Genomic DNA, 57,671 nt, shown 5'->3' with positions numbered 1-57,671 from the left:
GATGCTCCTTAAAATAGCGCTTACCAAAAGTCATTTGGCGAATTAAAGATTCACCGCATGGCATCATTACATCGGACTCAACCCACATACCACCGACAGGTATAAAACGTCCTTCCTTAATCCTATTTTTCATACGCTCAAACAAATCGGGATGCTCGTTTTCTAGCCACTCGTATTGTTGAGCAGAACTCATAGCATAAGTAAAATCAGGATCCTCATCCATAAGAGCTAAAACGTTAGATATTGTGCGTGCAACCTTTCTATGAGTCTCGCGCACAGGCCATTGCCAAGCAGAATCAATATGAGCATGCCCGACAGCCGTATGCTTTATAGAGCTTGCTGCAGCAGGGCAACTTAATACATTAAACAACTCTTTACGAGCATTTTGAACAGTAGAAAAATCATGCTCATCATATGCGTTTAAGGAGAGCTGTAAAGCTTTAGCTAATTTCCAATAACGCGGATTATCATCATTTAATTCGCGCATCAAAGAACTTACAGTCTCAAGATCTATATAATAATCAAAAATATTACGATTAAAAACGGTAACGTCAACATACTTCAACATATATTGGCATTCGGTTTTTCCAGTAGCACAATCTCCTAAATCAGTAGGAGAAAATGGAGCAGATCCTTCAACAAATGGATTGTCTGCAGCTTCTAAATATAAAGTAAAATTACCATTTTCATCAATACTAACAGAACGATTATTATGTTCATCAATCAATGGAACCCAATGATTACAAGGGTTTACAGCTTTGATAACTCTTCCATCGAGATTATATACTAATCCTTCAGCTTGAAAACCAGGAAAAAGATTGCTAATCCAACCTAAATCAACATTTAGCTCAACTTTGCGCCCTTTTACCTTTGAAAAATCAATCGACCCTGTAACTTCAAACCATGTTGTACCCCAAGTTGTTCCCCAAACACCTGGAACATTAAATGAGCTAAACACAATATCGTTTCTTTTTAGCTTAGAAAAGAATTCGTTAGAAGAAATAGGTTCTCCAGCAATCTCATATGCTCGAATTTTACAGTGCGATAAAACAATATTTATATACGGATATAGGCGTTGTTGCATAACTCTTGTACAGCGATTCAACTGCTGCTCAGGTAATAAAAACATTGTTTCTACACTTCTTTCTTACATAGCTACACATTTATATATAAATCGCGTATCTCGGTATATAAAGACAAAACAAGTAATTGATACATCTTATAGAATTTGCGATTGTAAGTTTTTGCGAGCAGCTTCCATTGAAGTAATTTTTCCTAGAAGCTCAAGCTTTTCCTGACCATCCTTGAGTTTCGCCATACGCGCTCTAGCAGCACCGATCCTACGCATATAGCCAATATCAAGAAGGCGAATAAGCAGCTCGTTTGCATACTTACTTTCTGCACTCGTAGCTTTCCGCAAAAAATCTGAAGGAGATCCGTTTGAAACTTGCTGATTCTGTCGATTGCCGGTATCTTCCAATGTATCTGCAGGAGAAGGAAGCGGCAACGGCATTACAGAAAGTTCTGTAATAACGGATTCAAGCAAAGGACCTGCAGCTTTTGTCATCATGTGCAGCCACAATCCTTGCGAAACATTGCCAACTGGCAATCCACCTGCAGCTACAAATGCCTGAAACAGCGTACGAAATACTGGTGTAATAAAATTATTCAAAGTCAATTGCGCAAATAATTTTTCATCAAAAGCAAGCGGAACTTGCAAAAGTAACGCCATAAATTGTTGTTCGCACATAAATACAGCATCATCCACACGATAATAATGCTGATTTTTAGCAGAACTTTTAATAATTCCCATGCGAGAAGCTTTAAAACCTGCATTACGATCGTCATGAATTTGCTGACCAAAAGGCGGAATAACGTTATGCTTTTGCGCATAAGCATCGTCGTCACGCACTTTCAAACGTCTACGCGCAGACTCAACTTCATTGCGCATAACAGCTAAATCAACGCCAATTGAGCGCACGGCTTTGCGCATATACAAGTCAAGCAGCGAACGGTCTCGAATTTGCGCAATAAGAGGAGCGACAGCCTTTATAGCGCCCATTTGACCAGTAGTGTACGAAGTCTCAAAACGATTAATTACTGTGTCAATAACGAAATCGTATAGCGGACTTGCATGTGCAACAAGCGAACGCACAGCGTCGTCACCGCGCTGAATACGCAAATCGCAAGGATCGAGATTATTGTCTGCTACAGCAACAAAAGTTTGCGTCAAAAACGCAGAATCCAAACCAAAAGCGTGTAGCGCAGCCTTTTGACCTGCAGCATCACCGTCGAAAGTAAAAACGATGCGCGAACTTACAGACTGTCCATCTACCTTCAGCGGACCAACAAGCTGAATTGCACCCAAAGAATCGTCTGCAATAAGGCGGCGCACAATTTTTGCATGCTCAACGCCAAACGCAGTTCCGCAAGTTGCAACTGCAGTATCAATACCAGCTAAATGGCATGCCATAACGTCCGTGTAGCCTTCGACAATTACAACTTGACGCTTTTTTACAATATTTGCTTTAGCTAAGTCAATTCCGTACAAAACTTGCGTTTTTCGATACAGTGCAGTATCGGGAGTGTTAATATATTTTGCGCTAATGGAGTCGTCGTCATAAAGCTTTCTTGCACCAAAGCCAAGAGTTCGACCAGTCGAGTCGCGAATAGGCCAAGTTAAGCGACCGCGGAAATAGTCATATATTCCGCGCTGACCGAGTCTAGCGAGACCAGCATCAAGAAGTTCTTGACGCGTAAAACCTTTATTTGCCAAATATCTAACTAAATTATCCCAGCCTTTAGGCGCGTAACCACAAGAAAAACGCGCACTTTGTTGCGGAGTAAAGTTTCGCCCTGCAAGTAATTCGCGCGCAGGAGCTGCCTCTTTAGTGCCGAGATTTGAAACGAAAAACTTTTGCGCTTCTTCATTTGCTTCTAAAAGCCTGGCTCGTTTAGAACCGCGCGCTTGAGAATCATTATTTTGCTCCTGCTTATAATGCATCTCAATGTGATAACGATCTGCTAAAAACTCGACCGCTTCACGAAAATCAATATTCTCTTTTTGCTCAACGTACTTAAATACATCGCCGCCAGCGCCGCAACCGAAACAGTGCCATACTCCCAAGCTTGGTCGCACACTAAAACTTGGCGTTTTTTCATCGTGGAATGGGCAAAGACCTACAAAAGTGCCAGTTCCGGAAGGCTTAAGCGTCACTGTTGCAGACACAATGTCATACAAATCTGCCGCAGCGCGCACGCGCTCAATGTCTTCTTTCACAATCATTCCAACCATGCTATCTAGCTTATCGCAAATCTGCGGCGAGTGGTAAATTTCTTCGCCAGTGCTGGAAACTCCTAGTGGATTCGTTAGCACAAAGCCGCGTGAAGAGTTGTAGCAGAACCGTCTGTAAGACTTGCTACTTGGTCGATTGCAACACGAAGACGCTCATCATCGTTAGTGCACTCGTTCCAATCTCCCACGAATACTTCCTCCATTGCATCGTGCGAGCGCGGCGACTTGCTCATAAATACTTCTACTAAATCTGTCAAAATTTTCTGTTCGCGCTTATAAACTTCACGCTCTCGAGGGGCGATTATAAAGTGCACAGCTAAGCTTTTCAGCATCACAATTTCGTAGGAAGTATTTTCCGGAATCACAAGGTTTGCTCGGTAGCGAACAAGCGGACCGTTGCCATAACGCTCACGCGTAGCGTGCTCAACAGAGCTTGCAAAACGACCAATAAGAGCACTAGTAATATTTTTCAGCTGCGCTAGCGCTCGACGAGAACCGTCGAAAGAATTAGGAAACATGTGAAGCGAGCGCAAACGTTTCAAAGCATCCAAAAGTTTATCTACATCCCAACGCTCACCATACCATGCGTGGGTTTCTTCAATAACTTCATCTACAACTTTTGAATCTGCAACTAAAGCCGGATTAAAAGCGCCGGTTACAATCGCATCCTCAATATCATGCACACTGTAAGCAATGTCGTCTGAAAGATCCATTATTTGACATTCCATTGGTTTTGCTTCGCATGGAGCACCAATTTTCAGCCATTCAAACACATCTCGATCATCCGGATATACGCAGAATTTCAAATCACGCTCGCCTTTATCGTGTGCTTTTGCTTCTTCTAATCCCCACGGATACTTCACTGCAGCATCTAATGCTGCGCGCGTAAGATTTACTCCTGCACTACTGCCGTTTTCACGAAAAACTTTCGGTTCCAAGCGCGTAAGTAAGCGAAGAGTTTGTGCGTTTCCTTCAAATCCACCAATATTTTTCGCTAATTCTGCGAGCGCGCGTTCCCCGTTATGGCCAAATGGTGGGTGCCCTAAGTCGTGCGATAAACAAGCGCAATCAACAACATCCGGATCGCATCCAAGCATTGCTGCAATTTGCCTACCAATTTGCGCAACTTCCAAAGTATGTGTCAAGCGAGTGCGAGCAAAATCATCCGAGCCTGCAACTAAAACCTGGCTTTTTGCACCCAATCGACGAAGAGCAGACGAGTGTATGATTCGCGCGCGATCTCGTTCAAAAGGCGTTCTCACACGAGTGTGATGAGGCTCACTCGCCCAGCGCTCAGTATCATGCAAATCGTATTCGCCAACGATCTCATTATCCGATGCAATTACTTCGTTGCACATACAGCACCTCTTTTATTTGCAATTAAGGCTATTATTAACCTTCTAAAACAAGCAGTAACAAGTTATATAAGACTTTTTGCGTCCAGTTTTGCAATATCGCTAGAAGATAGCACTTCGTAAGCGTTGCGGTAAAGCCTCGGCACGCGAGCGCCAATTCCAGTCATAATTTCGTAGCTGATTGTTCCTGCAGCTTCTGCCCAATCGTCTGCAGTAGGCTCGGCAAATTCCAAGCCTCTTCCAGGACCAAAAAGCGTTACAGTATTGCCTTCCAGAACACCTAACTCTGAAGCATCGCCTTTTAAATCAACTATGAACTGATCCATGCAAACTCGCCCAGAAACGTTCACAATTCGAGCACCATTCTTTGTTTCTACTCTAACCGGACCGCCTGGCTTATTAACATGACGCGCACCTTGCATATCGAATCCGGAAGCAGATCGCAAAATGCCGTCAGCGTAACCAAGAGGCACAATAGCAGTACTCGTATTATTTGGAGTTAAATACGTGCGTCCGTAGGAAATTCCATGCCCTTCTTCTACAGTTTTTACAGTTCCAAGTTGCGCTTGAAGCGTCATAGCAGGCTGCAATCCGTAGGTTTGGGAATTTCCCATTGCAGGATCCGGCTCGTAGCCGTACAAACCAATTCCTGGACGAACAAGTTCAAAACGAATTTCAGGACGGTTAAGCGTTGCAGCAGTATTCGCTAAATGGCGGATTTTAGGAGCAACCGATGCTTCTTTCATGCGTTTCGTAAACTCGTGGAATTGTTGGATTTGACGGTCGGTTGCATCTACAAATTCTGGAACGTCAGGAGAATCTGCTACAGCTAAGTGACTCCATTGGCCAATAACCTCGATTACGCCTTCACTAGAGTATTGTTGCAATTTTTCTAGAGCGGCACAAAAACCTTCTGGCGTAAAACCGTTTCGTCCAAAACCAGTATCGACTTTTACGTGCACGCGAGCAGGTTTACCTAACTTTCGTGCAGCAAAAGCCACAGCATCAAGCGAGTCAATAGAGCCTACAGAAATATCGATATCTGCTGTAATCAAATCTGCAAATCTCGTAGTTGGAGCGCTAGTAAGCCAAGTGAGAATATGACAACGGCTAGAATCAATACCAACTGCACGCAAACGTAACGCCTCGTACGGTTGAGCTGTGCCAAGCCAAGTAGCGCCTCCAGCTAAAGCCGCGAGCGCACTAGGAATAAGCCCGTGGCCGTATCCGCCTGCTTTTACGACTCCCATAACTTCCGGCGCATTCTGACCAGGCTGCAAATCTTGCGAAACGCGCGCAACCAAAGTGCGCATATTGTCTCGAAGTGTCTTCAAATCAACAATTACCTGCCCAGGGTATACGCTTAACGCGCGAGCATAGTTTGCTTCTAACATTGCCGCATTACTTGCACTATTACTTGCCGCATTACTTAAATCTGTACTCATAACTCACCTAACCGATTTAGTATGCTTTTAATGCTACATGCTCTTTTGCATACTCTCTATAAGCTTTTTAAGAACACATGCGCATTCATATGACATGATTAAGCGTTTGCAACCATTGGTATGCAATACGTACTGCACTGTGTGCACGATCTGGAATAACGACCAACCCACAACGACTAAAACCCGCACGCGTAATTACTTTTTGCATAATCACGTTATCTGGATGCGTGTCAATGCGCACATTATTATAGTTTTCTTGCACCCAATGCAAGCACGCTGTTGCCATTTTGGGTTTTATTCCTGAAGATGCTAAGCGGTGAATTGTTACATAAGGAGAAATATCATCAAGCCACGCACCGTCAATACTGTCATACACTTCATCAACACCTTCGCATAATGCGAATTGCGCTAGAATACGCTCGTTATGCGATTCTGGATCCTCGTCAACAATCAAATAGAAACGTTTTAAACGAATATCCTCAATAACACTTGAAACAAGTGGAAAACTATTCCCCCACTGATGAGGATTGCCTGTAACACGCATAAATTTGCGAGCATTTTCATAAATATGCTCAATATCTCGCAAGTCACCAAGAGTTGCTTTTCTTAATGTTATATCTTCCATGCCAACCTCTAAAAGAAACCAAATAAAACTACGCAAAAATTACGCAAAACTAGCTAATTATTACTTACACAAGTTTGCGCTCAAAAGGATTCGAGCTAATTCCCTTCGCTAGAATATCTTTACACCATTGACTAGCACCAAATAAACTGTGGTCTCTATAGTTGCCGCAAGATTCAATAGTTGTTGCAGGAACATCATCCCAGGTGGCATTAAACGCAATAAACTCAAGAGATTCCTTTAAAGCGCGCGCCACATCTTCTGTGCTATGTTCACCCCAAGTTAGCAGATGAAAACCAGTTCTGCAACCAAAAGGTGAGCAATCAATATAGCCATCAATACGCTCGCGAAGTAACACTGCAATCATATGCTCAATTGTGTGCAAAGCTGCAGTAGGAATCGCTTCCTCATTAGGCTGCGTTAAACGAATATCATAGTTGGAAATAACATCCCCATTAGGACCTTTTTGCGTATTGATATAGCGCACATAAGGTGCTTTTACTTTAGTATGATCTAGTTCAAAACTTTCTGGTCTAGGTCTAGACGCATCCTGCTTATTCATAAGTATTCCCTTCGCTTAACTACACAATAAACAACGTACTCTTTACGTACTAAGTACTTCTATAGTAGACGGTAGTTGCCTAATTAGTTGAAAGATTTATTAGTTGAAAGATTTATTTACATGCTTGCTGCGTTTACAAGAGCACGAGTATAGTCATTTTGTGGATTATTGAGCACATCATTTACACTGCCACATTCCACAACTTTTCCTTCATTAAGAACAATAACTCGCGTTGCTAAATGCCGAATCATACCCAAATCATGACTTACAAATATGCATGACATGTTTTTGCGCTCAGAGCGAATGGATGCAAAAGCGTCTAAAATGCGAGTTCTTTCAGCAACGTCAATTGCACTCATAGGCTCATCAGCAAGCAAAACTCGAGGATTATTGATTAGTGCGCGAGCAATACAAACACATTGCGCTTGACCGCCAGAAAGCTCGTGAGGGTGACGTTCCAAAAAATCTTCAGGCTTTAAGCCTACTAATTTCAGCATTTCACAAACACGCTGTTCAATAGTTACATCGTCTATTTTAAGCGATTTTCGCCATATTCTAAGAGGCTCAGCAACACTTTTTTGAACTGTCCAGTGTGGATCCAATGCAGCAAACGGATGCTGAAATACAAGCGACGATTCGCGTCTCATAAGCGTACAAGCATTTTTATTTACTTCTAATAAATTTGCATTATTTACGATTTCACCGCAATAAGTAACGTTACCTTCGCAAAGAGTTTCAAGCCCCAACATAGCGCGTATAAGAGTTGTTTTGCCGGAACCAGATCCGCCAATAATCGCCAAAGATTCGCCAATATTAAGATTTAAATCTACACCGCTTAACACTTCAGCACGAGTTTTTGCTCGACCTAAAGTAACGTGAATATTTTTTGCATTTATAAGCGAATTTTCTTCACTGTTGCCAATATGGGAATTAAATTTCTTAAAATCAGCGTTTTCAGAATCAACGTTTGCAGAACCAGTATTTGCAGAACCCACTTTTGCAAAATCTAAATTTTTAGAACCCAAATTTTGCGCTCTAAAAGTCAACTTTTTAGCAGCACTCACTAATTGTTTAGTAGAAGAAATACGCGGATTATCAAGCAAATTCTTAACATTTTCACTATCGACCACACGCCCAGAATCGAGCACATAGCAACGATTAGCAGCATGCGAAAGCACAGAAAAATCGTGCGTTACAAAAAGCATTGAAGCGCCCATATCATCTACAAGTGAAGCAAGCATTCGCACAACTTCACTTTGTGTAACCGAGTCAAGCGCAGTAGTAGGCTCATCAGCCAAAATCAAACGCGGAGAGGTAATCAAAGCTGTAGCAATACCAACTCGCTGCTGTTGACCTCCAGAAAGCTCAAACGTGCGTTGAGATGCGAGATTTTTCGACAACCCTACTTTTTCAAGCATCATGCATACTCGATTGTGAATATCGTCATCATCTAGATTGTAATGTATTCGCAAAGGCAAAGAAATTTGTTTTTCAACGCTTAACATTGGATTAAGTGCTCTATTAGCTTGCTGAAATACTACACCAACGTATTTTCCACGAATAGAAGCTAAATTTTCATCTTTTGCTTTCACTGTTTGAAGATTGCCAAGCATACAAGAGCCTGAAATTTCAGCATTTGACGGCAATAATCCAGTTATAGCTCGAATTAGCATAGATTTGCCAGAGCCAGAAGAACCAACTAAGCCAACACGCTCACCGTCAGAAATCTCAATTGATACGTTGTCAAGAATTAGTTTTCCGCCAAGTTTTAGCGTGAGATTTTGAATATTTAAGCTCATTTTTCCCCTACTTTATTCGTACTTTTTGATGAAGGATCTAAAACTTTGCGCAATACGTCACCAAAAAGATTAAGAGCAACAACAACTACAGTCACAATCAAACCTGGCCAGACAACCGATAAAGGATTTACGTGAATTAACGAAACAGAAGTAGCCAACACGCGCCCCCAGCTAGGAACTCCAGCAGGAACTCCAATACCCAAGTATGTTAAGCCACTTTCAGCCAAAATAACAGTTCCTGCAGAAAGAGAAAGCTCAACAAATGCAACAGGAATAATATTTGGTAAAACATGATGAATAAGAACATATTTACGCGATGAACCTTGCAAAACAGCTGAAGTCACATAATCAGATTGCAACGCAAGCTGCGCACTCGGCCGTACAATACGTGCTAAATTCAAGCCATAGCCAGTTCCACAAGCAATAACAATCACAACAACACTAGCTCCAAACGGAACTGCAAGCATAAGCGCAATTAAAACAGTTGGAATAGAAATCAATGCGTCAACAGACATAATACTTATTGTGCGAACAATTTGTGAACTAGAAATCATAAAGCTCAAAACAATAAACCCAACACAAGCAGCAACTAGAACAGTAGAAAAAACGAGAATCAGCTCAATTCTTGAACCTGCCATAAGCCAACTAAGCATATCCGAACCAGTGCCGTCCGTACCAAGCCAATGCGAAAAAGACGGCTTCTGCCATACTTTAAAACCGTTAGTTTCTAAAAGTGAGTACGGAGTCCATAAAAGCGAAAGCAAAGCAACAAAAAACCATATTGCAAACGTTAAACACACAAATTTACCGAAAGTAGCATTCCATACGCGCTTACATAAAGTAGATTTTACTTTGATACTTTTTTTAAACATATTGCACATAAAAACTCACCTTATTCGCATGTTAGATTCAACAATAGGAAATTAATTCAAACTATCTTTAGATAACCTAGGGTCAAGTAGTCGGTGCGTAATGTCAACTACAAAGCCGATTAGTAAGAACAATGCAGCAAGCATAAAAAGCTCACCTTGCACTGCAATTAGATCGCGCAAACCAACATCTCGAACCATTCCCGTACCAATACCAGGTAAGGAAAACAGGTTTTCAATAACCATCACACCCATAACCATATGAGCGAAAGTTAAACCAATAACAGATACGAGTTGAGGAAGAGCAAGCCGCAAACCAACACGCCACACAACTTGTTTGCGAGTCATTCCGCAAGCCATAGCTTGAGAAGCTACTTCACTTTTAACAATATTTTCAACAGTTGCAGCAGTGTAACGCATAAAACTAGAGCCAACAATAAGTCCGACTGTAAGAGCCGGAATAAGAAGAGACGCAAAAGCTTCAGGAAATTCGCTCCAGCCATCTGTAGGGAAACCTTGAGTTGGCAGCAAGCTGAACACGCCAATACCGCGTCCTAATAGCAAAATAAGTAGCATGCAACCCCATAATGCTGGAACAGAGCCTGCTGTAATAGCCAAAAAGCGCGTAATTGCCTGTGAAAGTTTGCCTTCATGAGTAATTTGCAAACATCCAAGTGAAATACCAACTACTAAAGCAATAAACAGACCCAAAAGAATCAGCGGAAAAGTAATAGAAGCACGCATCGCAATAATTGAACTTACAGAACGACCAGTCAACATAGACATGCCAAAGTCACCGCGGAAAACACCACAAATCCAGTCAACATACTGCGTAAAAAGTGGCTTATTAATACCAAGTTCTGCTCTAAGCTCCTCTACTTTTCCGCGAGGAGCGTTTAAGCCGGCCATAACTTGCGCAACATCGCCTGGAAGTACACGTAACGATATGAAAATAACTACAGAAATGCCAAGTAAAGCAAGAAGAAACAGCAATACTCTGTAGCAAATCATACGAAACATAAAATGCCTACTTTCTATGTTCTTCTAGTCGAAACACACCACAAATACACAAATTCGGACACTAGTGCAGTTTGCGCGCTGCGCGAGTGTCTTATTTTGCCCATTTTGGGACACTCACGCAGATTACATACTGCGCGAGTGTCTCTGATTAGTGGTTTTCGGACACGCGCGCAGTTTCATTTCTACATTAGAAACTAGATGGCGACTAGCAAATAAAAATCAACTAAGTCGCAGGTTGTATAGCGGCAAAATCTCTTGATTCATGTCAAAAGGCATTCCTTCAAGATTCTTCACTTTCGCAGTTACAACGCGATAGTTGAACAGCCAATCAGCAGGAGCATCCTCGCTAATAATTCGCGCAGCTTGAGCAAGCAATTTGTTTGACTCTTTAGGATCCGCACAAAGCATAGCTTTAGCATACAAATCCTGGACTTGCTTATTGTCGTATCCGTAGTAATACGTAGGATCCGCCCACTGCCCAAAATCGTGACTCTCATTGTGATCAACCATCGACAAATCATACTGCTTATTCTTATAAACATCCTGAAGCCAAGTAGTAAACTCAACAATATTAACTTTCAAATTGATTCCAATAGGCTTCAATTGCGAGCGCAGCTGATCGCCAATTTGCGTGCCGTAAATATTCGGATAAGTAAGCGTCAAATCCATAGGATGTGATTCGTCAAATCCGACTTCCTTCATTAACGCCTTAGCGCGATGCAAATCATGTGGATACAGCTTAGTTAAATCCTCATAACCAGGGTCAAGAGAAGGAATTGGACCGCCAAGAGCTAAATCCGTTCCGCCACGAGATGCAATAATTTGCTTGTGATCAATCGCGTAACGAATAGCTTTGCGCACGCGCTTATCTTTAGTACGTTCGCCTTTCATATTCATCGCTAGAACAAATTTATCTGTGCCATTACCTGCACTTACATCGTAACGCTTGGAATCATCTTTAAAAGGCTTAGCAAGTTGACCAGAAATAGGAGCCAACGCTTGCACAGAGCCGGAAGAAAGTGCGTCAACTGCTGCGTTATCGTCAACAAAGTAGCGAACTACTATCTTATTAGTTTGCGCACGATGAATACCTTTATAACGCGGATTTGCTTTTAAAACAACACGATCATTTGGCACAAATTTGTCAATTAGATACGGTCCAGAACCGACTGCTTGAGTTTTTGCATCATACTTTGCGTTTTTATCAAAAACTAAACCTGAACGACTGCAAAGTGCCCACAAAAGCTTAGCATTTGGCTCTTTAAGAGTGATTTCAAACGTGTAATCATCTTTTGCTTTAGCAGACTCAACTTTTCCAACCATGTTAGAGCCGCGATATTTTTTAGCAATAAGCTCGTTAAACGACCATTCCGCATCATGCGCAGTAAGTCTATCGCCATTAGAAAATACAGCGCCCTTACGCATGTGGAATGTGTAACGCAAACCATCTTTACTTATTTCCCAGCTTTGAGCTAACGAAGGAACTACCTGATTAATATCATTGCGAGCAACTAAGCCTTCATACACGTTACCAATAAGCAACTGGTCAAGCGATGAACCTGATTGGTTACGGATATCAAGATTCGTAGGAGCTAACTTTAGACCTATAGATACAGTTTTGTTCGAAATTTCCGATACTGAATTTGATTTATTTGGTTTATTAGATGTAGTAAGAGTTGCAAAAATTGCACTAAACACCACTACCAAAACAATAGCTAAGCTAAATAGCCATATCTTGCCCATTTTGCGTTTCGAGCCTGAATAAGCATATTTTTCAGCTTCATTCAGCGAAGAGTCAGTGCTCGCAGCGAAAGAAGTGCTTTTGTTAGCTTCATCGTTAGTTTTACCGGAGAATTTTTCAGTCGCGCCGTTTTCTTCGTGCACGCTTTCCTCAGGTTTGCTGTTAGACATACCATAAACCTTTCTTAATGGCATATAAACATTATTTATTTGTTATTATTTATTTTTTATTTATTCTTTATTTATTCTTTATTTATTCTTTATTTATTCTTTATTTATTCTTTATTTATTCTTTATTTATTCTTTATTTATTCTTTATTTATTCTTTATTTATTCTTTATTTATTTTTGTCTTATAGCTCGCCGCTTTATTGGAAATGCACATTTGCAAACATAACTATTTGCATACCACATAAACCCAAATACAAGTCGACTGCATTACTAATCGTAGTCGATTGACAAGCCAGTCTCACCTATGGCGCGTCCAAAAAATCAAATCATATTTTGTATATTTTTGTAATATTTTTATACCAATACATATGAGATATATCCTACGAATGTGGTTAAATTCCAACAGAACGTAAACTTGCAAACGTACGCAATAATCGACATAAGATTACAGCGTAGAAGCGCGCAAATTCACGAAATATTAAGATGCATACACGTAATATGTTAAAACTAAAGCGAGGAATGATGGCTGAGAACTTGAATACTACGGTAACTGTGAACGAATCCTCGGATCCGCAAAATAAAAGCGGCGAAGACCGTACAGCATTGAACCGCCAATTGGCGCAAATGCTTAAGGGTGGCGTAATTATGGACGTCACCACCCCAGAGCAGGCGCGAATTGCTGAAGATTCTGGCGCATGCGCAGTTATGGCTTTGGAGCGTATTCCTGCCGATATTCGTGCAGCAGGCGGCGTTTCTCGTATGAGCGACCCGGCTATGATCCACGGCATTCAAGAGGCTGTGTCTATTCCTGTTATGGCAAAATGCCGTATCGGTCACTTTGTTGAAGCACAAGTGCTTGAGGCTATCGAGATCGACTACATCGACGAAAGCGAAGTGCTTTCTCCAGCCGACGACGTGTATCACATCAATAAGCGCGATTTTGCTGTGCCTTTCGTTTGCGGCGCTAAGGATTTGGGTGAAGCTTTGCGCAGAATCAACGAAGGCGCTTCCATGATTCGCACTAAGGGCGAGCCAGGAACTGGAGACGTGATTCAAGCTGTGCGTCACATGCGCATGATGAATTCCGCAATTCGTAAGCTTACAAGCATGCGCGAGGATGAGCTTTTTGAAGAAGCCAAAAATTTGCGCGTGCCTTTCGAACTCGTAAAATACGTTGCACAAAACGGCAAGCTCCCTGTTGTTAACTTCGCAGCCGGCGGCGTTGCTACCCCAGCCGACGCTGCTTTAATGATGCAGCTTGGTGCCGAAGGCGTATTCGTTGGCTCCGGTATCTTTAAGTCTGGAGACCCAGCAAAGCGTGCTGCAGCAATCGTTAAAGCTGTAACTAATTACAAGGACGCCAAGATGATTGCTAAGCTTTCCGAAAACTTGGGCGAAGCTATGGTTGGTATTAACGAGCAGGAAATCAAGCTTTTAATGGCTGAGCGAGGCGAGTAATTTTGTCAAACTCACCTACCAATACTGATAACTCCGCTCATACTGTAGCAGTTTTAGCTGTTCAAGGTGCTTTTCTTGAACATCGCTTAATGCTTGAAAAATTAGGCGCACACGTTATTGAACTTCGTCAAGCGCGCGACTTGGAGCAGTCTTTTGACCGCTTAGTACTTCCGGGCGGCGAAAGCACTGTGCAAGCTAAGCTTCTTCGTGAGCAAAATATGCTCGAACCTTTGCGTGAGCGCATTGCAGGAGGAATGCCTGTTCTTGGCACTTGCGCAGGTTTGATTTTGCTTGCGAAAAACGTGGAAGGTGACGAAGTAAACGGTTTTGGCACTTTAGACGTAACAGTTAAGCGCAATGCTTACGGACGTCAGCTCGGAAGCTTCCATTGCGAGGCTGAGTTTGGTGAGCTAGGCAATGTGCCGATGACGTTTATTCGCGCACCTTACATTGCAGAAGTAGGCTCTAATGCCAAAGCTCTTGCAACTGTAGAAGGTCATGTTGTCGCCGCGCGCCAAGGAAAGCAAATCGGCACATCCTTCCACCCGGAGCTTGACAACGATACGCGAATCCATCAGCTTTTCCTGGATTTGTAAATTGGATTCGTAACTCCGGCAAATGTCCCATAAAACAGCCAACGCTCGCGCGAGCGTTGGCTGTTTTTCGTTACTCACGCAGAACGCAATCTGCAATAACAACACACTTTTTTAACGCGGACGTCAAAAACTTTGAATTTTATGTAATTTACATAGTAAACGTATACATGCGGTAAACGTAATGCAATCGTAATACAAAGTAAAACGTTTATATAATATTGTAAAACAGTGTAACACATTGTAGAATGTAATAAAAGTTGATAGCTGAATATCACAAAAAGCTAGAAAAACAAATCAAAATTAAACAAAATTAACGAGTCAAGAAAACTAACGCGCTTATAGAAGCAAAAATTATAAGTATAAAATCAAGGAAGCATATTATGGCAATCAGCGCAACAGCAACGAAATCAAACACTGCAGCGAAAACCGCGAGCATCAACGTACGCGTCACCAAGGATGTTAAAGCGCAGGCAGAAGAATTATTCGCCAGCTTCGGCATAACTCTTAGCGAAGCAATAAACATGTTCTTACACAAATCACTTATGGTAGAAGGACTCCCATTCGACTTAAAACAGCCAAAATACAATAAAGAAACAATCGCCGCGTTTAAGGAAGCAAATGATATTCTATCCGGAAAAGTTCCAGCAAAACGCTATAACTCAGTATCCGAGATGATGGACGACGTTTTTAAGGAAGATTAATTATGCTTACTTTGACATACACTTCACAGTTTAAAAAAGACATGAAGAGAATCAGAAAGCGCGGATACGATACACATCTTGTTAATATACTACTTGAGAAGTTGCGCAACGAAGAGATTCTTGACGAAACGTACCAAGATCATCCTCTTAAAGGAAAATATTTAGGCTTCCGTGAATGCCATGTAAAATCAGACTGGCTATTGATTTACATAATTAAGGAAAACGAGCTTGTTCTAACAGCATCTCGCACGGGAACACACTCAGACGTATTCAACGAGTAGCACTGCGAGTTGCTAAGCGTTGAAATCACAGTGTGCTTTCAACGCAAGCGAGGCCTGCCTTAGTCTCAATTGACGAAGGCAGGACAGATTTGTGTGGTAGTTCATTGGGAATTCGGTTGTGTTTTGCGTGCGCTGCGATTTAGCGCTGTTTAGTGTGCTTGCCGAAGGTGGAATCGTCACTTCGGAACCGAGCAAAGAAGCCGGTTGCCGCACTTACAGCAGATTTAATCATCGAGCCACTTACAACAGGATGCGCGAAGCAGTGCTTAAAGCCAGCTGCAATATCGAGCGCGCCGCCGCCAAAAGCCTTCGCAAACCCAGTCAAAGCAGTGCCAGAGAGCACAGACGCAACCCAACCATGACGACCGAACGCCCCAGCAACCGCAAATATTGAGAACAGTCCAATAGACAAGAACGTGAACATAATAGCCGACTGGCCGCCAGTATGCGGCAAAGGCACTGGCTGAACAAATGTCTCCAAATAGTACGTCGTAGTAAAGAACACTAAAGGCGAAATTGGATTACTAACAGGCACAGCACCATCACCATAGCCAAGTTCTGTCCAAGTGCAACCACCTTCGCTTGACTTCTTAAACATGATTTTATAAGTATTACCCTGTTTTTCGTCAGGCTCAGGTTCAGGATTTTCATCTTCATCATCGCCATCTCTTACAGATCGCAATTTCCTTGCGGATCGCAGTTTCTTTACACGCGATTTCAACGTTGCACTACGCGAGCCAGTATCAGTATCACCACCTGATTTATCGCCACCTTCACCTTCACCAGGTTCATCTCCGCCAGGTTCATCACCACCAGGTTCACCACCAGGTTCCTCACCACCAATAACTTCGCCCGATTGAGAATCTATAGCACTTCTAAACTTTGAAGCGAAACTATTTTTTACAATTCTGTACGCATAATCCTGCGATTTTTCATCCTGTTTCTTCTCTAAATTACTCGAATTATACAGTGCAGGAATATAGTAAGTATAAGTAGTGCCACCCGAATCTCTATTGCAATCACATGTCATATTGTCATTTTTTATATCGCCAGGCTCCATTAGCTTGGCTTTAACAGGAATGTAGTATGCAATATTTTTAAGATCATCATTGTTTGAAATTGTATCTAAAATCGTAACATTATTAGTTACGACTATATTATCGCTGTGACCATTCTCATCGAGGGAGAATATTTCGCCATCAGCAAAATGACTTTTGATAGGATCATCCTCAGGATTATTCTCAAAACCACTAGACTGCAAATTATTCGCAATCAACGTGCCTTTAAAACCACCAAACATACCATCAACAGAAACAGTAGTAGACTCAGAATTAGTAGGTTTTGTAAAGTTCTTATTGCTGAAATCTAATATAAGACTGTCGCCACTTTCTGCTCCTGCATTGGAAAACATCGAACTAAGATTCGTAACTTTTGAAATATCCCACTTGCTTAAATCCGCAGCGCCGGTAAGTTTTTTGCAATCAGAAAACATGCTAGACATATCCGTAACATTGCTAACATTCCACCCTTCTAGACCTTTAAGATTACCCAAGCGAGTACAACCACTGAACATGCTAAACATATTCGTTACACTGCCAACATTCCAGCCGCTCAATGCACTTATATCAGCCAACCCTGTTATTTCTACTACATCACCTTCATGGTTTATATGCTCAAAGTAGCAATTGGAGAACATGCTGCTCATGTCCGTAACACTGCCAACATTCCACTTTTCTAGACCGCTAAGATTACTCAAGTTAGTACAATTGTTAAACATGCTGCTCATGTCCGTAACACTGCCAACATTCCACTTTTCTAGACCGCTAAGATTACTCAAGTTAGTACAATAGCTAAACATGCTGCTCATGTCCGTAACACTGCCAACATTCCAGCTGCTCAAAGGTTGAAGACTAGTTAAACTACCACAATTACTGAACATGTCGCTCATCTTCTCAACACTGCTAACATCCCAATCTTTCAAAGGATCAAGACTAGTAAGACTGCCGCAAGTGTTAAACATGCTGCTCATGTTCTCAACACTGCTAACATCCCAATCTTTCAAAGGATCAAGTTTAGTAAGAAAACTGCAATTAGAGAACATTCTAAACGTGCTAGTTAATGCGCTTGTACTGCTCTTATCTTTTGTATTCCAATTAGCTAAATCTTCGATATTTTTAAGCTTAGAGCAATATACAAACATGTCATCCATTTTTTTAACGTTACTAACATTCCACTCTCCCAAGCCTTCAGTACTTCCAATGTTGCTGCACAGCGCAAACATTGCCCTCATATCTGTAACATTTCTAACATCCCAACCACTCAAAAATCCAAGCGAACTCATACTCTTGCAGTATTCGAACATACCGATCATTGCTGAAACGTTTTCAGTATTCCAGCTTTTCAAACCGTCAAAATCTGTTATCTTGGTGCAACCCTCAAACATTCTGTTCATGTTCTTAACATTGCCAGTCTTCCACTTACTTAAAGATTTAACCGAAGCAATCGCCATCTCACCTGCATACCCGACTACTGGATTCAAAGCATCATGTTGATCTTGGTCCTTAATAACAGACGCGAACATTCCAGACATACTTCTAACATTGCTCACATCCCAATCTTCCAACCCTTTAAGAGATTTCAGACTAGTGCACCCCTCGAACATGCCCTCCATATTCGTAACCTTGTCAACCTTCCAATTAGCCAAACCGCTAATATCTTCTAAACCAGTGCACCCCTCAAACATGCCCTCCATATTCGTAACCTTGCTCACATCCCAACCGCTCAAAAAACTAAAATCAGTTAATGAGGAATCCTTAAATAGATAAGACATGTCTGTAACGTTACTTACATCAAACTTGTCAATGTTACCAATGCTACTAATATTTTTCCCTGAAAAAAGACCCACACCTTTCTTGGACAGACTCCCATACGCATACACTTCTGCACCATAAAAATCAACTGAGCCAGTGCCATCATTATTGAGATTTGAAATTGCTTTTCGAATACTATTAAAATTACTAGATAGCCCATCAGCACTAATAGCACACGCATTTCCAGAACCAGATTTAGGGCGGAATAGAACTGTATCAGGGAAGTTGTCTGGAAGATAATGAACCACGCAAGCAGGAAGCTTTTTAACTTCTTCTAGGCTTAATTTCTCACCATCACCAGTGCTGCGATCTTTGCCCTTAGCTTTGTTAGCGTCTTTGCTATCTTTTTTAGAAGCTTTGTCAGCATTTTTGTCAGATTTACCAGATTTTACAGCATCTTTACTGGCATCTTTGCCAGCACCTTTTCCAGCAATTTTACTGGCATCTTTGCCAGCATTGCTGTTATCTACAGACCCCCCCCCCATTAGATTCATTACCAGCTTCCCCATTAGCTTCCCCATTAGCTGCCCCATCATTTCTCTTACCTTCTTTTTTATCTACCTCTTTAGCCTTATCCCCTTTAACTTCTTTACCAGCTCCACCTTCACCCGACTTATTTTGACCCCTATTATTCTCGGCAGCAGCAGCCAAAACAGCAGCAAACAATGGATTCTTCGTTACGTTGGCATAAGCTATCGCAGGCAACACAGTTACGCTTAAAATCATAGAAACTACGCATGAAACGGCACCAATTGTCGAGAGAATACAATCTCTCCTTCTCTCCTTCATCAATCTTCCTCTCATGTGAGCAAATCCCCTACCGGCGTATAAGCGGTACACAAAAAACAAGTGCGCATCAAAGAAAGTTCACCGGCGAACGCAATCTTTACACATAACTATTCATAGTATACGCCCAAATGCGAAAAATTGGTATAACAACTTACTAATAACAAATTTATACAGCAAATTTTTATAACAAATCGCCGCAACAAACGAAATCGCTATGACGAATATCCGCAACAGCAAATTCGCATTACATTACCGCAGGTTGCGCTTATAAATTTCAGCCATACCTTTGAAAATCAAGTCAGGATCGTAAAAGTCAATCGTTTTCACGTCTTTTTCAAACAATCTACCCAATCCGCCAGTAGCAATTACCTTAAACGGCTCACCAATCTCCGTCTTAAACTGTTCTATTGTGCGCTCAATTCCACCCAAGAAGCTGTAATATAATCCAGCTTGCATTGCGAGTTTAGTAGATTTTGCAAGAACAGACTGCGGTCTAGCTATTTCCACTTCTGGAAGCTGAGCCGTGTTATCCCAAAGTGCCGCAGCTGCAGTACGAATACCTGTGCAAATAAGTCCGCAAGTAATAGCACCACTTTTATCTATATAGTTGTAAGTTGTTGCCGTACCAAAATCAATAACTAGTACAGATCCTCCATATTCACTAAACGCACCAACGCAATCAGCTAAACAATCCGCGCCAAGAGTTCTTGGCTCATCAATACGAATATTCATACCGGTTTTAACACCAGGGCCTACAATCATAGGATCAATATGAAGAAATTTGATAATACTAGCGCGGAATGAATGCATAACTTTCGGCACAACAGAAGCAACGATAACATCTTCAACATCGTTTATTGTAAATCCGCTTAAATGCAAAAATTGCGCAATCATAATGCCATACTCGTCTGATGTATGATTAGACTTTGTTGTCATACGATAAGTGCCAACAATTCGGTTATTTTCCAAAAAACCCAGCACAATATTCGTATTACCAATGTCTACTGCTAATAACATGTGTGCCTACTTCCTATATTGGCATTTACGGATTAATTAAGTTAATCTGCAATCACGTGCGCACGTATTGTATATGTATTTATACTATCCTATTGTATTTATACTACTTTTGCTAATAATCTTACTTTTACGCAAAATTAAGCTGCTTTTACGAAATCACTTAATCGTAATAAGTTACGAAATTATCTAACTACAAATCCTTGATTGTAACCATATTCTTGAAGATCTTTTTCCCACAATAAAAGACCATCTTTTAAAGAAATACGTTTACCAGGATCATCTGGGAGCCACAATTTACTTCCATCATCTTGAGTAACACCAGCATCAATCATGGCTTGCACGTTTAATCTAGCTAAAGATTTAACACTCCAGTCATATGCTCGACCCATAGTTGCTCTAAAATCACTTCGCGAGTACACTTCAAAAGGTAAATACCTGTATCCCGTATCCACGCGATTAGCGGCATCTGCAAATACACGATTAAACTTCTGACCGCCAAAATAAGGTATATCAATGCCTCGTGAATCACGAATAGTAGCTCTATCTAAAAATGACTTATCTCTAAGCGTAACAACATCTGCAGGAAACGCTCCACCATTGACACGAGTACGAATTCCATGCATATCATGGCATACAAAATTCACAAATCGCATTGCTGCTTCAGGCTTACGACTCGATTTAAGCACAGATAACGAAGAACCGCCCATTTCTGCATTACGCTTTTCTCCGTGCATAGTTGGCACATTCGTCACCTTCCACAATCCTGCAGTTCCAGGCACATTTTCCAGAAGCAAAGACGGCATCCAGGCTCCTGAGAAAACAGAAGCAATCTTGCCAGCTCCAACACCGTTCTTCCAACGTTGACTCCAAGTTGTAGTTCTAATGTCAATCAAGCCTTCATCAATCATTGATTGCCAGAACTTTGTGAACTCTTCAGTACCCTTATCTTTACTCAATCTAACAGTAACTGTTTTCCCATCATGAGAAGTCATAAACGGGTGTCCACCTGCAAGCCAAATCATAGCGTTATAAAAACTTGCGTCACCTGAGTCTGCTGCAATATACACACCGATATCTTTAAGCTTACGAGCAGCATGACGGTAATCTTCCCAAGTGTGTATTTTTGTGGCATCTACACCAGCCTGCTTAAATACGTCATCATTATAAAACCAAGCCATTGGGCCAGAATCCATTGGTAAACCGTAAACACGTCCACCAAGTTGCACAGAAGACCATGTTCCAGGAGTATAGAAAGTGCGAGTATTTTTCACACGATCAGTAATATCTAAAAGCTGTCCACTTACCGCATATTGCGGAAGAGCAAAATATTCTAATTGAACAACATCTGGCATACCATAGCCATCTTGAATAGCGCTATTAAGATTGCTATATCCGCTAGTATCCTTTACAGTTACGTGAACATCCGGATTATGTAGTTCAAATTCTTCAGCAAGTCGTTTCATGCTTGGTTCCCAAGACCAAACACTAATTTGAGTTCTAGAATCTTTAGTTCCGCATCCGCAAGAAAATAGCAAAGAAAAAACACAAAGTATCGAAAAAAGCAAGCGTCCAAAATGATTGCGTTGTTGCAAAATTCTTGCAAATGCAGACATAAGATTTGCCATCCGTTACTTTGTGTTACTCAACGTTGTTATGCGCTTACTCAACAGTTACAGACTTTGCAAGATTACGAGGCTTATCAACATCATAACCTTTTAACTTTGCCATATCCATTGCAAATAATTGCAATGCAACTACATCTACAAGAGGACTTAGCAAAGTTGCACATTTAGGACGCCAGAACACAATATCTGCATAGCGAGAAGCATCTGGATCACCCTCTTCTGCAACAGCTATAGTGAAAGCTCCGCGCGCTTTAACTTCTTCAATTCCAGAAATAACTTTCGCATGAAGCACATCACGACCGCGAGAAGATGGCACAATCACAACTACCGGCTCACCTTCATCTACAAGCGCAATAGGACCGTGCTTAAGCTCACCTGCAGCAAAACCTTCAGTAAAGGTATACGCAATTTCTTTAAGCTTCAACGCACCTTCTAGCGCAACAGGATAGCCAACATGTCGACCTAAGAAAAGGAAAGATTTAGCTTCCAGAGTATGCTCAGCAGCTTTCATAATTGATTCAGATTGTGCATCAAGTACATGCTGAATTTTATCCGGCATCTCTTTTAATTGCGCAACGATTTGCTGAATTTCGTCGCGATACATAGTGCCTTTTACTTGCGCCAAAAACAGACCAAGCATATAGGCTGCAACTATTTGCGCAACAAAAGCTTTAGTAGATGCAACTGCTATTTCGGGACCTGCATGCGTGTAAAGAACTGCATCAGATTCGCGCGGAATGCTAGAACCTTGCGTATTGCAAATTGCAAGAACCCTACTTCCCTGCTCGCGCGCGTGACGCAAAGCCATAAGAGTGTCCATTGTTTCGCCAGACTGCGATATTGCAACCACCAATGTTCGATGCGTCAAAATAGGGTCACGGTAGCGAAACTCGTGCGCAAGCTCCACCTCAACCGGCACGCGCACCCAGTGCTCAATAGCATATTTTGCAACCAAACCTGCGTAACTTGCCGTTCCGCAAGCAACAACAATAATTTTGTCAATTGCGCGCAACACGTCTTGGCTAATATGAACTTCGTCAAGAACAATATTTCCCTGAGCGTCAAAACGCCCGCGCAAAGTGTCTGCAACAGCGTGCGGATCTTCATGAATTTCCTTATCCATAAAGGAATCCCAGCCGCCTTTTTCTACAGCAGACGCATCCCAGTCAACTGTAAAACAAGTAGGATTTTCAACAATATTATTGTCAAAATCAGTTAGAAGCAAAGATGCTTTGCCACTGCCATCTACATCTCCAATGCACACCGCTTGATCTTGACCAACTTCCAAGACTCGATCCGTATAAGCAACAAAAGCTGCAACGTCAGAGCCAAGGAAATATTCACCGTCTCCAAGACCTACAACCAACGGCGAATCGTGACGAACGGCAGCCACAATACCTGGCTGACGAACGTCAACAGCAAGTAATGTGAAAGCTCCTTTTAACATTTTTGCAGTACGACGAAGAGCTGTGAATAAATCCGGCTTACCAGTTTCGTTTACAATATCATTCGCAATTTTGCCAAGTAATTTTGCAGCAACTTCAGTATCTGTTTGAGAAGAAAATTCGTATCCTTCTTCGTGAAGTTGCTCTTTTAATACAACAGCATTTTCAATAATGCCATTATGAATAAGCGCGATTTTGCCATCTGCACTAGTATGAGGATGCGCATTAATGTCACAAGGAGCACCATTAGTAGCCCAACGAGTATGACCAATAGCTGCACTCGCTTCAGGCATAGGATTTGCATCAATATCGTTGCGAAGAACAGATAAACGACCAGCTTTCTTTCGCACAGTCGCACATTTCATCCCAGGAGCAACTAAAGCTACGCCCGAAGAGTCATATCCGCGATATTCTAGACGCTCTAACCCACCTAAACAAACTTCTAAAGGTTTTGCACAAACTTTTCCAAAACCTGCGTATCCTACAATGCCACACATAATCTTCTATTGTACGTTATGCGAGCGAGTGCACGCCAGAGAAGCACACAAAAACTACGCAAAACTACATAAATAAGATGTGTTTCTTACGTAAATTACAATACGTGATTTAGGAAATCTTTAAAACGATCAGTTTGCGGACTAGTAATAATATCTGCACTACCCTGCTCAACTATGACACCGCCATCCATAAACACAACCTGATCTGCAACCTCACGCGCAAAACCAATTTCGTGAGTTACTACAATCATAGTCATGCCATCTTTAGCAAGATTTCGCATAACGGTTAACACTTCACCTACAAGCTCTGGATCTAGCGCAGATGTTGGCTCGTCAAATAGCATAATTTCCGGTTTCATAGCAAGAGCGCGAGCAATTGCAACGCGTTGCTGCTGACCGCCTGAAAGTTCTGCAGGATAATGGTTCATACGCTCATCCATGCCGACTCGCTTTAGTTCTTCAATAGCTAAATCGCGCGCTTCTTGAGCTTTCATATGCATAACATGAATAGGAGCTTCCATAACGTTTTCTAAAGCCGTCATATGAGGGAATAAATTAAAACGCTGGAATACCATGCCAAGCTTCGCACGCTGTTGAGCAATTTCTTTGTCGTTAAGAGCCTGCAGACATTTCTCACCTTTATGCATTACTTGCTTTACACCGATGCGCTCGCCATAAATACTTATACTTCCTGCAGTCAAAGTTTCTAGTTGATTAATTAAACGCAATAATGTCGATTTTCCTGAACCGGACGGACCCAAAATAACTGTTACACTACCTGGGTTCACTGTCATATTAATACCGTTAAGTACATGCAATTGACCGAAAGATTTTTGCACATCGTTAATAGCAACCGCAGGAAGATTAGATTTTGCTTCTACCATTTATTCACATCCAATTTGTTTATTTCATGCAAAATTTAAAATTTACAAAGAAAAATATTAAAATTTAAGCTATTATGCGATTATTTAAGCATTAAATCCGAGCATAGCAGCATCATTTCGTCCTTTAACATTTTTCCGTTTAGCATCTAATGATTGATCGCCGCGCTGATCAGAATCAGTATTAAGTTGAGCATGCTTTACAATATCTCTTGCTTCAAAACCTTTAGCAAAATGCTTCTCGAGCATGTATTGCAAAACCATCAAAATGGAAGTAATAATCAAATACCAAATACTCGCAACAAGAAGAAGCGGAATTGGTTTATAGATACGGTTAGCAATAGCATTTGTAGCAAATTGCAATTCAAGAGTAAACGGAACTGCAAGAACTAACGAAGTTGTTTTTAGCATACCAATTGTTTCGTTACCAAGCGGAGGAACAATAATACGCATTGCTTGAGGAAGAATTACACGCCTCATAGTTAAAGCTCTACCCATTCCAAGAGCCTTAGCAGCTTCAACTTGTCCACTATCAACGGCTTCCAATCCTGCTCGAACGATTTCCGACAAATAAGCGGATTCATTCAAAGACAAACCAACTACAGCAGCAGTAAGAGAAGTCATAATTACATTAGAATCAATAGACCAAAATTCTACAGAAGTAAAAGGAATGCCAATACTAATTCTCGGCACAAGCACTGCAAACATGCCCCAAAATACAAGCTGCGTATAAACAGGAGTACCACGGAAAAACCAAATAAAGAACCAACTTACGCCACGAAGCACAGGATTAACTGACTTGCGCATCATCGCTAAGCCTACCGCAAACACGATTGAAATTACCATAGCAATTAGCGTAAGAAGTAACGTCCAGCCAATACCAGAAAGCACGTTATCGCTTATTAAATATATTCCGACTACTTGCCATTCAAAACGAGGGTTAGTAATAATACTGTAAAGAAGCGAACATGCTATTACAGCTACAATGACTCCGGCAATAATAGGTCCTGGCTTTTTTACTGGCAAAATACGTTCAGAGTTAGTTACTCCGGACTTGCTCTTAGCAGAGTTACCAATTAAAGAATTCAAAATATGCTCCAATAAGTACGTTTATACAAAAACAGCAAAGTAAAGAAACAATCTGAGCCGAGAATTCAATCACGACTCAGATTAACAATATCATTTTAGATAATTATTCAATTATTTGATAGCTAAAGTTTCATAGCTAAAGTTTTATAGTTTTGGATTAACTACAGACTTTTCAATAGCAACATCTTCAACGCCCCACTTCTTCAAGATATCCTTGTAGACGCCGGATTTCATAAGCTTATCAATGCCAGCTTTTACAGCCTTCAGCATCGCTGCATCACCCTTTTTAACAGCCGCTCCCATTGGTTCAGAATCCTTGCTGTTTTCCAAAATTTCAAGCTTTCCAGGATTCTTAATTGAAGCGTAACCTGCAACAGGAGTATCTGCATACATAACATCAGCGCGACCGGAAAGAAGTGCGGTAGTTGCGTCAGTTTGCTCCTTGAAGCTCATGATTTCAAGAGGCTTATTTCCTTTAGCTGCGCACTGTTTCTTTGCTTCTTCCATAATAGGTTCGCCAACAGTTCCAGTTTCCAAAGTTACTTTCTTGCCACAAAGGTTCTTTGGATCTACTTTAGTAGGATTTCCCTTACGCACTTCAAAAGACAAACCTGCGTTTGCATAAGTAATAAAGTCTACAGACTTCATACGTTCAGCATTTACTGTAAAACCAGAAATACCGACATTATATTTGCTTCCTATTGCTGGAATAATTGAGTCAAACTGAGCATGCATAATTTTTGCTTTTAAGCCCATGACCTTTGCAAGAGCCTTCGAAAAATCAATTTCGTAACCTACAGGAGTTTTACCGTCTGCAGCAAAGAATTCTGCAGGGGCATAACTTACGTTTACACCAACAGTTAACTCTCCTGTTTTTGCAACTGGTGCTGGTACCAAGGCTGCAACAGCATCATCTTTTTGCACATGACTTACATCATAGCTACGAGCAACATCAGGGTCTGCTTCTTTAGAATCAGCAGGTCCACATGCAGCAATACTGCCAATCATTACTAAAGATGCAACAATAGCAACAGGCTTCATAGATTTAAACATAGTTCTTCTCCTCATGTATGTACTAAGAATCTATAATTTGCATTAATGTGTATAACTATACACGATAACCCTACAAATTCAACAGCCTTTTATACGATTATTGAATATACAAAGATACTCATGCGGTACATCTGCACAATAATTATGCTTTTCATAAACAAAAACTGCATATTATTCGCAATAATGTATAATATGTGCGTGTCGCATTGCCTCACTTTTTATCACGTGCGAAGCAAGCAAGTGTTTCACAAACGCATAAAAAAGAAGCGTCAACTCTTAATCAATACTACGAGAACGCAGATTACGGTAACGCATTTCACGCAAAGCCTCTCGCTTATCTTGCTCCTCACGCAAAGCCTGACGCTTATCAAATTCCTTTTTACCGCGCGCTAAAGCAATTTCTACTTTTACGTAGCTTCCCTTAAAATACAAACGCAAAGGCACAACAGTGTAGCCTTTCGCCTCAGTTTGCCTAGAAAGCTTAGCAATCTCAGCAGCGTGAAGCAGAAGCTTACGCTTGCGCTTAGGAGCATGATTATTCCATGTGCCGTTTAAATATTCAGGAATATTTGCTCCTTCAAGCCACATTTCACCACGACGATCAATATTCACAAATGATTCAGCTAAAGAAGCACGCCCTTCGCGAAGTGACTTAACTTCAGTACCAGTAAGAGCAAGACCTGCTTCATAACAATCTTCAATTACATAATCATGATGCGCTTTACGGTTTTGTGCCACAGTAACAGTGCCATCTTGCGCAGGCTTATTTGCCATAATTCCCCTCCAGTACACATCACACACAAAAGAAACTTGCCATAAGATACTACTATCTTATGGCAAGAACAATAAGTCGTAAACTTACAAAGTTTTCAATTTCAACAAATTGAAAACTTTGAAGTGCTTATATTTAATAATGCACATACTCGTAATCGCCTGGATTATAAATAGTTTCATAAGCAGGGAATGTCGAAAAACCAGTTCCACCTTCAGAAATAAGAACTGATCCATCAGCATTCACACGTTCCACAACCGCAACATGTCCATATTGCCAATCAGCATTCCAGTTGCCGACGCGTTGACCGCGAGCAAACACCATAACAGCACCAACATGTGGAATTCTATTAACTAAATATCCAAACCTACGACCAGTATTCGCCCACTCAGCACCATTACCCATGTAGGAGCCAACTGGCAGACCAAGTTGCGAACGACGCAAATAAGCCCATAACGTGCATTGACGAGCAGGATAAGCAGAACCACCAACAGTGTTTCCAGTATTATGCCCGTAGCAGAACTTAGAACCTTCTGCGCAATTTCCAGGAACAGTATAATTCATACCATTAGCAGCACCATTAGAAAGTTGCATCGGAGGAAGGTAAACATTCTTTCCAGAGCTTCCATTCAATTGCTGGCGATTACCAGCATTCGGATCAGCTTTAGCGAATGACTTATTAGCAAGAGCACGCGCTTGAGCATCGATGGCCGATTTCATTGCTATAATTTCTGCAGCCTCACGCGCAGACTGAGAAGTCAAACTACTCTTTTGACCTTCCAGCTGCTTACGAATCTCTTCACCATGATCTCGCAAACTTTGCAAGGACTTTTTGCGATCATTGGCGGCTTTCGCAGCGATTTGAGCACTTTGCGCTTGAACATCCGCCTGCTGCTTTAACTTGGTTATTTCTGCTTCAATAGCAGCCAAACGCTGACGACGATTCATAGAAGTATTCAACTTAATAGCAGCATCATTAGCAGCATTTGCTTCACTTCTAGCAACAGCAGCCTCGGATTGTAACTTTCCAACAAACTGTTCTGTAGTAGTTGATTTAGTCACAATATCCATAACATTAGATGCCTGAGAACCATGGAAACTCTTACGAGCAAGCTGTGCTACAGCAGCCTTAGCATCATCAAAATCTTCACCAGTTTTTTTAATTTTCTCTTCCAAATCACGCTTATCTTTTTGTGCAGACTCTAGACGCTGCTGCGTTGATTCTACAAGACTGCGCGCCTGAGAAGCTTGCTCTTCTGCTTGTTGAGCAGCTCGTATTTGATTTGGAATTTTATGCTCATTTAAATCATTCAATTCAATGATCTTATTTGCAAGTTGTTTACTTACACCAGCAAGTTGGTGCTTCAAATTCTCGTTTCGTTGTATTTTGCGCCTATATTCCTTCATGTTGACAGCACTTGCTGTAGACGCATTAAATAATGCACCAGCAACACCAGCAAACATCATTGAAATAGCAACTATTAAACTCACTACAGTGTGAGTGCGTCGAATTGCATACATGCTATGTCGATCTTCGCTCATATCACTTCCCTTTCAACATCACTATTGCGAATTATACCGTAATGCAAGGAATCACGCGAGTTTCTACTTCAAATCTTCTAAAATATTACTTTCACAATGCTCATGCGAAAATAACGCAAATAATTACGCACCTATTATTTTGCATTTTAAGCTTTTAAGTATCGCCTCAAAGCAATAGCAGAAGCAACTATAGATAACACTACTGCACCAGCTACAAGTATTGGAACGCATAGCCACACAGTTGTTTGAGTAACAAATGGCATCCAACGCACATTCTGCGCAAGCCAATCAGTTACAAAAACTTTAACTACTAAACTTAGCGCAGCACCAGCAAGTAAAGAACCCACAAACGACGCGAACGCTCCTTCAAGAAGAAACGGCATACGAATAGTCCAGTTAGAGGCACCAACTAAGCGCATAATTTCGGTTTCTTGACGACGGCTAGCAGCAGACATTCGAATCGTAGTGCCAGTAAGCATAATCGCTACAACAACCATAACTGCTGCAAGCACAATTGTCACAACAGTAGCGCGATTAAGCACACTGAAAACAGGATCAAAAATCTGACGCTGATCAACAACTTCTTCCACACCATCGCGTCCAGAAAGAACTTCTGAGACAACCTGATATTTCATAGGATTAGTAAGCTTCAAGCGCAACGAATCTTGCATGTCTGCCGCAGTTAAAGTACGTCCTTGATACATTCCGTTAGGATATTGCTTTAAGAATGTGTTTTTATAAAATTCATTGCGGCTAACATAAGTGATATTTGAAACATCATCGCCTAATTCTTGGTGAATAATATGCTCCAATTTTACAATTTCGGCATCAGTAGGTGCTTTTCCAGAAGCACAAGAAGGAGATTGGCTAGTTCCATCCGGGCACAGCCAGGCAACCACTTCTACTTTGTCATACCAGTCACCTTTTGCCTTGGTAATCTGCGCTTGCATAAGCACTGAAACACCAATAAAAAGGAAAGAAATGAACGTTACAAGCATAACCGAAAGAATCATCGAAACATTACGACGCAAACTAATGCAAGTTTCGGAAAAAATAAATCGTAAACGCATTACTCTGCTCCTTCAGTTTTATTAATGTCATTATTGCTATCGTCAACACTAATGTTCTCATTATTAGTATTTTCAGCTGCAACAGGTGGCTTAGGCGGAGCTGGAGGCATAGGAGGAAGCTGAGATTTACGCTCAGATTCAACATCGGATTGTAACTTACTTTCTGCTTCTGACTGCAACTCATCGCCGGTTTCGGATTGTGATTCTTCGCTCACTTCAGAGTTTTCAGTAGATTCAGTAGATTCATTAGTTTCAGCAGTTTCGTGAGATTCGTGAGATTCATTAGTTTCTGCAGTTTCGTGATTATCAGTAGTCTCAGTAGTCTCAGTAGTATTAGCAGTTTCTGCAGTTTCAGAATTTCCGGCAACTTCAGAGGATTCTTTATTATCTTCCGAAATCTCAACTTCTGAATCATTCTCTTCAACATCTTCATTATCGTTTGAAGAAATCAATCCTCGTCCCCAAGTCATCGTTGTTTCCAAAGACTGGAACACTTCGCCGTAACGACCAGTTCTGCCAGAATGAACAGACTGAGCCAAACGTGCGATTCCTTCATTTTCTGAAGTGTCACTCTTCAACGATTGCGTTACCATGTCAACAACTTCACGCGCCTGAGCAGCACGTTGAGCTTTTTTAGAAAGCCTCTTATGACGTTCAGTATGCTCAGATTGAGCAATTGACTTTTGAGCATCGCGATCTGATTGATCTTGAGAATTTTCAACAGTTTGTTGTGCTTTAGAATTATGCTCAACTTCACTATCTGGGAAATACAATGCAGAATCATATGATCCTTCACGCTCATCACGCACAATTTTTCCAGCATGAAGCTCCACAACTCGCTTACGCATTGAGTTCACAATTTCCTCATTATGCGTAGCCATAACAATCGTTGTGCCAGTTCGGTTAATAGCATCCAAAACTTCCATAATTCCAAGAGAAGTAGTTGGATCCAAATTACCAGTAGGCTCATCTGCAAGAATAATTTGAGGGTGATTGACGTATGCGCGAGCAATTGCAACTCGCTGCGCCTCACCGCCAGAAAGCTCGTGTGGGTAATTATTTTCTTTACCAGTCAAACCAACCGTTTCAAGAACACGAGGAACAAGTGAACGAATCGTAGACCGACTCGTGCCAATCACTTCCAAAGCAAAAGCAACATTTTGGTAAACTGTTTTATTATTAAGCAGCTTATAATCCTGGAAAATAAAGCCAAGAGATCTACGATACTGCGGCACTTGTCGGTTAGAAAGTCTGCGCAAATCGTTACCAGCTACGTGAATTTCCCCACCATTTGCTTCTTCTTCACGAAGCAGCAAACTAAGCAATGTAGTTTTACCAGAACCGGAAGCGCCAACAAGAAACACAAAATCTCCGCGATCTACATGCAAAGACACATCGTCTAATGCAGGACGTGTACCTCGAGGATATATTTTTGACACATGATCTAATGAAATCAGCGACATTGTTTCAATTCCTTCCGAAGATTATGTGTAATTGTTGGTTTTTAGTTCTAGCTTTAGTTTTATTTAAGATTCTGCTTCAGCTTCTTTTTGAGCTGCAACTCGCTGCTCGTGACGCCAACGAATGCCAGCTTCAATAAAACCGTCAATATCGCCGTCAAAAACAGCTTGAGTTTGTGAAGTTTCGTAACCAGTGCGCAAATCCTTCACCATCTGATAAGGGTGAAGCACGTAAGAGCGCATTTGATCTCCCCAACTTGCCTTAATATCTCCAGCAAGTTCCTTCTTTTTTGCAGCTTCCTCAGCATGCTTAAGCACAAGCAAACGCGATTGCAAAACTGCCATTGCAGCGGCGCGGTTCTGAATCTGACTTCGCTCATCTTGCATAGAAACAACCAAGCCGGTTGGCAAATGCGTAATACGAACAGCAGAATACGTAGTGTTCACGCCCTGACCTCCTGGCCCTGAAGCCTGGAAAGTATCCACGCGAATATCCGAATCTGGAATATCAATATGATCTGTAGCTTCAACCAAAGGGATTACTTCCACTGCGCTAAAGCCAGTCTGTCGACGGCCTTGATTATCGAATGGCGAAATACGAACCATTCTGTGAGTACCGCCTTCTACAGAAAGACGACCATACGCGTACGGGGCATCCACTTGGAAAGTAGCGGATTTAATACCAGCTTCTTCCGCATAAGACGTGTCCATCATCTTAGTTTTGTAACCGTTTCGCTCAGCCCAGCGCAAGTACATACGAAGAAGCATTTGAGCAAAATCAGCAGCATCCACGCCGCCCGCACCAGAGCGAATCGTAACAACTGCAGAACGAGCATCATATTCGCCGTCAAGAAGAGTCTGAACCTCCATATCGTCCAACTCGTGAGCAATATTTCCAAGCTCTTCTTGAGCCTCGCTCATAGAATCAGCATCGCCTTCTTCTTGGCCAAGCTCAATTAAAGTCTTAGTATCTTCAATGCGCTGATCTACAGCTTGCAAACGCTTCAACTGAGACTGAGCCGCGGAAAGCTTACTCGTAACCTGCTGAGCATGCTCAGAATCATCCCAAAGTCCAGGCTCTGCAGCCTGCTTTTCTAAATCAGCAATCGTAGCCTTCAACGAATCGACGTCTAGTGCTTTAGAAATCGAAGAATACTTTGCTTCAACATCATTTAATGCTTGGGAAAAATCAAATTCCGCCATTTACTTAAAGTACCTCTTTACATACCTGTTTTACGCAATTACTACTCGCAAAATACTTACAAAATCAACTATTGATAAGTTTAGCGCACGGTCAAAATCTCAGGACCGTTTTCCGTAATTGCAATCGTGTGCTCGCTGTGAGCACCGCGAGAACCATCAGCAGAGCGAAGAGTCCAACCATCCTTAGGATCCTGGTAAATTTCGTCAGTAGTCTTTAAGAACCATGGCTCAATTGCAATAACTAAACCTGGGCGAAGCTTGTAGCCGTGGTGAGCAGTGCCATCGTTAGGAACGTGCGGATCGCCATGCATAATATGACCGACTCCGTGACCGCCAAACTCAAGATTTACGCTGTAGCCGTACTCGTGAGCAACGCAACCAACAGCTGCAGAAATATCGCCAAGACGGTTGCCAGGCTGAGCCATGTTAATGCCAGCCTCCAAAGCTTCCTCAGTGCACTTAATCAAGCGCAAATCCTCAGGATCTGCATGCTTTCCAACAACGAAACTAATAGCGGAATCTCCAACCCAGCCGTCTACGTTAATTGCCAAATCAAGAGTCAACAAATCGCCGTCTTTAAGGTTATAATCAAAAGGAACTCCGTGAAGAACAGCATCGTTTACAGACGTGCAAATATAGTGCGCAAAAGGACCTGTACCAAAATCAGGAGCGTAATCAACATAGCAAGAAGACGCACCTTTGCGGCTCATAATACGCTGGCGAACGAAATCATCAATCTCAAGAAGATTCGTGCCAACTTTGGTCATTGCTTTCAAGTCTTTAAGAATACTACCGACGAAGCGACCTGCAGGCTTCATCGCTTCAATTTCAGATGGAGTTTTAAGTTCAATCATGCTTCAAGACTAACGCGCAGGCACGAAAATAAAGCAAAATATAGCGAAAATACTAACCAATAGTGTCGCTTAATACTTGTAAGCTAATCACATGTCTAACAACAATAATAATAGTAATAATAAGGAATCGCAGAAGGAAATTTCTGCTGTAGATTTTGACCCAGCCTCCTTCTCGTCGGTTATTCGTCCACAAGACGACTTGTTCCGTTACATAAACGGTCCTTGGATTGACACTTACACTCTCCCAGAAGACAAACCAATGTATGGTGCTTTCCACAAGCTTGCAGAAGATGCAGAAAAGCAAATTCGAGATATTTTAGAAAACGAAAATTGCCCAGCCAAAAAGTCGCAAACCTTATACCGTAACTATTTGGATACCGCATCTATTGAAAAAGCTGGAATTACGCCAATTAAGGGCGATTTAGACGCTGTGGATTCAGCAGAAACTAAGGAAGATTTGGTTCGCACTATTGGCGCGCTTAATCCGTACGGCGGTCCAGATGCAATGTTTTATTTTGGCGTTTACGGAGACCCTAAAGATCCTAAGACGAATATTATGCATATTGAGCAATCGGGATTGGGCTTGCCAGACGAAGCATACTATCGCGAAGATAACTACGCTCCAATTCGCACTGAATATGTAAAAATGGTAGCTTCTTTGCTGCGCTTAGCAGGCTACGGAGACGCAACTACTACACAAGCGCAAGCCGAGCGTTTCTTGAATGTTGAAACTAAAATAGCGAGCTACCATTGGGATAACGTAGCAACTCGCGATTCTCAAAAAACTTATAATCCTTGCAATTATGCTGATTTGGCAAAAAATCTTGAAGCGCTGAATCTCGACGCCTTCTTAGATGCTGCACAAAAAGCGTACGATAACTCAGAAGAAGCAGAACATCAACCAATCAATCTTCGTGAAGCTTTTAACAAAGTTGTAGTTCACGAGCCAAGCTTTATGGAAGGTTTGAATAAGATTTGGCAAGAAGCCGACTTAGAAGATTTAAAGCTTTGGGCGCGCGTGCACGTGATTTTGCGCTGGGCAAGCTTACTTAGTGAAGATTTTGCACAAGCGCGATTCGACTTCTACGGCAAGGTGCTTTCTGGTGCCACAAAGCAGCGCGACCGTTGGAAGCGAGCAGTCGGAGTTGTTGACGATGCTTGTGGTGAGGAAGTTGGACGCGAATACGTGCGATTGCATTTCCCTGAGTCTTCTAAGGAATATATGCAAGGCTTAGTTGACAATCTTATTAACGCTTACCGTGAGTCGATTTCGCACAGCACCTGGCTTGGTGAGGAAACTAAAGCGAAGGCTTTGGAAAAGATTAGTAAATTTGAGCCAAATATTGGTTACACAAACCATTGGGTTGACTACTCTGCGCTAAATATTAAGGAAGACGCTGACTTAGTTGATAATATGCGCGAAGTTTATCGATTTGGCTTTGGTAAAAATACTGCAAAAGCCGGAAATCCTGTGGATCGCGAAGAATGGCAGATGACTCCGCAAACTGTGAACGCTTACTACGATCCTCTGCTGAACGTAATCGTGTTCCCAGCTGCTATTTTGCAACCACCATTCTTTAACCCAAGTGCTCCAGACGCAGCAAATTACGGCGCTATTGGTGCCGTGATTGGTCATGAAATCGGTCACGGTTTTGACGATCAAGGTTGCGAATACGACGGCGACGGCGTGCTTAACAATTGGTGGACTGAAGAAGACAAAACCAACTTCACTGAGCGCACTAAGAAGCTTATTGAGCAATACAATGCTTTCACACCAACGCAGCTTATCGTTAAGTACTCTCACTTGAAGAGCAAAGAAGAGCGCAATGCGATGCCTCACGTAAACGGTGCTTTAACGATCGGCGAAAATATTGGCGATTTAAGCGGCGTGACTATTGCGCTTAAAGCATACGCTTTCGCTTTGCAAAAGAGCGAAGGACATGAAATTGACGGAAGTGAAGATGCGATTCGCGAAACTTTGTTGAACGCTCCTGAAGTAGATGGTTTCACTGCTTTGCAGCGATTCTTCTTAAGCTACGCGTTAGTATGGCGTTCCAAGGCTCGTAATGAAATTGCGGAACAGCTGCTTCAAATCGACCCGCACTCCCCAGCCGAATGCCGCACTAACGGCATTGCTCGTAACGTAGACTTGTTCTACGATGCTTTCGACGTTAAAGAAGGCGACGAAATGTGGCTCGACCCTGCTGAGCGCGTACACATTTGGTAAGTTGCGAATAAATCGCAAATAAATCGCAAATAAGTCGCGAATAAGTCAAAAATAGAAGCCTGCAGACGCTTAATAAACGTTTGCAGGCTTATTATTTTCTATTTTTAGAAATCATTCTTCGTCTTAAGAAAATCCAAGCCACCACTGCAATAGTGCACAAAACAAGCACGCTTAAAATCGCAGAAATAATCACAATAAATTTATACGTTGAAGCATTTTTCTTCATAGCTTTCGCTAACTTTTTATGATGCTTATGCTTCAAATGCTTCTTTTTAGCCAAAGCTTTTTTCTTCTTAGCTTCCTCGTCTTTACGCTTCTGCTCTTCCTTCTTCTTTCGCTCCTCTTCAGCACGCTTTTTTTGCTCTTCGGGAGATTCTGGGCCAATCTTGCCATCCAGATAATCAATATCACCGTTATATTCCGACAGTGTCAACGCTCCAACAACACCATAAGGGCCGCCCGAAGCCTCTCCGTAACCGAAAGAAATATTGCTAGGATTCAAAATCTGATACAAATGACCATTATCTTCGTTAAAACTTCCGCCGGTTGCGCGCAAAGCCGACTCTTCATCTTGAATCCACAATTGCATAGAACCAGCAAGATCCACACCCCAACTTAAATTTTCACCCCACGCTTTTCGGCCAGTGTAATCAGGCTCGCTCACACCATCTGGGCCCAAATGGCCAAACTGCCCATGCTGGCGGTTTCTTGCGCGCGACGGAAAGCATCCTCTTCATTTGCAGAATCCTACTGAATATTATTAACATACGCTTCTTTAGTAAGACCGTAGCGGCTCACGTAATCTTGCAAAGGAACGCCATTAAAATACGTGCTGCGATCATCGTAAAGCCTAGATCTTGCGCTTCGAATAGAAGAAAGAACGTAACGCGCTACATTACTTGACTGAATAAAAGATGCAGAAGAAGCAGAATTAGTTGTTTGAATTATTGGATTTTGATGATATTCGTGATGATATTCGCGATTATACGCCTGATGATACGCCTTAGAATGTTCTAAAGTAAAATCAGCAAAATTTTGCGATATTGCACACACAGTTAGGCATACAGCCGAAATAACAAGAATACTAACCTAACTTATGCGCATATTAGATTTATGCTTCGCATATTGCTGATTACTTTCCACCATAAATATCTTCTTCACTACATTCAATATTTTCAATACGTTTGCTCAATACTACCCTGCAATGAGGAATGATTACGCATGTACAGTTAATTGTTGAGCTTTTACTAAATATTTTTCTGTAGTCAAGAGATTAATTACATTGTGGATAAAACCTAGGTTTTAACCACAATAGAAAAGTTTGCTGGCAAAGTTGTTGCGCAAAGTTCATAGTTGTTATTACTGCGGCATTTCCTCGTGGCTGCGAAGCTCAGAGGCAATGATGGCTCTGTATTTCGGGGCTGAAATGGCTGCAGTCCAAATTGTGAAAGGACTATGAAATATGGCACAACAACAGTCGACCGTGACTATTAGTGGATACGTAGGCGCTGAGCCTGTAAACTTTGGGCGAAGTGAAAATTCTCCGGCTTGTGCGCTACGAATCGCGAGCACGCAATCATATTACCGCAACGACGAACAGCAATGGCATGAGCGTCCAACTACTTGGATGACTGTGAAAGCGTATAGGACTTTGGCTTCAAACGTGCTAAAAAGCGTTCATAAAGGCGATGCAATCGTTGTATATGGCAATTTGAGTACAGAAAACTGGACGAAAGATGGAAACGATTATAATCGCGTAATTTTGGAAGCTTCTGCTATTGGTCACGATTTAAATCGTGGAACTACGCAATTTACAAAGCGAAACGCTGATTCCGCTAAAAATGATCATACGAAAGAAAGTAATCAAGTACAGCAGAAGAACAATGCACAACAAAATAACTCTAACGCAAACATTTCGAATGACGAATTTGGAGGCGAAACTGATATTTAAGGAAAATAAAATCGCAATTCGAGAAATCCACTAAACTCACAGCACAATAAATTAATATGAATACAATAAAATAATGCCGCCAAGAATAGTAGTATTCCTGGCGGCAAATTGTAAAACAGGTCGTTACTTAAGCAAATCGTTTACGCGAGATACGATTCGAGCGGCAGCTTCGTCAACTGGGACTGCTTCAACATTTGAGCCGTTACGATCGCGGATTTCAATCGTACCGTTGTTCACGGTATCGCGACCTGCTACAGCAATCAGCGGCACGCCAACAAGCTCAGCATCCTTGAACTTTACGCCTGGAGAAACCTTTGGACGGTCGTCAAAGATTACTTCGATGCCTTGCTTGCTAAGCTCCTCAACAACCTTTTCAGCAGCGTCGAAAGCAACCTGATCCTTGCCTGTTGCAACAACATGAACTTGAGCTGGAGCAATTGCCATAGGCCATGCTAGACCAGCGTCATCGTGATGCGTTTCTGCCAAGCATGCAATTACGCGGCTAACGCCAATGCCGTAGCAGCCCATCCAAACCGGCACAGCCTTACCGTTTTCGTTAAGAACGCTTAAGCCCAAAGCCTTAGAATACTTTAAGCCAAGCTGGAACACTTGACCAATTTCCACACCGCGTTCGAAGCTCAACGGACCGGAACCATCTGGGCTCATATCACCATCGCGAACCTGGGCTGCTTCAACAACACCATCAGCTTCAAAATCGCGACCGTAAACAGCGTTGTAAACATGCTTTCCGTCTTCGTCAGCTCCTGTAATCCAGGCACTTCCCTTTGCAACGTGAGCATCCATCAAGTAGCGGACAGGATTTGCAATACCCCTACCCTCTTTGCGAGCTTGAGGACCTAATACGCTAAAACCAATGTAGCCCTTAACAAACTCAGGATGAGACTTCAAATCATCCTCAGTTGCTTCTTCGATTTCTGCAGGAGCAAACTGAGCTTCAAGACGCTTCATATCTACTTGGCGATCCCCTGGAATACCAATCGCCACGATTTCGCGCCATGGTTCCTCATGCTCGCCGCCTTCAGCATCAGCTGGGTGCTTAACAGCAATAATAAGGTTCTTCAAAGTGTCGGAAGCTTGCCATTCGCGACCATCTTTACGCGGATGCAAGTCGTTAGAAACCTTAACCAAAGCTTCAATCGTCTTAGCGTCTGGAGTTTCGAGAGATTGCGCTGCAGGAGTTGCTGAGTAATCAACATCTTGCATTTCTGGAGTGGTAAGAGCCTCAACATTCCAAGCTTTTCCTGAAGGTGCGAGCGCAAAAGTATCTTCACCAATTGGCATTGGAGCCAAGAACTCTTCGGAATCAGAGCCACCCATTGGGCCGGAAACAGCGTGAACAATCACGTATTTAATGCCCAAACGGTCGAAAATTCGAGCGTAAGCAGCGCGCTCCTCAACGTAAGCAGATTTCAAACCATCTTCGTCAATCGAGAACGAATAAGCATCCTGCATAATAAACTCGCGACCGCGAATAAGACCAGCGCGCGGACGGAACTCGTCGCGATACTTCGTTTGAATCTGATACAAAGTAACTGGTAAATCCTTGTAAGAAGAATACATATCCTTAACGAGAAGCGTGAAAACTTCTTCGTGCGTTGGAGCAAGAAGATAGTCAGCTTGGTGGCGATCCTTAAGACGGAAGATATTGTCGCCATATTCTTCCCAACGGTTGGTAGCCTCGTAAGGCTCGCGCGGAAGAAGTGCCGGGAAGTGAACTTCCTGCGCACCGATACCGTTGATTTCGTCGCGAATAATCGCCTGAACCTTGTTCAAAACCTTAAGTCCTAGCGGAAGCCAAGTCCACACACCTGGTGCAGATTTACGAATATAGCCTGCGCGCTGCATAAGTTTTGCGGAAGTCACGTCCGCGTCTGCAGGATCCTCGCGCAGCGTACGAAGGAATAGCTGAGACATACGAAGTACATTGGAATTCATGCGTTCCAATCTATTTGCGCATGAGGACATAAACACTTGTCTACACGCATCAACAAAAGTAATACTCGATTAAATCATAACGTGCAAAAATATAACAAAGCGACCAAAACAACTCAGGTGTGAGTAGTTTATGCCGCTTCTAAGGCAAAATCCGACCAAAACGACTCAGCCGCGAGTAGTTTATGCCGTGCGCAAGGCAAAAACTTATAGAATATTAAAACTCGTCGTCGAAAGAAAATTCGTCCGTAACGCCATCACCGGCATTTTCAAAAAGACTAAACTCCTGCTGATCCGCAAAATCACCATCTGCTTTTTTGGCAACAAACGAGGAAGCCCCATCGCTAGCAAGCAGCTCACTTGCGCACCTTGACGCCTCACGCAAAGATCCGTCTAGCAGTACAGCATCCGCCGAAACACTAAACGCGCGATCGTTAATACCTTCCAAATAAAGACCGCCCAGATTTTCCACGCGAGAAAGCGCAACATATCCCATTCCGGGAGCGAAAGTTCTACGCAAATCCATTACCGCACTATCGAGAGTCATACCTTGCGACTTATGAATCGTAATTCCCCACGCGCAACGAAGAGGCACTTGATTTACGCTAGCAAGTACAGTCTCACCGTCCGTCATTTCCCACGCTGCAGGCTTAAGAGTTACAATATTGCCGTTTTCAAACTCAACAATCGGCCATCCGCCCTTAGATTCAGGCGCAAAACGCAACACACGCCCAACAGAGCCGTTTACATACTGCTTTTCCTGATCGTTTCGCAACGCCATCACAGCAGCCCCAGCCTTTAAAACTAAACGCTCCGGAGCAAGCATATTCTTTTTTAAGCGATCAACAAGATTTTTAGGCCCGGCTTCTGTTGCAACGAATTCGTGAGGCTCAGAATCAATTTCCGCAAGCTGCATATTATTTAAGCCATCTGCTTGCGAGTTCGTTGGGAAAAGATGTACTGCAACTTCGTCATCTTGCGGATACTCACCAAGGCGGCTAGCAAGCACTTGCTTATCGTCGTCACTCACGAGACCGCTACGAATATCCGTCAAAACTTCTAGCAACTTGCCGTCGTCTTGACGATGTTGCTCAGTTAAATAGCACACAACAGGTTTCAAAGCGTCCCATGCAAACGATTCCGTAATATAGCCTTCCGGATTTTTTCCAGCTGCAGTATACTTTTCGCGCGACGAAATAAACTCCGAGCTCGGCTCGAACACGTCACGATTTCGCATAGAAGTGCTAACAGGCGGCAATTGGAAGAAGTCGCCCGAAATAACTACTTGAAGCCCGCCGAAAGGAGCGGGATTTTTGCGCACCTTCCGGCAAACTTCATCAACCATGTCAAAAAGCCACGCGTGAATCATGGAAACTTCGTCCAACACGAGCACGTCCGTGGCTTTTATGCGCTTTCCTCGCCTAGCTCTAATTGTTTTAAGAAGCGTATCCGTAAGCGCGTTTGAAACTCCAACTCCACTCCACGAGTGAATGGTTTGACCGTTTAAGTGCGTTGCCGCAATACCGGTAGAGGCAGTTACAGCAACGCTTAAACCGTTCTTTCGCATTGCGCGAATAGCTTCGTTTAATACGTAGGTTTTACCTGCACCCGGAGCGCCGGTAATGAACGCGCTCGCGCCAGCGTTGATTATGGTTAAGGCTTCGGATTGCTTCATTGGCAGTACCTTTTATTGCGTTTAGTAGTCGCGCTTTATTTAATAGTAGCGTTGTGTTTAGTAGTCGCGCTTTTCTGCGGAATTTACGTCTTCTAGCGTCTCTCCGCGACGCTCATAGTCACGAAGCAAGCTCGTGCTTTCAATGTGTTGCGCACCGGCTTTTGCTTGAGACTCGCTTGGGCCTGGAGCTGGAACGAACATCATATCGCGGTAGTAACGAAGCTCATCAATCGACTCAATAATATCCGCGAGCGCGCGGTGACCGCCGTGTTTTGCCGGCTTATTGCGGTAAACGTCCGGGTAAAGCCTGCGCGAAATTTCCTTCAACGTACTTACGTCGATTACACGATAGTGCAGATTTGCCATTAAATCTGGCATGTAACGGTCGAGGAACTTTTTGTCGGAACCAACGGAGTTTCCAGCAAGATGAGCTTTTCCGCGAGCCGGCAGGAAGCGCTTTACGTATTCAACTACCTGCTTTTGCGCTTCTTCCAAAGGCAAACCGTTTTTATTCCACTCGTCAACAAGTCCAGAAGAAGTGTGCATATTGCGCACAAAATCGTTCATATGAGCCACAGCGGCGTCGCTTGGCTTAATCACTAAATCAATTCCGTCGTCCAAAACTTTCAGATTAAAATCAGTTGGAACTACAGATACTTCGCATAATTCGTCATGGAAAATATCGAGTCCAGTCATCTCGCAATCAATCCAAATTAAGCGCGACTCTTCCGGCGTAAACGTAAGATCTTCCTTAGCTTCAGCCATTTTCGTTCCTTTCCTAATATTTTTTCGAACCCATCAGCCTACATCTTCGTACCGACGAGACGCGTATTAAAAACGACGAAAAGCAGGCAAGTTGTAGATAACTTGCTTAACTTTTCGTCGTTTAATGCAAAATTACTTGCGATTTATACGCGACTTATACGCGATTTAATCGCGCAACTTACGCACCACGCGACTTAGTTGTGGAAACCGCTGTAGTTTGGTGCTTCTGCAGTCATCACAATATCGTGAGGATGAGATTCGCGAAGGCCAGCATCAGTAATGCGAATAAAGCGGCCGCGCTCTTGCATTTCCTTAATATTGTGCGCACCAACGTAGAACATTGACTGGTGTAAGCCGCCGAGAAGCTGGTAAAGCACAGCGTTAAGCGGACCGCGATATGGAACTTCGCCTTCAACGCCTTCTGGAACCACCTTGTCGGAGCTGGTAACGTCTGCCTGGAAGTAACGATCCTTCGAATAAGACTTCTTACCGCGAGGAGCCATTGCACCAAGCGAGCCCATGCCGCGGTAAAGTTTGTACTGCTTGCCGTGAAGAAGAACCTTCTCGCCTGGAGCTTCCTCACATCCAGCCAAAGTGCCGCCGAGCATAACAGTGTCCGCGCCTGCAACCAAAGCCTTAGCAATATCGCCGGAATAGTGAATACCACCGTCTGCAATGCATGGAATTCCAGCAGCCTTGCAAGCCTGAGCCGCATCGTAAACTGCGGTAAGCTGAGGCACGCCAACGCCTGCAACAACACGCGTAGTGCAAATAGAGCCTGGACCAACGCCAACCTTTACAGCGTCGACGCCGGCATCAATCATAGCCTGAGCGCCTTGGCGAGTAGCAATATTTCCGCCAATAATTTGTACTCCGTCAAACGCCTTATCTGCCTTAATTCTGCGAATCATATCAAGAGCCAATCGAGCCTCGCCGTTTGCGGTATCAACCACAAGCACGTCAACTCCAGCCTCCATAAGCGCGCACGCACGCTGCCAAGCATCTCCAAGGAAGCCAATTCCAGCAGCCACGCGCAAGCGACCCTGATCATCCTTAGTAGCATCTGGATACTGCTCAGTCTTCACAAAATCCTTAACAGTAATCAAACCAGTAAGCTTGCCTTCTGCATCAACCAAAGGCAATTTTTCAACTTTGTTGTCTGCAAGCAAACGATGCGCGTCTTCTTTAGAAATATCAGAAGGACCAGTGACGAGATTTTCGCGAGTCATCACGTCTTTGACTTTCAAACGATCATAGTCTTCGGAAGCAATGAAACGCATATCGCGATTGGTAATAATACCAACTAGACGATTTTCGCTATCTACCACTGGCAAACCAGAAATATGAAAACGCCCGCACAATTTATCTAAATCTGCGAGCGTTGCATCTGGGTGAACAGTGAGTGGGTCGGTAATCATACCAGACTCGCTGCGCTTAACAATATCGACTTGCGCAGCCTGATCATCTATAGAAAGATTGCGATGAAGAACACCAATTCCACCATTTCGAGCCATTGCAATAGCCATATCGGACTCGGTTACTGTGTCCATTGCCGCAGAAATTGCAGGAACTTTCATAGTGATTTCGCGAGTCAGATGAGTGGAAGTATCCACTTCGGACGGAATAACATCAGTTTCGTTTGGAAGCAAAAGGACATCGTCATAAGCGAGACCGAGCTTCTCGAAAATTGGTGGAACAGGAGCATACACGGATTCCGTGTTCATATCAGTTGTAGCCATAGGGTTACTATACGTTTTTGCTATGACGTTTGCCGAAACGCACCCTCCAAACGCGGGCGCGACGACATGCTTGAGCGCAGCACAGCGCGCGCGAAAGCAATTCGGAGCGGAAACTCGCTCAAGTTGGAAGTCCAGTGGACTTCCAACGCGAGTTTCGTAGCGAGCGCTTATAGCGCGAGCGTACTCGCACGTTTTGAGCGCCACGCCACATTAAGAAAAACAAAATTAAGCAGTTGTTACGAATTGCGAAGTTCGGGCAGGCGACAACGCAAGTACGGCATCATTGTGAGCACAGTAAGTAGCGCAGCAGCAAGAATCATTCCAACAAGCACATACACAGCTTTAAAGAACAAAATCATAATAGAGCCAAACGCAATTAGTGCAGCCCATCCCCACAAAATCAGCACAGCACCCTGCACAGAATGCCCAATGCGCAGCATGCGATGATGCAAGTGCATGCGATCCGGATGCATTGGCGACTGCCCTTTAGCAACACGCCTAAAAATAGCCAAGCACATGTCAAGAACCGGCAAAAACAGCACAAGAATCGGCAACAAAATCGGCATAAATACAGGCAAATAAATACTCGTATGAACGGCGGAAGGATCCAAATGGCCGGTCATAATAATCGACGCGCAAGTAATTAAGTAGCCGATTAACATGGAGCCTGAGTCACCCATAAAAAGTTTTGCTGGATGCCAATTGTGCATAATAAATCCAACGCACATACCTACCATTGCAACGTCAATAAGAGTTGCCATTGAAGCGTAGGATGGCGACGTGCGCGCAAGCATGTACGAGTATGTTGCGAAGGCAATGCCGCCGATTGCAACGATTCCAGAAGCCAGTCCGTCCAGCCCATCTACAAAATTTACTGCATTAATTGAAGCAACGATTAGTATTGCAGTTATTGCGATTGACACGCTTGGAGATGCCGTTACGAGCGATCCTAGTGGCAAAGTTACGATTTGCAACCCTCCCCACGCTACAAAAACAGCTATAAGCAGCTGACCGGCAAGCTTTAGCATCCAATCTAGATCCCAAATGTCGTCGCATACCCCAAGCAGGCATATCATAACGGCTCCGGCAAGCACCACCCACGGCTGGTGAGTTCCAGCAAAAAGCCCGGAAATAAAGGGCATTGAGCTTGCGAAAGCCATGGCAACCGCGAAACCAAAAAGCATACCCACACCGCCCATGCGAGGAGTTGGAATAGTATGCACATCGCGCGCGCGAACTTTGCCAACAGCACCCATACGGATCGCAAGGTGACGAACAAGCGGCATAATAAGCCACGTAGCACCGCCTGCAATTGCTGCAATAAACAGGTATACCCTCATGAATGCGTCCTTTGCTATGCGATTACTTCGTTGGTTTTAGCAGCGTTTGCTAAATTTTCGCTTGCTTATTTTGATTGTAGCGATTTGTTAGTACCAGAAATTTAGTACCAGAAATAAGTTAATAAACTTACTCACTTAACGCATTACGAATTTCGCACTCCGAAATCACACCTTCGCGCAAAATCACAATGCCGTCTTTATCGTTTGAATCCGCACCAACTACAGTGCTTGCCACGTGCGAGCGAGTCGGGCCTGCGTTCAAATACAGTGGAATCTCGTTGCCGAAAGCCGCAAATGCTTCTTCCACACTGTCTGCACTTTCGTTACCGCTGCGATTCGCGCTAGAAGCAGCCAGTGGACCGGTGACTCGCAAAATTTGCATTAATTCCGGACAATCCGGCACGCGCACGCCTTGAGTTGATTCGATTGCTTGAGTTTTCTCATCAGTCTCATTCGTTTTGCACAGCGTTGCAAGTTTGGACGCAACCGAGTCCTTCTTAGCGCGCGCAATCGGAGAATATCCACCCGGAAGGAACTTTTTGCCTAAAATATCCAGCGGAGACGGCAAATACAGCCCAAGTTTTTCTAAATCTTCCACTCCGCTCATTAAAATTTGCAACGCCTTCGTGCGCGGTCTGCGCTTAAGCTCGTAAATTTTTGCAACTGCAGCTTCGTTAAACGGGTCGCAAGCAACGCCGTATACGGTGTCAGTCGGCACTACGATTACGCCACCCTCATTAATAATTTGCGCTGCCATTTGCAGTGATTCTTCGTTAATCGTGCAAATTTTACTCATTTTTAGCCTCTTTTGTTGCTTTTATTTATCTTGTTGCTTTTGTTTATTTGCTTATTTTATTCTGTTTGAGTCAAATCTTTCGTTTGAGTAAAGTCTTTCGTTTTAGTCAAATCTTACTTTTGCGCAAAAGTGTATCGCGGTCTGCCAGTTAAGTCATTTCCAACGCGCGCACGCGAAAAACCTACGCTTTCCGCATACTTTTTAAGCGCATCTCCTTGCGAAATATCGTGCTCCATAACCATCGCTCCCCCAGACTTAAGCAGCGCAAAAGCCGCACGCATAATCTGCTCCGGAATAAGCAAGCCGTCCGCAGAACCACCATAAAGCGCAACCGGCGGATCGTACTCTCGCACTTCAACTTGTTCTGGCACTTGACTTTCCGGCACGTAAGGCGGATTCGTTATTACTAAATCTACTTTGCCGCAAATTGCGTGAAGTTCCGGCGTGCAATCCGAAATATGCGATTTGGTTGCGTCTGCAAGCACAGCATGATAGCGACTGAAAATCTGAATATTTTCCCACTTTTTTGCAGTTTCTTCGAAATTTTTTTGCAAATATTGGAAAGCTTCAGGAGATTTTTCTACAGCCCATACTTGCGCGTCTGCAACTTCCGCCGCAATCGACAATCCAATTGCGCCCGATCCGGCGCATAAATCGACTACCGTCGGCTTGCTAATACCAGACTCTCTAAGCCAATCCAATCCAGCTTCAACAACAATTTCCGTTTCCGGCCGCGGCACAAAAACGCCCTTACCAACTTGCAAATCCAAGTAGCGAAAAGGCGCGCGACCAACAATATGCTGCAACGGCTCACGAGAAGCACGCCTAGATACAAAATCGCTATATTTACTAGCATAATCTTGCGAAAAATCGGTTAAATCGCCAAGTATTAGCGCCTTGCTCAGCTCAGCTAAGCTTACGCCGCAAGCATGAGCCAGCAGCAAGCGTGCATCATATTCTGCTGACTCCACGCCTGCAGAATCAAGCTTTTTAACAGCATCGCGCAAAACTCGCAAAAGTTCTTGCATTTTAAGAATTGCTTGGTTATTTCAGTAATTTTACTTGACTTACTTGGCTTGCGCTAAGCGGTCAGCTTCATCCGCCTGAATATCACTGTCGATAACAGGCTGCAAATCGCCGTCAAGAACCTGATCAAGATTGTAAGCCTTGTAATTCGTGCGATGATCCACAATACGATTTTCTGGGAAATTGTACGTGCGGATTCGCTCAGAGCGGTCGAGCGAACGCACCTGTGAGTGGCGCATATCCGCCGCTTCTGCTGCCTCCTGCTCGTGCTTCATAGCGAGCAAACGAGACTTTAACACGCGAAGGGCTGCCGCACGGTTTTGAATCTGCGACTTTTCGTCTTGCATGCTAACAACAATTCCGGTTGGAATATGTGTCATGCGAACCGCAGAATAAGTAGTGTTCACGGACTGCCCACCAGGGCCGGAGCTCATGAAAATGTCGATCTTCAAATCTTTTGGATCGATTTCGATTTCGTCGTCATCTTCGTCTGCTTCTGGGAACACGATTACGCCAGCTGCGGAAGTTTGAATACGTCCCTGCGATTCCGTAACTGGGATTCGCTGCACGCGATGCACTCCGCCCTCATACTTCATGCTTGCCCACACGCCATCTTCTGGAGCAGGCGTACCTTTTGCTCGAATCGCAAGCTGCACGTCTTTTACGCCGCCAAGTTCCGTTGAATTTTCGCTTTGGATTACGGTAGTCCAGCCGCGCTTTTCCGCGTAACGCATGTACATACGCAATAAATCGCCAGCAAACAAAGCCGCTTCTTCGCCGCCTGTGCCAGCTTTAATTTCCATAATCATATCGCGCGCATCATCCGGATCCCTAGGAATTAATGCAGTGCGAAGCTTTTCTTTTGCTGCTGGAATCTGCTCTTCTAAGCGCTTAGCTTCTTCAGCGAAATCTGGATCGTCGCTTGCCATTTCGTTTGCGGCTTCAAAGTCGTCGCAAAGCTGTTTGTAATTTAGGTAAGCGTTTACGATTGATCCAAGTTCTGCGTGCCTACGACCAAGCTTACGAATAGCGTCCGGATTTGACGCAACTTCCGGGCTTCCCATACGACTTTCAATATCGCGATACTCTTCTAACGCGGTAACTGCTGCCGGGAATTGTTCCTCTACTGACTCAGCCATCATATTCCTTTGTAGTCACGCTTAACGCGGATTGTAAATCAAAAATTTAAATGTTAAATATTAAACACACATGTTTAGCACATAAAACGCCAGCCCCGATTCCGCGAGTTACACGAAAGCAGGGCTGGCGTCACAAAAGCTACTTAGTCTTCTTACCGTAGCGCTTCTCGAAGCGAGCCACGCGACCGCCGGTGTCGAGAATCTTCTGCTTGCCGGTATAGAATGGGTGGCACTTTGAGCACACGTCAACCGTCATGTGATCGCCATCAGCGGTAGAACGAGTTACGAAAGTGCTTCCGCAAGAGCAGGTAACCTGCACTGCGTGATAGTCGGGATGAATACCCTGCTTCATAATGTCTCCTATGGAATTCGGGCGACCCGGGTCGCAAAGCCCCAATAGCTAAGCGTGAACCGGAACCTTCGTAATTCTAGTCACCACCCTCGACGCGCTTATAATCCGCATAAAAATGGAGCGCATGAAAAATTCAAACGCTCCAAATTTAAATAAATTATTTATTATTGCGACGCTTGCGATGGTGTTTGCCAGTCTTTACCACCGCAAGACCAATTGCTGCGATTGCTGCCGACAAAATACCAGCGGATGCAGAAGAAACCGTATTGCTACCAGTTTTAGCTAATTCCGGCTTTGCTCCAGCAGTTTCTTTTACATCCTTTTCTTGCTTCTTTTCATTCTCAATAGTTACGTCATATGAAGTATAAGAATCAAGAGAAGGAATAGCTCGTTCAGGCGTTGGAGCAGGTTTGCTCTCAGAAATCACATCAATTTCAACAGTAATTTCCGCTTCGCGACCATACTTGTCGGTAGTAGTAAACGTTAGCTCAACTTTCGGCTTGCCGTCAACAATCTTAGGCGTGCCAGAAATCTTGCATTCAGTACCAGCGCAATTTGCGTTAATGCCGTTTACAGAAGTTAAGCCTTGAGCAACTAACTCGTTAATAGTTACTTTCTTGCCGTCTACTGTAACCGTTGTGTTATTAACATCTCCTTCAGTCATGTTTTGCAATCTGAAGTTCGTTAAAACACCCTCGCGAGCAGAACCACTAAACTTAAACTTCATAGGAGCCATCTTCTCAAAGTTTGCAGTAATAATGGTTTCGCTTTCTGGGAATACCATTGCAATATCAGCGTCAGTAATACCAGCTTGCACAAGTAAATTCTTCAAAGCTTCAATAGTTGAGTGTTGTGAATTACGAATTATTTTTGCAGTATATGACTTTCCTAATGTTTCAGCAACAATAGCCAATCTATTACGACTTGCTTCATAACTCATATTCTCGTTATTTATAGCTTCAGCAAGAATATTCTTTATAGCCGCAAATGTAGAATTCTTAGATTTGCGGATTACATTAGCTGTAAACGACATGCCATAGCGTTCAGCAATCTTAGCTAATGTTTCACGCTCAATATCAGTTGATTTGTGGTTATCAGCACTGTTATAGATGGTATCAATATGTTTAGAGTAAGATACTTCATCCCAATTCTTGAATATATAACCTTTGTTAGCAAGAACGTCTGGAATATAATTCTTTATTTCAGACATTCTATCTTTACGCACCCAGTATGTATGCATTGGTGACTGCATAGTTCCGCCATTGCCAGCTACATACGTTACCTTTGTGTAGTTTTCTAAAATGAACTTTCCTGCTTGACTGCCAGCTGAAGGCAAATCTCGTTCTGCAATCACATTCGGAAGCACTTGAATAGGTACATTTTCATAACGTACTATCTTTGCACCCTTCTTATTTGGATCAGATGTTTCAACCTTCACTCTAACGGTAGTAATTCCAGGCTTCGCAATTCGAACAGAATTTGCACCGGAAGAATAAACTACACCAGCACCGTGCATGCCCGCAATCTCTAGGTTATTAGGATCAACACCAGACACAAGCTCATCAGGAGCAGGAACTTCATCTCCAACACTCTTAACAAACTGAGATACATTCACAGGCATATCAGCAATCTGATTTGCTACATATACGCGAATTTGCCTATTGTCGTTTGTGTCATTCTCAGGAACAGGCTTGTTGCCTGCATCATAAACTTCCCACTTGCTAAAGCCCTTAAGACGGTTCTTCAACTCATTAGTTTTTCCAGCAACGTCATCATCATACTTAGTACTATCGGACTTAAAGTAGATAACTTTCGGTTTATATGATCCATCATCCCACTTTCTTCCGAAAGCTGGTAAGAACACATACGGCACGTAGTTATCTGGAACTTTCTCATTACTCTTCGCGTCGATGATGTTCATCACCTTTTCATACACTGCTTGGTATGTAGTGTTTTCAGAGTACTTTAATTTACGAATCTCATCATTCGATAACAACTTTTCACCATTCGCGTTTTGCACATCAACGCTAGTTGCAGATGCTGGTTCACTTACCATCAAAGTAGTGACAGGAATTTCAGGTTGATTTGCTAAGCTTCTTCTTGCACGCGAACGAGCATCAGAATTATCATTATCAACAAAATTCTCGAGCTTCCTCCAGCCTTTGAACACGTAATGGTATCCATCAGCGTCATAATCCTTGCCAACAGCTTGCGGAGCTTTTACGCCCGTAACATCGTCTTTAAGAACGTAGTACAGCTTAGTAGTATCTTTATCAAGGCTGCCCTGATCTTTATGATCAACTTGATTGGCATTTATAAAGTTGACCTTAACATACTTATCCTTATTGAGAACAAGATCACGCTCTGCAGCAACACCAGTAAGAGGATTAGTATCACCAGGCTGATGTGAAGGCTGAGTACTATCTGGTTTCGGTAGGCTTTTATCGTACATCAACTGATAAAGCACCTTTAAGCGTCCTACAAGTCTATAAGTCTTGTAATCTGCTGCATCCTTATACTTAACTGTAACTTTCAAAGGAACAGTGTACAAAGCAGGCTTCTTAAGCATCTTCTGCTTTAACTTATTTTGTTCAGCTTCAGTTGGCAAATCATATTCGACTTTTATGTCTTCTATGCCATTATTCACAGCAGCGTCTGCTTTGAGCTGAGACATATTAGTTATAAAATCGGTTAACTTTGGAAGCGTGTCAGGCTTATCTTGCACAGCGACCAAGTAATCAGTCTGCACTGCTGGCTCTGTCCAAGGGGTTTGATCTGCCACGAACTCTTGGAATGGTTTATCAACTTTCCAATTCGAAACATCATCTATAGGCGTTACTTCTTCTTTGCCATTAATCATGCTGCTTCGATTCCAAGTTCCCTTAGCATTGGTTAGGTTCTCTTGAAGCCTTGTCAACGCACTAGTCTGGTCGCTAGCACTGTAAGGAATTTGCGAAAGATCAGTACCCTTCTTTACGTAGAACACCTTAGGGCCGTCTGTGCCGTCCTTCCACTTTCGTCCTGGAGCAGGCTTGAAGATTGCAACTACAGAATCTTCTGGAACTGTTCCATTGTCGGACGAGCTGGAGAAGTAGTCGATTCGCTTGTAAATAGCGTGGTAAGTTACGCCGTCTTGCAAATTTACTTTCTTGTAGCGGTCGCTTGAATTTATGTCAAACGTCTGCTCTTGTTTTGGATTTTCAGCAGTCGGCTTTACAACATTAGTCGCCCAACCCTTAAACACGTAGTGGTAATGCTGGTCGCTGTAATCATTGCCGAAAGCTTGCGGCACGCGGATTCTAACTTCCTTACCCTTATAAACGTACGCAGTAAGCGTAGTTTTTTCACCAGCAGGATGATTGGCATTATCTCCATCGTGACCAATAATAGTGCCTTCATCATTCTTGCCGGTGAAAGTAATCGGCGCATACTCGTCAATATGCGCTTTGCCATAGTCAGTAGCTTTAAACTTATCCCACTCGCTTGCGTACACCAAATCCGGCAGCACGCGGTACAGCACTTCAGCTTCAGCAATGTTATTGCCAAGATGCACTTGCACTTTAATCTTGTGTAATCCTGGAGTGTTGTCAAACTTTTCGCCAGGCGCAAAGCTGAACGTAGCACCAGTTGGATACTCATAAGAATTCGTTATAAGCTTCTTAGCATCATCACTACTTCCAGTACTAATATTCTCAAGTGGCGTAAGCACTTGCGGAGCTGCGGCAATAGGAGCCTTTAGCTTGAAGTGAGCAGTGTAAATTACCTCAGGATTGTTCTGCTCTTCGGAACGAATCGGCAAGCGATTCACACCATCGGAATACTGAAGCGTATGCGAGCCAACTTCAGACGAACCGACTTTTGAAGTCCAACCAACAAACTCAAATCCAGGCTTTGCTTTCACTGTTGGAAGTGGCATTTGATAAGCTTTTGTGCCCTTAATTGCGTCGTACACAAGAACAGAGCCGTCAGCTACATCCTTGTTCTGCCAGTCAACAACGCTGCCCATAGAGTCTTGACCATCAGCCACTTTGAACACGTAGCGCGTGTAGTGATCTGGGCGAGCTTGCTTATCGTCATTGCGTTTAAGCACGCGAACGTCTTTATATTTGAAAATGAATGTATCTTCTCTAGTCTGCTTACCTTCGCTATCAGTAGTATAAGTAATATTCTGCTGTGTGCTTTCCGGCATAAAGCCTTCAATCGGCTTGTAGAATACTACGTCGTACTTTCTGTTTACAGAGCTGACTTCGCTTTCTGGAAGAAGCTCCTTACCGTTTTGATCAATATACTTTACCTTATACTTGCGCGTATTGTACGTTTGGTAAATAAACTCGCCAGTATTCTGCTTCTCATCACTCGAGGCTTCAAAGCTCGTGAACTGCTTATCTGGGAAGTGCGTTTCGTCGCTGTAGACTGCTTCCGCATTGTAGCGCAAATGCTCGCGCAAGCCGGAAACCGTTTGAGTAGAAACGTGATCCACCATCGCGGCTTTTTCTGCGTCTGAAAGACCCTCTTTCTTATAGTCAGCAAACGTTACGCCTGGCTTTAAGAATATGTGCTTAAAAGTACCGTTGTAGCGAGTATCCTTAACCCACACTGCATCAAGCTTTATATCTTCTACTACTTTATTGCCAAAAGCGTACGGCAAAGTCGTGCCGTTCTTTTTAATCTCCCAGCCGTAGAAGTCGTAGCCTTTGCGCGTTGGGGTGCTTATCTTCTTTTCGTCAATAACATGGTAGCGAGGGAACTTCTTTTCCGTAACTACGTCGGAGCCACTTATTTCATTGCCGTTGTCGTCGGTTTTCGGCATATGGTAGTCAAACGTTACAGTGTGCTGAATATCAGTTGGAAGACCCCACGCAGCGTAAAGCTTAATGCCGTTGACTGGCATTGTAATATCTTTGTTTTCGCCATTTATAAACTGAGTACCAGCCTGATCAACAGCCCAGCCTTTAAACACATAGTCTTCTGGCAAATCAGCAGGGCGAACGATGGAGTAAGTCTTGTTATTAAGCGTGAAAGTGTACTTGCCGTCGAACTGCTTAGACGTATTACCGGCATCGTCTTTAGTTACAGAAGCATCATAAGATGTATCGTTTCCGTATAGCTCTTTGTCTTCGCCCGTCAAATCTTTTTTGCCGCGCTTAGTCAAACTATACTCGAACGGCAGGCTCTCTGTAGCAGCGCTACCGTTTGTAGCTATAGCCTTGCCATCCGCATTATAAAACTGCACATCGTACGACTTGCGGTTGTACCTAAATTCAAGTAGTTTGTTAGTTTCAAATTCAGTTGCATCACCAGAATAATCTTCTTGTTCATCTACTGGAACGCCCCTATACTTTCGAAATGCTAAATGATACTTTTTAGCAAAAGCATTCTTCTCATCATCACTTAAATCATCCCAATTCCCATGACCATGAGATTCGTTATACCACTCTTCCCGATTATCTTCAAAGTCGAATGGATCTAACGAATCACCAACATTTTTCTTATCATAACCATCAGCAGGATTAAAACCTGCAATAGATGGAGCTGTATATAAATAACCCGAATTGTCAGTATCATCTTTGCTATATGAATCAGTTGAAAGCTCATAATCATTGTCGTCTATATCATCGCCACCGTTTTTAGCAGACGCAATACTTTGCTTCCTAATAATCACCTGTATAGGCGCACTTTTACTACTGATATCAGCAGTAAGCAGACGCTGATTATCTTTCAACTCGTATTGCTGTGCACTAGGATTCGAAGGGTCATCGCTAATTTTAGGTGCTTGTTTCTCACCCACTACACGGAATTTAGGATCAGCAAATTCCTTTATAGTAAAACGATACGGAGGAGTGTCACGATAATTCACTTCACCTGCATATCCAAGCTGCCATCCTAAAGAGCCTATATTTTCTTCATTAAAATCTAATTCATTTATATCAGGCCAAATATCAGTAAGCTTTTGACCGTAACGAACTTTTACGCGGTAGCCCTTATGGTCAATTTTGTTGCCATCGTTATCTTCATTTTCGCTATCATACTTCGTTGAGCAATTGCCACCATCAGCATAGCAATAAATAGTTGTTTTGCCGCTTTCGTCTTTTCTTTTTATAGCAGCATTGTTACCCCTATCTACGCCAGTAGGCTTAGCAAAAATAAGCTCGTAAGTCTTGCGGTCGTAAACTAAGTTAAGAGTGTTGTTTAAGTCGTTCGCGCAAAGCTGCGATTTACTACGTTTGCCTAAATCTGGGTGACCCGGCACAAAATCATGTTGCTCAGTGTTAAGCTTTTTAGTAAGCTCCTTATTCACATGGAAGTAGCGTGTGAATATATCCTTGCCTTTGTTTGAAGCGTCACCAGGATTCGCGGTATCATACCCGTCTAAGCTTGTTACAGGCGTATCGTTCATCCAGTTGAACTTTGAAATTAAGCCGTCTTTGTAACTCTTATCCTTCGTGCCCTGCAACTCTTCTTTCGTTAAGCCAAGCTCTGGGTTTTCTACATAATTATCTTCGTTTTTACCATTAAGCTTACTAGTATCATTAGCAACGCCGGCATCATTCATCTTATTAAGCGCAACGTCACTCTCTGTCTTCACGTTCTTGCGCTCAACAAGACCAACAAAGTCGTAGTTTGCAAGCGAATCCGGATGCTCTTTGTCAACCAAATCCGCTTTTTGCACCCACACGTTCACGCGGTAGCTAGTAGTATTGTTCGCTTCCCAATTAGCGCGGAATTGCACATTGTGATCCGGCATCTTGTAGTCATCAAGAGAAACAATAGTATTCTCAGCATAAAGCGGATCACTCTCTTTGCTAGGATCTACTAAAGACCATCCTTTAAAAGTGTAACCTCGCCTAGTTGGTTTCGTAACTTGTGGCACATCTTGCTGGTAATACACTTTTTGAGCAGTAACATCCGTGCCGCCAGCAGAATCGTAAGTAACTTCATACGCCTTACGGTAGTAGCGAAGGTTCAAAACTAGCTTATCTTTTTCATCTTCAGAATCCGAAAGCGGCGAGCTAATAAGATTATGCTCCGGCTCGTAGCCTGGAATGTACAGAGCTACAGCACTCACATCTGAACCAACAGTGCCAGTAACTTCAGTGACGTGGATACGTTCTTTTTTGCCATCTTTGTAAGTTACTTCAATAGTCTTGCCAACGCCAAGATTTGGAGCATCGTGAAACTCATCCTTATGATCGAGATCCTGCACCAAGTGACGCACATAGTACTTAGCTGTTTTAGGAGCGTAGTTGATATTCAACTCGCCGTAGTACTGAATGCCGTCTTTTGCTTGTGGCTGAGCAGACGATGAAGATTGCGTAGTTGTCGTTGTTTGAGATGACGAAGTTTGCGGAGCTTGAGCGCCGTTATTGCCTCCAACAGCCGACCTTTCTTTTACAGCGTAATCAGTAATCAGCTTCTTGCTTAAACGCAAGTAACGCTTAGCATCCGCATCCGTACCGTCGTCAATAACAAACTTGTCTTCGCTGTTTTTAATGTAGTACTGGTAATCACCGGAGTGATATACGGACGGACGGTATCCAGCAGCCTTTGGAAGCTCAATGTACTCGTACTTGCCATCTTTGCCTAGATTATCGAAGTCTTCTTGATCAATTGTAAGCTCATACGGCTGCACAAGCTGCTTATTCGCAGCACCACCAATCGTATAGCGAATTTTCAAATTATACGTAGCTTTTGGCTTTTTGTCGGTTTGTACCTGTTCGTTGGCTTGCTCTGTGTTTTCAGCAGTTGGATGCTGCTCATTCGGCTTAATTACCTGGCTGTTTGGATCAGTTGCTGCGTTATTAGTTGTTGTGCCAGCGTTCGATGTAGAAGCAGGTGAAGGATGCTCATTGTTCGAAGCAGGCGTAGTGCTTTTCTCTTCGCCTGAGACGTTTGCATTTGCACCTTGTGCAGTTGTATTTTCTGTACTTGGTTTCGCTGTAGTTCCAGCACCAGCGTTAGACGCTGTACCTGTTGAAGGTGCAGGAGCAGACGGTGCAGTCGTATTATCTACAGTGTTCGCAGTCGGAGCTGCAGACGCATTATTTGCAGACGGTGCAGTCGAGGTTGCAGGCGCACTTGTTGTAGTAGTTACACTATTCCCGTCGGAAGCACCATCGCCGCTCTCAACAGACCTACGAACACGCACTCTTGGCGTATTTGCATCGCTTGCCGCATTCGTATTTTCTGCGTGAGTGCTTGAAGGTTGTTCGCTTGTATTCTGCTCGTTTGCAGGCTTTGCGCTTTCAGTATTTACAGGCTGCGTATTTGCTGGTTGTGCAGGCTGCTTATTTTCACCTGGCTTAACCTCAGCAGGCTTAACGTCACCAGCATTTTCTTCCGGTTGCTTTGTTTCTGCAGGTTGCTTTGCATCTTGTTCTGCAGTTGACGTTGATTCTGGCTTTGCAGTCGGCTTCAAAGTTGGAGTCGACTCTGGCTTTACTGCTGGATGAACTGGCTGCACTGGCGCAGGCGCACTTACTGCATAAGAATGTCCGAAATTAACCTGTTCTGAAGAACTACCTAACTGCGAGTCAATTCCATCACGCTGTTGCACTTCGTGTTGTTGCGATTCGCGCTGCTTTGCTTCACTCTTATTTATTTCACGCTGCTCAATCTCACGCTGTTGTG

42 protein-coding genes (2 of these 42 cut by a window edge) are annotated in these 57,671 nt (G+C 43.0%); 6 read left to right on the top strand and 36 right to left on the bottom strand.

From position 1 onward, the window contains the following. The 10 genes from HXT59_RS03495 to HXT59_RS03450 form a co-directional block, all read right to left on the bottom strand. Positions 1-1,129, bottom strand: the 5' end (the start) of a protein-coding gene (locus tag HXT59_RS03495) for an alpha-mannosidase (RefSeq protein ID WP_162863112.1). Its footprint begins 2,006 nt before the window's first position; the window shows 1,129 of its 3,135 coding nt (coding positions 1-1,129); it begins with the start codon at positions 1,127-1,129; the stop codon falls past the left edge of the window. Positions 1,130-1,219: 90 nt separating this feature from the next. Then, a complete protein-coding gene (gene dnaG / locus HXT59_RS03490) occupies positions 1,220-3,376 on the bottom strand; it encodes a DNA primase (RefSeq protein WP_415707498.1) in 2,157 nt (718 codons plus the stop codon). Further along, positions 3,370-4,653: a deoxyguanosinetriphosphate triphosphohydrolase gene (locus HXT59_RS03485; protein ID WP_076002958.1), complete on the bottom strand. Its 1,284-nt coding sequence runs from the start codon at positions 4,651-4,653 to the stop codon at positions 3,370-3,372. The genes dnaG and HXT59_RS03485 overlap by 7 nt, the downstream gene beginning before the upstream one ends. 62 nt (positions 4,654-4,715) lie before the next feature. Further along, entirely contained in the window at positions 4,716-6,095 is a 1,380-nt protein-coding gene (alr, locus tag HXT59_RS03480; RefSeq protein WP_421784116.1) for an alanine racemase, read from the bottom strand. Between the two features lie 85 nt (positions 6,096-6,180). Then, a complete protein-coding gene (locus HXT59_RS03475; RefSeq protein WP_421784114.1) occupies positions 6,181-6,720 on the bottom strand; it encodes a GNAT family N-acetyltransferase in 540 nt (179 codons plus the stop codon). Between the two features lie 64 nt (positions 6,721-6,784). Next, entirely contained in the window at positions 6,785-7,279 is a 495-nt protein-coding gene (locus tag HXT59_RS03470) for an S-ribosylhomocysteine lyase (protein WP_415685139.1), read from the bottom strand. A 116-nt stretch (positions 7,280-7,395) separates the two neighbouring features. Further along, positions 7,396-9,078 (bottom strand): ABC transporter ATP-binding protein, encoded by a 1,683-nt coding sequence (locus HXT59_RS03465; RefSeq protein ID WP_421784112.1) that lies wholly within the window; start codon positions 9,076-9,078, stop codon positions 7,396-7,398. After that, positions 9,075-9,959 carry an ABC transporter permease gene (locus HXT59_RS03460; protein WP_415693201.1) on the bottom strand — a complete coding sequence of 295 codons (885 nt, stop codon included), beginning with the start codon at positions 9,957-9,959 and terminating at the stop codon, positions 9,075-9,077. The genes HXT59_RS03465 and HXT59_RS03460 overlap by 4 nt, the downstream gene beginning before the upstream one ends. Before the next feature lie 42 nt (positions 9,960-10,001). After that, the gene (locus HXT59_RS03455) at positions 10,002-10,967 is read right to left on the bottom strand and encodes an ABC transporter permease (RefSeq protein ID WP_033888459.1); all 966 of its coding nucleotides are present in this window, start codon (positions 10,965-10,967) and stop codon (positions 10,002-10,004) included. A gap of 219 nt (positions 10,968-11,186) precedes the next feature. Continuing rightward, a complete protein-coding gene (locus HXT59_RS03450; protein WP_033888460.1) occupies positions 11,187-12,878 on the bottom strand; it encodes an ABC transporter substrate-binding protein in 1,692 nt (563 codons plus the stop codon). A gap of 623 nt (positions 12,879-13,501) precedes the next feature. Between HXT59_RS03450 and pdxS the strand changes: the two genes are divergently transcribed. From pdxS to HXT59_RS03430, 4 genes are all read left to right on the top strand, one after another. Then, positions 13,502-14,335, top strand: coding sequence for a pyridoxal 5'-phosphate synthase lyase subunit PdxS (pdxS, locus tag HXT59_RS03445; RefSeq protein ID WP_050397242.1), 834 nt, complete (start codon positions 13,502-13,504; stop codon positions 14,333-14,335). A gap of 2 nt (positions 14,336-14,337) precedes the next feature. Beyond that, positions 14,338-14,931 carry a pyridoxal 5'-phosphate synthase glutaminase subunit PdxT gene (gene pdxT / locus HXT59_RS03440; RefSeq protein ID WP_004108408.1) on the top strand — a complete coding sequence of 198 codons (594 nt, stop codon included), beginning with the start codon at positions 14,338-14,340 and terminating at the stop codon, positions 14,929-14,931. 380 nt (positions 14,932-15,311) lie between these two features. Continuing rightward, on the top strand, positions 15,312-15,632 hold the full coding sequence (locus HXT59_RS03435; protein ID WP_050770715.1) for a type II toxin-antitoxin system RelB/DinJ family antitoxin: 321 nt from the start codon (positions 15,312-15,314) through the stop codon (positions 15,630-15,632). Positions 15,633-15,634: 2 nt separating this feature from the next. Beyond that, complete coding sequence (locus HXT59_RS03430) at positions 15,635-15,913, top strand: type II toxin-antitoxin system YafQ family toxin (RefSeq protein WP_004108415.1); 279 nt, start codon at positions 15,635-15,637, stop codon at positions 15,911-15,913. Positions 15,914-16,052: 139 nt separating this feature from the next. On the opposite strand, the gene HXT59_RS03425 is transcribed toward HXT59_RS03430, so the two are convergent. The 14 genes from HXT59_RS03425 to map all read right to left on the bottom strand — a co-directional run bounded on the left by HXT59_RS03425 (position 16,053) and on the right by map (position 34,080). Then, positions 16,053-19,292 carry a BspA family leucine-rich repeat surface protein gene (locus HXT59_RS03425; protein ID WP_421784110.1) on the bottom strand — a complete coding sequence of 1,080 codons (3,240 nt, stop codon included), beginning with the start codon at positions 19,290-19,292 and terminating at the stop codon, positions 16,053-16,055. Then, positions 19,246-19,572, bottom strand: a complete 327-nt coding sequence (locus tag HXT59_RS03420; protein WP_421784108.1) for a hypothetical protein — start codon at positions 19,570-19,572, stop codon at positions 19,246-19,248. The genes HXT59_RS03425 and HXT59_RS03420 overlap by 47 nt, the downstream gene beginning before the upstream one ends. A gap of 249 nt (positions 19,573-19,821) precedes the next feature. After that, positions 19,822-20,589, bottom strand: coding sequence for a type III pantothenate kinase (locus HXT59_RS03415; RefSeq protein ID WP_004108421.1), 768 nt, complete (start codon positions 20,587-20,589; stop codon positions 19,822-19,824). A 182-nt stretch (positions 20,590-20,771) separates the two neighbouring features. Beyond that, on the bottom strand, positions 20,772-22,202 hold the full coding sequence (locus HXT59_RS03410; RefSeq protein ID WP_033888514.1) for an ABC transporter substrate-binding protein: 1,431 nt from the start codon (positions 22,200-22,202) through the stop codon (positions 20,772-20,774). 46 nt (positions 22,203-22,248) lie between these two features. Further along, positions 22,249-24,156: a glutamine--fructose-6-phosphate transaminase (isomerizing) gene (glmS, locus tag HXT59_RS03405; RefSeq protein WP_064621499.1), complete on the bottom strand. Its 1,908-nt coding sequence runs from the start codon at positions 24,154-24,156 to the stop codon at positions 22,249-22,251. A gap of 95 nt (positions 24,157-24,251) precedes the next feature. Continuing rightward, positions 24,252-25,040, bottom strand: coding sequence for an ATP-binding cassette domain-containing protein (locus HXT59_RS03400; protein WP_174182535.1), 789 nt, complete (start codon positions 25,038-25,040; stop codon positions 24,252-24,254). 84 nt (positions 25,041-25,124) lie between these two features. Further along, entirely contained in the window at positions 25,125-26,126 is a 1,002-nt protein-coding gene (locus tag HXT59_RS03395; RefSeq protein ID WP_102155694.1) for an amino acid ABC transporter permease, read from the bottom strand. A 144-nt stretch (positions 26,127-26,270) separates the two neighbouring features. Then, positions 26,271-27,179: an ABC transporter substrate-binding protein gene (locus HXT59_RS03390; RefSeq protein ID WP_004108432.1), complete on the bottom strand. Its 909-nt coding sequence runs from the start codon at positions 27,177-27,179 to the stop codon at positions 26,271-26,273. A gap of 276 nt (positions 27,180-27,455) precedes the next feature. Further along, complete coding sequence (gene smpB / locus HXT59_RS03385) at positions 27,456-27,953, bottom strand: SsrA-binding protein SmpB (RefSeq protein WP_004107461.1); 498 nt, start codon at positions 27,951-27,953, stop codon at positions 27,456-27,458. Between the two features lie 133 nt (positions 27,954-28,086). Continuing rightward, entirely contained in the window at positions 28,087-29,493 is a 1,407-nt protein-coding gene (locus HXT59_RS03380; protein ID WP_012914380.1) for a CHAP domain-containing protein, read from the bottom strand. Positions 29,494-29,639: 146 nt separating this feature from the next. Beyond that, complete coding sequence (gene ftsX / locus HXT59_RS03375; RefSeq protein ID WP_012914381.1) at positions 29,640-30,563, bottom strand: permease-like cell division protein FtsX; 924 nt, start codon at positions 30,561-30,563, stop codon at positions 29,640-29,642. Continuing rightward, positions 30,563-32,026 (bottom strand): cell division ATP-binding protein FtsE, encoded by a 1,464-nt coding sequence (gene ftsE / locus HXT59_RS03370; RefSeq protein ID WP_012914382.1) that lies wholly within the window; start codon positions 32,024-32,026, stop codon positions 30,563-30,565. Before ftsE ends, ftsX begins: the two co-directional genes overlap by 1 nt. Before the next feature lie 63 nt (positions 32,027-32,089). Continuing rightward, entirely contained in the window at positions 32,090-33,226 is a 1,137-nt protein-coding gene (gene prfB, locus HXT59_RS03365; RefSeq protein WP_012914383.1) for a peptide chain release factor 2, read from the bottom strand. An 80-nt stretch (positions 33,227-33,306) separates the two neighbouring features. Then, positions 33,307-34,080: a type I methionyl aminopeptidase gene (gene map / locus HXT59_RS03360; RefSeq protein WP_004120872.1), complete on the bottom strand. Its 774-nt coding sequence runs from the start codon at positions 34,078-34,080 to the stop codon at positions 33,307-33,309. Between the two features lie 91 nt (positions 34,081-34,171). On the opposite strand from map, the gene HXT59_RS03355 reads away from it, so the two are divergent. Further along, on the top strand, positions 34,172-36,307 hold the full coding sequence (locus tag HXT59_RS03355; RefSeq protein ID WP_004108442.1) for a M13 family metallopeptidase: 2,136 nt from the start codon (positions 34,172-34,174) through the stop codon (positions 36,305-36,307). Between the two features lie 91 nt (positions 36,308-36,398). Here the strand turns inward: HXT59_RS03355 and HXT59_RS03350 are convergent, their stop codons facing one another. Both HXT59_RS03350 and HXT59_RS03345 read right to left on the bottom strand, forming a co-directional pair. Then, positions 36,399-36,986, bottom strand: coding sequence for a hypothetical protein (locus HXT59_RS03350; RefSeq protein WP_244261706.1), 588 nt, complete (start codon positions 36,984-36,986; stop codon positions 36,399-36,401). Positions 36,987-37,054: 68 nt separating this feature from the next. After that, positions 37,055-37,360, bottom strand: a complete 306-nt coding sequence (locus tag HXT59_RS03345) for a hypothetical protein (RefSeq protein WP_421783474.1) — start codon at positions 37,358-37,360, stop codon at positions 37,055-37,057. Between the two features lie 409 nt (positions 37,361-37,769). Between HXT59_RS03345 and HXT59_RS03340 the strand changes: the two genes are divergently transcribed. Continuing rightward, the gene (locus HXT59_RS03340) at positions 37,770-38,258 is read left to right on the top strand and encodes a single-stranded DNA-binding protein (RefSeq protein WP_421784106.1); all 489 of its coding nucleotides are present in this window, start codon (positions 37,770-37,772) and stop codon (positions 38,256-38,258) included. A 123-nt stretch (positions 38,259-38,381) separates the two neighbouring features. Here the strand turns inward: HXT59_RS03340 and HXT59_RS03335 are convergent, their stop codons facing one another. The 10 genes from HXT59_RS03335 to HXT59_RS03290 all read right to left on the bottom strand — a co-directional run. After that, positions 38,382-40,214 (bottom strand): proline--tRNA ligase, encoded by a 1,833-nt coding sequence (locus tag HXT59_RS03335; protein WP_421784104.1) that lies wholly within the window; start codon positions 40,212-40,214, stop codon positions 38,382-38,384. A gap of 214 nt (positions 40,215-40,428) precedes the next feature. Continuing rightward, positions 40,429-41,886 carry a PIF1 family DEAD/DEAH box helicase gene (locus HXT59_RS03330; RefSeq protein WP_064621396.1) on the bottom strand — a complete coding sequence of 486 codons (1,458 nt, stop codon included), beginning with the start codon at positions 41,884-41,886 and terminating at the stop codon, positions 40,429-40,431. Positions 41,887-41,943: 57 nt separating this feature from the next. Beyond that, positions 41,944-42,651, bottom strand: coding sequence for an oligoribonuclease (gene orn, locus HXT59_RS03325; RefSeq protein ID WP_421784102.1), 708 nt, complete (start codon positions 42,649-42,651; stop codon positions 41,944-41,946). Between the two features lie 194 nt (positions 42,652-42,845). Next, complete coding sequence (guaB, locus tag HXT59_RS03320; RefSeq protein WP_421784100.1) at positions 42,846-44,390, bottom strand: IMP dehydrogenase; 1,545 nt, start codon at positions 44,388-44,390, stop codon at positions 42,846-42,848. Positions 44,391-44,626: 236 nt separating this feature from the next. Further along, on the bottom strand, positions 44,627-45,730 hold the full coding sequence (locus HXT59_RS03315) for an MraY family glycosyltransferase (RefSeq protein WP_004108465.1): 1,104 nt from the start codon (positions 45,728-45,730) through the stop codon (positions 44,627-44,629). Between the two features lie 127 nt (positions 45,731-45,857). Next, positions 45,858-46,526 (bottom strand): L-threonylcarbamoyladenylate synthase, encoded by a 669-nt coding sequence (locus tag HXT59_RS03310; protein WP_116773683.1) that lies wholly within the window; start codon positions 46,524-46,526, stop codon positions 45,858-45,860. 113 nt (positions 46,527-46,639) lie between these two features. Next, the gene (prmC, locus tag HXT59_RS03305; protein ID WP_421784098.1) at positions 46,640-47,554 is read right to left on the bottom strand and encodes a peptide chain release factor N(5)-glutamine methyltransferase; all 915 of its coding nucleotides are present in this window, start codon (positions 47,552-47,554) and stop codon (positions 46,640-46,642) included. Between the two features lie 39 nt (positions 47,555-47,593). Further along, a complete protein-coding gene (prfA, locus tag HXT59_RS03300; RefSeq protein ID WP_012914392.1) occupies positions 47,594-48,691 on the bottom strand; it encodes a peptide chain release factor 1 in 1,098 nt (365 codons plus the stop codon). Between the two features lie 139 nt (positions 48,692-48,830). After that, positions 48,831-49,043: a 50S ribosomal protein L31 gene (gene rpmE, locus HXT59_RS03295; RefSeq protein ID WP_004118797.1), complete on the bottom strand. Its 213-nt coding sequence runs from the start codon at positions 49,041-49,043 to the stop codon at positions 48,831-48,833. 157 nt (positions 49,044-49,200) lie between these two features. After that, a protein-coding gene (locus HXT59_RS03290) for an InlB B-repeat-containing protein (RefSeq protein WP_421784096.1) crosses the window boundary here: on the bottom strand, positions 49,201-57,671 show its 3' portion. The gene runs 346 nt beyond the window's last position; the window shows 8,471 of its 8,817 coding nt (coding positions 347-8,817); its start codon lies off the right edge, out of view; the stop codon is at positions 49,201-49,203.

Source organism: Gardnerella sp. KA01001, assembly GCF_049244025.1.
Lineage (GTDB): Bacteria > Actinomycetota > Actinomycetes > Actinomycetales > Bifidobacteriaceae > Bifidobacterium > Bifidobacterium swidsinskii.
This window is presented reverse-complemented; position numbering and strand designations above follow the sequence as displayed.

Bases quoted from the DNA above. Each gene is read 5' to 3' on its own strand.
- HXT59_RS03485 (WP_076002958.1), bottom strand. From the start codon at position 4,653: ATGTGCAACGAAGTAATTGCATCGGATAATGAGATCGTTGGCGAATAC.
- alr (WP_421784116.1), bottom strand. From the start codon at position 6,095: ATGAGTACAGATTTAAGTAATGCGGCAAGTAATAGTGCAAGTAATGCG.
- HXT59_RS03475 (WP_421784114.1), bottom strand. From the start codon at position 6,720: ATGGAAGATATAACATTAAGAAAAGCAACTCTTGGTGACTTGCGAGAT.
- HXT59_RS03470 (WP_415685139.1), bottom strand. From the start codon at position 7,279: ATGAATAAGCAGGATGCGTCTAGACCTAGACCAGAAAGTTTTGAACTA.
- HXT59_RS03465 (WP_421784112.1), bottom strand. From the start codon at position 9,078: ATGAGCTTAAATATTCAAAATCTCACGCTAAAACTTGGCGGAAAACTA.
- HXT59_RS03460 (WP_415693201.1), bottom strand. From the start codon at position 9,959: ATGTGCAATATGTTTAAAAAAAGTATCAAAGTAAAATCTACTTTATGT.
- HXT59_RS03455 (WP_033888459.1), bottom strand. From the start codon at position 10,967: ATGTTTCGTATGATTTGCTACAGAGTATTGCTGTTTCTTCTTGCTTTA.
- HXT59_RS03450 (WP_033888460.1), bottom strand. From the start codon at position 12,878: ATGTCTAACAGCAAACCTGAGGAAAGCGTGCACGAAGAAAACGGCGCG.
- pdxS (WP_050397242.1), top strand. From the start codon at position 13,502: ATGCTTAAGGGTGGCGTAATTATGGACGTCACCACCCCAGAGCAGGCG.
- HXT59_RS03435 (WP_050770715.1), top strand. From the start codon at position 15,312: ATGGCAATCAGCGCAACAGCAACGAAATCAAACACTGCAGCGAAAACC.
- HXT59_RS03430 (WP_004108415.1), top strand. From the start codon at position 15,635: ATGCTTACTTTGACATACACTTCACAGTTTAAAAAAGACATGAAGAGA.
- HXT59_RS03425 (WP_421784110.1), bottom strand. From the start codon at position 19,292: ATGGGGAAGCTGGTAATGAATCTAATGGGGGGGGGGTCTGTAGATAAC.
- HXT59_RS03420 (WP_421784108.1), bottom strand. From the start codon at position 19,572: ATGAAGGAGAGAAGGAGAGATTGTATTCTCTCGACAATTGGTGCCGTT.
- HXT59_RS03415 (WP_004108421.1), bottom strand. From the start codon at position 20,589: ATGTTATTAGCAGTAGACATTGGTAATACGAATATTGTGCTGGGTTTT.
- HXT59_RS03410 (WP_033888514.1), bottom strand. From the start codon at position 22,202: ATGTCTGCATTTGCAAGAATTTTGCAACAACGCAATCATTTTGGACGC.
- glmS (WP_064621499.1), bottom strand. From the start codon at position 24,156: ATGTGTGGCATTGTAGGATACGCAGGTTTTGGAAAAGTTTGTGCAAAA.
- HXT59_RS03400 (WP_174182535.1), bottom strand. From the start codon at position 25,040: ATGGTAGAAGCAAAATCTAATCTTCCTGCGGTTGCTATTAACGATGTG.
- HXT59_RS03390 (WP_004108432.1), bottom strand. From the start codon at position 27,179: ATGTTTAAATCTATGAAGCCTGTTGCTATTGTTGCATCTTTAGTAATG.
- smpB (WP_004107461.1), bottom strand. From the start codon at position 27,953: ATGGCAAATAAGCCTGCGCAAGATGGCACTGTTACTGTGGCACAAAAC.
- HXT59_RS03380 (WP_012914380.1), bottom strand. From the start codon at position 29,493: ATGAGCGAAGATCGACATAGCATGTATGCAATTCGACGCACTCACACT.
- ftsX (WP_012914381.1), bottom strand. From the start codon at position 30,563: ATGCGTTTACGATTTATTTTTTCCGAAACTTGCATTAGTTTGCGTCGT.
- ftsE (WP_012914382.1), bottom strand. From the start codon at position 32,026: ATGTCGCTGATTTCATTAGATCATGTGTCAAAAATATATCCTCGAGGT.
- prfB (WP_012914383.1), bottom strand. From the start codon at position 33,226: ATGGCGGAATTTGATTTTTCCCAAGCATTAAATGATGTTGAAGCAAAG.
- map (WP_004120872.1), bottom strand. From the start codon at position 34,080: ATGATTGAACTTAAAACTCCATCTGAAATTGAAGCGATGAAGCCTGCA.
- HXT59_RS03355 (WP_004108442.1), top strand. From the start codon at position 34,172: ATGTCTAACAACAATAATAATAGTAATAATAAGGAATCGCAGAAGGAA.
- HXT59_RS03340 (WP_421784106.1), top strand. From the start codon at position 37,770: ATGGCACAACAACAGTCGACCGTGACTATTAGTGGATACGTAGGCGCT.
- HXT59_RS03335 (WP_421784104.1), bottom strand. From the start codon at position 40,214: ATGAATTCCAATGTACTTCGTATGTCTCAGCTATTCCTTCGTACGCTG.
- HXT59_RS03330 (WP_064621396.1), bottom strand. From the start codon at position 41,886: ATGAAGCAATCCGAAGCCTTAACCATAATCAACGCTGGCGCGAGCGCG.
- orn (WP_421784102.1), bottom strand. From the start codon at position 42,651: ATGGCTGAAGCTAAGGAAGATCTTACGTTTACGCCGGAAGAGTCGCGC.
- guaB (WP_421784100.1), bottom strand. From the start codon at position 44,390: ATGGCTACAACTGATATGAACACGGAATCCGTGTATGCTCCTGTTCCA.
- HXT59_RS03315 (WP_004108465.1), bottom strand. From the start codon at position 45,730: ATGAGGGTATACCTGTTTATTGCAGCAATTGCAGGCGGTGCTACGTGG.
- HXT59_RS03310 (WP_116773683.1), bottom strand. From the start codon at position 46,526: ATGAGTAAAATTTGCACGATTAACGAAGAATCACTGCAAATGGCAGCG.
- prmC (WP_421784098.1), bottom strand. From the start codon at position 47,554: ATGCAAGAACTTTTGCGAGTTTTGCGCGATGCTGTTAAAAAGCTTGAT.
- prfA (WP_012914392.1), bottom strand. From the start codon at position 48,691: ATGGCTGAGTCAGTAGAGGAACAATTCCCGGCAGCAGTTACCGCGTTA.
- rpmE (WP_004118797.1), bottom strand. From the start codon at position 49,043: ATGAAGCAGGGTATTCATCCCGACTATCACGCAGTGCAGGTTACCTGC.